At 71.2% G+C, this 57,033-nt stretch carries 53 protein-coding genes, 1 tRNA gene and 1 other RNA gene (2 of these 55 cut by a window edge); 43 read left to right on the top strand and 12 right to left on the bottom strand.

The features are described from left to right. The 4 genes in view from ACFYPG_RS24455 to ACFYPG_RS24470 are tightly spaced (at most 57 nt apart) and all read left to right on the top strand, a layout consistent with a single transcriptional unit that may run on beyond the window. A protein-coding gene (locus tag ACFYPG_RS24455) for a threonine/serine dehydratase (protein ID WP_387353995.1) crosses the window boundary here: on the top strand, window positions 1-578 show its 3' portion. 457 nt of this gene lie to the left of the window's left edge; 578 of the gene's 1,035 nt are visible here — the last part of the coding sequence; its start codon lies off the left edge, out of view; the stop codon is at window positions 576-578. Then, a complete protein-coding gene (locus tag ACFYPG_RS24460; protein WP_387353996.1) occupies window positions 575-1,699 on the top strand; it encodes a D-alanine--D-alanine ligase family protein in 1,125 nt (374 codons plus the stop codon). The genes ACFYPG_RS24455 and ACFYPG_RS24460 overlap by 4 nt, the downstream gene beginning before the upstream one ends. Continuing rightward, window positions 1,696-2,373, top strand: coding sequence for a M15 family metallopeptidase (locus tag ACFYPG_RS24465; RefSeq protein ID WP_387353997.1), 678 nt, complete (start codon window positions 1,696-1,698; stop codon window positions 2,371-2,373). Before ACFYPG_RS24460 ends, ACFYPG_RS24465 begins: the two co-directional genes overlap by 4 nt. Before the next feature lie 57 nt (window positions 2,374-2,430). Further along, on the top strand, window positions 2,431-3,105 hold the full coding sequence (locus ACFYPG_RS24470) for a hypothetical protein (protein ID WP_357232569.1): 675 nt from the start codon (window positions 2,431-2,433) through the stop codon (window positions 3,103-3,105). A 69-nt stretch (window positions 3,106-3,174) separates the two neighbouring features. On the opposite strand, the gene gabT is transcribed toward ACFYPG_RS24470, so the two are convergent. Together gabT and ACFYPG_RS24480 are read right to left on the bottom strand one after the other, a co-directional pair. Next, window positions 3,175-4,482, bottom strand: a complete 1,308-nt coding sequence (gene gabT / locus ACFYPG_RS24475) for a 4-aminobutyrate--2-oxoglutarate transaminase (protein ID WP_387353998.1) — start codon at window positions 4,480-4,482, stop codon at window positions 3,175-3,177. Between the two features lie 27 nt (window positions 4,483-4,509). After that, window positions 4,510-5,946 (bottom strand): gamma-aminobutyraldehyde dehydrogenase, encoded by a 1,437-nt coding sequence (locus tag ACFYPG_RS24480; protein WP_355005576.1) that lies wholly within the window; start codon window positions 5,944-5,946, stop codon window positions 4,510-4,512. A 142-nt stretch (window positions 5,947-6,088) separates the two neighbouring features. Between ACFYPG_RS24480 and ACFYPG_RS24485 the strand changes: the two genes are divergently transcribed. Then, a complete protein-coding gene (locus ACFYPG_RS24485; RefSeq protein WP_387353999.1) occupies window positions 6,089-7,528 on the top strand; it encodes an aldehyde dehydrogenase family protein in 1,440 nt (479 codons plus the stop codon). Here the strand turns inward: ACFYPG_RS24485 and ACFYPG_RS24490 are convergent. Then, on the bottom strand, window positions 7,525-8,772 hold the full coding sequence (locus tag ACFYPG_RS24490; RefSeq protein WP_355005574.1) for an SUKH-3 domain-containing protein: 1,248 nt from the start codon (window positions 8,770-8,772) through the stop codon (window positions 7,525-7,527). The genes ACFYPG_RS24485 and ACFYPG_RS24490 overlap by 4 nt on opposite strands. A 78-nt stretch (window positions 8,773-8,850) precedes the next feature. On the opposite strand from ACFYPG_RS24490, the gene ACFYPG_RS24495 reads away from it, so the two are divergent. From ACFYPG_RS24495 to ahcY, 13 genes are all read left to right on the top strand, one after another. After that, entirely contained in the window at window positions 8,851-9,273 is a 423-nt protein-coding gene (locus ACFYPG_RS24495) for a YbaB/EbfC family nucleoid-associated protein (protein WP_355005573.1), read from the top strand. Beyond that, entirely contained in the window at window positions 9,270-9,602 is a 333-nt protein-coding gene (locus ACFYPG_RS24500; RefSeq protein WP_355005572.1) for a hypothetical protein, read from the top strand. The genes ACFYPG_RS24495 and ACFYPG_RS24500 overlap by 4 nt, the downstream gene beginning before the upstream one ends. Before the next feature lie 16 nt (window positions 9,603-9,618). Then, window positions 9,619-13,560, top strand: coding sequence for a toxin glutamine deamidase domain-containing protein (locus ACFYPG_RS24505; protein WP_387354000.1), 3,942 nt, complete (start codon window positions 9,619-9,621; stop codon window positions 13,558-13,560). Between the two features lie 139 nt (window positions 13,561-13,699). Beyond that, on the top strand, window positions 13,700-13,870 hold the full coding sequence (locus ACFYPG_RS24510) for a hypothetical protein (RefSeq protein ID WP_387354001.1): 171 nt from the start codon (window positions 13,700-13,702) through the stop codon (window positions 13,868-13,870). A 56-nt stretch (window positions 13,871-13,926) separates the two neighbouring features. Continuing rightward, window positions 13,927-14,253 (top strand): hypothetical protein, encoded by a 327-nt coding sequence (locus tag ACFYPG_RS24515; protein ID WP_387354002.1) that lies wholly within the window; start codon window positions 13,927-13,929, stop codon window positions 14,251-14,253. Window positions 14,254-14,864: 611 nt separating this feature from the next. Then, complete coding sequence (gene nfi / locus ACFYPG_RS24520) at window positions 14,865-15,506, top strand: deoxyribonuclease V (RefSeq protein WP_387354236.1); 642 nt, start codon at window positions 14,865-14,867, stop codon at window positions 15,504-15,506. Window positions 15,507-15,657: 151 nt separating this feature from the next. After that, a complete protein-coding gene (locus ACFYPG_RS24525) occupies window positions 15,658-16,719 on the top strand; it encodes a hypothetical protein (RefSeq protein ID WP_355005568.1) in 1,062 nt (353 codons plus the stop codon). A gap of 69 nt (window positions 16,720-16,788) precedes the next feature. Then, window positions 16,789-18,174, top strand: coding sequence for a phosphomannomutase/phosphoglucomutase (locus tag ACFYPG_RS24530; RefSeq protein ID WP_387354003.1), 1,386 nt, complete (start codon window positions 16,789-16,791; stop codon window positions 18,172-18,174). A gap of 61 nt (window positions 18,175-18,235) precedes the next feature. After that, complete coding sequence (locus tag ACFYPG_RS24535) at window positions 18,236-18,421, top strand: Trm112 family protein (RefSeq protein ID WP_091394023.1); 186 nt, start codon at window positions 18,236-18,238, stop codon at window positions 18,419-18,421. After that, entirely contained in the window at window positions 18,418-19,614 is a 1,197-nt protein-coding gene (locus ACFYPG_RS24540; RefSeq protein WP_355005566.1) for an SIS domain-containing protein, read from the top strand. Before ACFYPG_RS24535 ends, ACFYPG_RS24540 begins: the two co-directional genes overlap by 4 nt. 67 nt (window positions 19,615-19,681) lie before the next feature. Further along, a complete protein-coding gene (locus ACFYPG_RS24545) occupies window positions 19,682-20,689 on the top strand; it encodes a cation diffusion facilitator family transporter (RefSeq protein ID WP_387354004.1) in 1,008 nt (335 codons plus the stop codon). A gap of 3 nt (window positions 20,690-20,692) precedes the next feature. Next, window positions 20,693-21,856 carry a mannose-6-phosphate isomerase, class I gene (gene manA, locus ACFYPG_RS24550; protein WP_387354006.1) on the top strand — a complete coding sequence of 388 codons (1,164 nt, stop codon included), beginning with the start codon at window positions 20,693-20,695 and terminating at the stop codon, window positions 21,854-21,856. Between the two features lie 279 nt (window positions 21,857-22,135). Further along, complete coding sequence (ahcY, locus tag ACFYPG_RS24555) at window positions 22,136-23,635, top strand: adenosylhomocysteinase (protein ID WP_355005563.1); 1,500 nt, start codon at window positions 22,136-22,138, stop codon at window positions 23,633-23,635. Between the two features lie 264 nt (window positions 23,636-23,899). On the opposite strand, the gene ACFYPG_RS24560 is transcribed toward ahcY, so the two are convergent. Then, the gene (locus ACFYPG_RS24560; RefSeq protein ID WP_167493764.1) at window positions 23,900-24,046 is read right to left on the bottom strand and encodes a hypothetical protein; all 147 of its coding nucleotides are present in this window, start codon (window positions 24,044-24,046) and stop codon (window positions 23,900-23,902) included. Window positions 24,047-24,182: 136 nt separating this feature from the next. Here ACFYPG_RS24560 and efeU point away from each other — a divergent pair, with 136 nt between their 5' ends. The 8 genes from efeU to hpf all read left to right on the top strand — a co-directional run bounded on the left by efeU (window position 24,183) and on the right by hpf (window position 33,630). Continuing rightward, complete coding sequence (gene efeU, locus ACFYPG_RS24565; protein ID WP_355005562.1) at window positions 24,183-25,082, top strand: iron uptake transporter permease EfeU; 900 nt, start codon at window positions 24,183-24,185, stop codon at window positions 25,080-25,082. A 21-nt stretch (window positions 25,083-25,103) separates the two neighbouring features. After that, window positions 25,104-26,237: an iron uptake system protein EfeO gene (efeO, locus tag ACFYPG_RS24570; protein ID WP_355005561.1), complete on the top strand. Its 1,134-nt coding sequence runs from the start codon at window positions 25,104-25,106 to the stop codon at window positions 26,235-26,237. A 25-nt stretch (window positions 26,238-26,262) separates the two neighbouring features. After that, entirely contained in the window at window positions 26,263-27,540 is a 1,278-nt protein-coding gene (gene efeB, locus ACFYPG_RS24575) for an iron uptake transporter deferrochelatase/peroxidase subunit (protein WP_387354007.1), read from the top strand. 226 nt (window positions 27,541-27,766) lie between these two features. After that, entirely contained in the window at window positions 27,767-28,456 is a 690-nt protein-coding gene (gene mtrA / locus ACFYPG_RS24580) for an MtrAB system response regulator MtrA (RefSeq protein ID WP_030331519.1), read from the top strand. Between the two features lie 12 nt (window positions 28,457-28,468). After that, a complete protein-coding gene (gene mtrB / locus ACFYPG_RS24585) occupies window positions 28,469-30,226 on the top strand; it encodes an MtrAB system histidine kinase MtrB (protein ID WP_210784506.1) in 1,758 nt (585 codons plus the stop codon). A 32-nt stretch (window positions 30,227-30,258) separates the two neighbouring features. Then, the gene (locus ACFYPG_RS24590) at window positions 30,259-32,037 is read left to right on the top strand and encodes an LpqB family beta-propeller domain-containing protein (protein WP_387354237.1); all 1,779 of its coding nucleotides are present in this window, start codon (window positions 30,259-30,261) and stop codon (window positions 32,035-32,037) included. 4 nt (window positions 32,038-32,041) lie between these two features. Then, entirely contained in the window at window positions 32,042-32,749 is a 708-nt protein-coding gene (locus ACFYPG_RS24595; RefSeq protein WP_387354008.1) for a ComF family protein, read from the top strand. 245 nt (window positions 32,750-32,994) lie between these two features. Beyond that, the gene (gene hpf, locus ACFYPG_RS24600; RefSeq protein ID WP_355005557.1) at window positions 32,995-33,630 is read left to right on the top strand and encodes a ribosome hibernation-promoting factor, HPF/YfiA family; all 636 of its coding nucleotides are present in this window, start codon (window positions 32,995-32,997) and stop codon (window positions 33,628-33,630) included. A 54-nt stretch (window positions 33,631-33,684) separates the two neighbouring features. On the opposite strand, the gene ACFYPG_RS24605 is transcribed toward hpf, so the two are convergent. Both ACFYPG_RS24605 and ACFYPG_RS24610 read right to left on the bottom strand, forming a co-directional pair. Next, a complete protein-coding gene (locus ACFYPG_RS24605; RefSeq protein WP_387354009.1) occupies window positions 33,685-34,797 on the bottom strand; it encodes a GNAT family N-acetyltransferase in 1,113 nt (370 codons plus the stop codon). Further along, window positions 34,794-35,948, bottom strand: a complete 1,155-nt coding sequence (locus ACFYPG_RS24610) for a GNAT family N-acetyltransferase (protein ID WP_387354010.1) — start codon at window positions 35,946-35,948, stop codon at window positions 34,794-34,796. The genes ACFYPG_RS24605 and ACFYPG_RS24610 overlap by 4 nt, the downstream gene beginning before the upstream one ends. Before the next feature lie 168 nt (window positions 35,949-36,116). Between ACFYPG_RS24610 and secA the strand changes: the two genes are divergently transcribed. Beyond that, a complete protein-coding gene (gene secA, locus ACFYPG_RS24615; RefSeq protein ID WP_387354012.1) occupies window positions 36,117-39,044 on the top strand; it encodes a preprotein translocase subunit SecA in 2,928 nt (975 codons plus the stop codon). A gap of 104 nt (window positions 39,045-39,148) precedes the next feature. Here secA and ACFYPG_RS24620 read toward each other — a convergent pair whose 3' ends face one another. Both ACFYPG_RS24620 and ACFYPG_RS24625 read right to left on the bottom strand, forming a co-directional pair. Further along, the gene (locus tag ACFYPG_RS24620; RefSeq protein WP_387354013.1) at window positions 39,149-39,739 is read right to left on the bottom strand and encodes an Rv3235 family protein; all 591 of its coding nucleotides are present in this window, start codon (window positions 39,737-39,739) and stop codon (window positions 39,149-39,151) included. Window positions 39,740-40,024: 285 nt separating this feature from the next. Further along, window positions 40,025-40,252, bottom strand: coding sequence for a helix-turn-helix domain-containing protein (locus ACFYPG_RS24625; RefSeq protein ID WP_355005552.1), 228 nt, complete (start codon window positions 40,250-40,252; stop codon window positions 40,025-40,027). Between the two features lie 217 nt (window positions 40,253-40,469). Here ACFYPG_RS24625 and ACFYPG_RS24630 point away from each other — a divergent pair, with 217 nt between their 5' ends. Beyond that, window positions 40,470-40,979 carry a DUF6912 family protein gene (locus ACFYPG_RS24630; protein ID WP_387354014.1) on the top strand — a complete coding sequence of 170 codons (510 nt, stop codon included), beginning with the start codon at window positions 40,470-40,472 and terminating at the stop codon, window positions 40,977-40,979. Window positions 40,980-41,123: 144 nt separating this feature from the next. Here the strand turns inward: ACFYPG_RS24630 and ACFYPG_RS24635 are convergent, their stop codons facing one another. Continuing rightward, window positions 41,124-42,251, bottom strand: a complete 1,128-nt coding sequence (locus ACFYPG_RS24635; RefSeq protein WP_387354015.1) for a hypothetical protein — start codon at window positions 42,249-42,251, stop codon at window positions 41,124-41,126. 291 nt (window positions 42,252-42,542) lie between these two features. Here ACFYPG_RS24635 and pruA point away from each other — a divergent pair, with 291 nt between their 5' ends. The 10 genes from pruA to ACFYPG_RS24685 all read left to right on the top strand — a co-directional run bounded on the left by pruA (window position 42,543) and on the right by ACFYPG_RS24685 (window position 51,457). Further along, window positions 42,543-44,171 carry an L-glutamate gamma-semialdehyde dehydrogenase gene (pruA, locus tag ACFYPG_RS24640; protein ID WP_387354016.1) on the top strand — a complete coding sequence of 543 codons (1,629 nt, stop codon included), beginning with the start codon at window positions 42,543-42,545 and terminating at the stop codon, window positions 44,169-44,171. Between the two features lie 176 nt (window positions 44,172-44,347). Further along, complete coding sequence (locus ACFYPG_RS24645; RefSeq protein ID WP_238666587.1) at window positions 44,348-44,863, top strand: PadR family transcriptional regulator; 516 nt, start codon at window positions 44,348-44,350, stop codon at window positions 44,861-44,863. A gap of 121 nt (window positions 44,864-44,984) precedes the next feature. Continuing rightward, complete coding sequence (gene prfB, locus ACFYPG_RS24650) at window positions 44,985-46,106, top strand: peptide chain release factor 2 (protein ID WP_355005548.1); 1,122 nt, start codon at window positions 44,985-44,987, stop codon at window positions 46,104-46,106. Between the two features lie 118 nt (window positions 46,107-46,224). After that, a complete protein-coding gene (ftsE, locus tag ACFYPG_RS24655) occupies window positions 46,225-46,905 on the top strand; it encodes a cell division ATP-binding protein FtsE (protein WP_030331491.1) in 681 nt (226 codons plus the stop codon). 67 nt (window positions 46,906-46,972) lie between these two features. Then, window positions 46,973-47,848, top strand: coding sequence for a permease-like cell division protein FtsX (gene ftsX, locus ACFYPG_RS24660; protein ID WP_112582377.1), 876 nt, complete (start codon window positions 46,973-46,975; stop codon window positions 47,846-47,848). Between the two features lie 218 nt (window positions 47,849-48,066). Beyond that, window positions 48,067-48,546, top strand: a complete 480-nt coding sequence (gene smpB / locus ACFYPG_RS24665) for an SsrA-binding protein SmpB (protein ID WP_124854050.1) — start codon at window positions 48,067-48,069, stop codon at window positions 48,544-48,546. 104 nt (window positions 48,547-48,650) lie between these two features. Beyond that, window positions 48,651-49,026, top strand: a transfer-messenger RNA (tmRNA) gene (gene ssrA / locus ACFYPG_RS24670). 69 nt (window positions 49,027-49,095) lie between these two features. Continuing rightward, window positions 49,096-49,773 (top strand): hypothetical protein, encoded by a 678-nt coding sequence (locus tag ACFYPG_RS24675; RefSeq protein ID WP_387354017.1) that lies wholly within the window; start codon window positions 49,096-49,098, stop codon window positions 49,771-49,773. Window positions 49,774-49,933: 160 nt separating this feature from the next. Beyond that, window positions 49,934-50,458 (top strand): hypothetical protein, encoded by a 525-nt coding sequence (locus ACFYPG_RS24680; protein WP_387354018.1) that lies wholly within the window; start codon window positions 49,934-49,936, stop codon window positions 50,456-50,458. 45 nt (window positions 50,459-50,503) lie between these two features. After that, a complete protein-coding gene (locus ACFYPG_RS24685) occupies window positions 50,504-51,457 on the top strand; it encodes a hypothetical protein (RefSeq protein WP_387354019.1) in 954 nt (317 codons plus the stop codon). A 6-nt stretch (window positions 51,458-51,463) separates the two neighbouring features. On the opposite strand, the gene mdlC is transcribed toward ACFYPG_RS24685, so the two are convergent. Further along, on the bottom strand, window positions 51,464-53,059 hold the full coding sequence (gene mdlC, locus ACFYPG_RS24690; protein WP_387354020.1) for a benzoylformate decarboxylase: 1,596 nt from the start codon (window positions 53,057-53,059) through the stop codon (window positions 51,464-51,466). Window positions 53,060-53,380: 321 nt separating this feature from the next. On the opposite strand from mdlC, the gene ACFYPG_RS24695 reads away from it, so the two are divergent. Further along, on the top strand, window positions 53,381-53,971 hold the full coding sequence (locus ACFYPG_RS24695; protein ID WP_355005543.1) for a YqgE/AlgH family protein: 591 nt from the start codon (window positions 53,381-53,383) through the stop codon (window positions 53,969-53,971). Window positions 53,972-54,059: 88 nt separating this feature from the next. Continuing rightward, window positions 54,060-54,132: transfer RNA gene (locus ACFYPG_RS24700), tRNA-Ala, on the top strand. Between the two features lie 166 nt (window positions 54,133-54,298). Here ACFYPG_RS24700 and ACFYPG_RS24705 read toward each other — a convergent pair. Then, window positions 54,299-54,421 carry a 50S ribosomal protein L36 gene (locus ACFYPG_RS24705; protein WP_030490864.1) on the bottom strand — a complete coding sequence of 41 codons (123 nt, stop codon included), beginning with the start codon at window positions 54,419-54,421 and terminating at the stop codon, window positions 54,299-54,301. A 124-nt stretch (window positions 54,422-54,545) separates the two neighbouring features. Here ACFYPG_RS24705 and ACFYPG_RS24710 point away from each other — a divergent pair, with 124 nt between their 5' ends. Both ACFYPG_RS24710 and ACFYPG_RS24715 read left to right on the top strand, forming a co-directional pair. After that, window positions 54,546-54,890, top strand: coding sequence for an SdpI family protein (locus ACFYPG_RS24710; RefSeq protein WP_355005542.1), 345 nt, complete (start codon window positions 54,546-54,548; stop codon window positions 54,888-54,890). Window positions 54,891-54,951: 61 nt separating this feature from the next. Beyond that, entirely contained in the window at window positions 54,952-55,881 is a 930-nt protein-coding gene (locus ACFYPG_RS24715; protein ID WP_387354021.1) for a lytic polysaccharide monooxygenase, read from the top strand. Between the two features lie 27 nt (window positions 55,882-55,908). Here the strand turns inward: ACFYPG_RS24715 and mgrA are convergent, their stop codons facing one another. After that, window positions 55,909-56,904: an L-glyceraldehyde 3-phosphate reductase gene (gene mgrA / locus ACFYPG_RS24720; RefSeq protein ID WP_355005540.1), complete on the bottom strand. Its 996-nt coding sequence runs from the start codon at window positions 56,902-56,904 to the stop codon at window positions 55,909-55,911. A gap of 70 nt (window positions 56,905-56,974) precedes the next feature. Between mgrA and ACFYPG_RS24725 the strand changes: the two genes are divergently transcribed. Further along, a protein-coding gene (locus tag ACFYPG_RS24725) for an aldo/keto reductase (RefSeq protein ID WP_387354022.1) crosses the window boundary here: on the top strand, window positions 56,975-57,033 show its 5' end (the start). 922 nt of this gene lie beyond the right edge of the window; 59 of the gene's 981 nt are visible here — the first part of the coding sequence; its start codon is at window positions 56,975-56,977; the stop codon falls past the right edge of the window.

Genomic DNA, 57,033 nt, shown 5'->3' on the forward strand with positions numbered 1-57,033 from the left:
CGGACGTGATCGCCGGGCAGGGCACCGCGAGCCTGGAGCTGATCGAGGACGCCGAGCGCGTGGGGACGCCGTTGGACGCGTTGGTCGTACCGGTGGGTGGTGGTGGCGGGGTGGCCGGCGCGTGCCTGGCCGCCGCCGGCTCCGGCATCGAGGTGTACGGCGTGGAGCCGGTGGGTTGCGACTCGCTCGCCCGCAGCCTGGCGGCAGGTGTACGCGTGCCGGTTGCGCCGGCGCCCACCATCGCGGACGGGCTGCGGCCGTCCTGCGTGGGGGAGCTGCCGTTCGCCATCGTGCGGGACACGCTGCGGGGGGTCGTCCGGGTCGACGACGACCAGATCGCGGCGGCGTTCCGGCTGATCCTGACGGAGCTCAAGGTGCTCGCCGAGCCCTCCGGGGCGGCGGGCCTGGCCGGCGCCCTCCGGCTTCCATCGGCCGGCGAAGGCCGAAGGGTGTCGGACAGCGACCGGCGGCGGACGGTTGGCGTGGTGCTGACCGGCGGGAACGTGGAGGCGGCGCTGGTGGCCCGCTTGATGGCCTCGCGATCGGCCGACCTGGCTGAGGAAGGGGTGGCGGCGTGAGCGCGCCGGTTCGGATCGGAATCCTGTTCGGTGGGCCGTCGGCGGAGCACGAGGTTTCCTGTGCCTCCGCGCTCGGGGTGGCCCGGGCGCTCGCCGGTGGCGGCTACCGCACTGTGGCCATCGGTGTCACCCGCAGCGGCGGCTTCCGGCTGATGCCCGACGCGCTGCTGGCCGAGTTGCGCGACCGACCGGCCGGCGAGCGGGCCATCGACGACCAGTTGGTGGTGACCGGGCCGGCCGTCGAGTTGCGGGCCGGTCCGCGTGCGGGTGTCGTGCAGGTGTCCGCCGGTAACGCCCCCGGCGCGGTGCACGCCGAGCTGGACGTGGTCTTCCCCGTGCTGCACGGTCCGTACGGAGAGGACGGCGTGGTGCAGGGGCTGCTGGAGTCACTGAACGTGCCGTACGTCGGGTGCGGCATCCTCGCCTCGGCCGTCGGCATGAACAAGGTGGCGATGAAGCGGGCGCTGCGCGCCGAGGGCATCCCCGTCACCCCGTACGTGTCGTTCGACGCGCACACCTACCGGGAGGTCGACGACCCGGAGAAGTTGGTGACCGGGCTGAGCCGGCCACTGTTCGTCAAGCCGGCCAGTATGGGCTCGTCGATCGGCATCTCCCGCGTCGACGAGGGTGACGACCTGGCCGCCGCCGTGGAGGAGGCGCTTCGCCACGACCAACTCGTCATTGTGGAGCAGGGGGTCGTCGGCCGGGAGTTGGAGTGCGCGGTGCTCGGTGGCTGGCGTCCCGAGGCGTCGGCGGTGGGCGAGGTGCAGGTCAGCGGTGGCTGGTTCGACTACCAGCAGAAGTACTTCGGCGACGCCGACCCGATGATCGTTCCCGCCGTGCTGCCGGACGAGGTGACCGCGCGGGTCCGCGAGTTGTCGCTGCGCGCGTTCGCAGCGATCGGCGGTTGGGGTCTGGCCCGGGTCGATTTCTTCTACGACGCCGGTGAGCTCTACGTCAACGAGCTGAACACCATGCCCGGCTTCACCGCGCACTCGATGTACCCGAAGGTGTGGGCCGCCGTCGGGGTCGGCTACCGGGAGGTGGTGGACCGACTCGTCGAGTTGGCCCGGGTCCGGCATGCGGAACGGTCTGCGGGCACGGCGGGGAGCGTCCGATGATCCTGCTCTCCGACCCCCGGGTGGCGGCGGTGCCCAGCGCCGACGACGGCGAGGAGTTCGTCGACCTGCGTGAGGTGTCGGAGTTGCGGCTCGACGGCCGGGCGGCCGACCCGGCCGGGGCGTACGCCCGGTTGCGCGCGGGTGTCGTGGACCGCCTGCTTGCCGCGCAGCGTGCCCTGCCCGGTGGGCTGCGGCTGCTGGTGGTCGAGGGCTACCGGCCGTACCAGGCGCAGCTGGCCATCTTCACCGGCTACCGCGACGAGCTGCGTCGGCGGCACCCGGACTGGTCGCCGCAGCGGCTGCACCGGGAGACCACGAAGTTCGTGTCACCGGTCGAGGTGGCCCCGCACAGCACGGGTGGAGCGGTGGACCTGACGCTCTGCACCGACGACGGTGTGGAGCTGGACCTGGGCACGGCCATCGACGCCACACCCGAGGACAGCGCCGACGCCTGCTTCACGTACGCGCCGACGATCGGGGGCGCCGCCCGCCGGCACCGGCAGATCATGGTGGACGCCCTCGGCGGCGCGGGGATGGTCAACTACCCGACCGAGTGGTGGCACTGGTCGTACGGCGACCGTTACTGGGCGCTGATCACCAGGGCCCCGAGCACCCGGTACGGGCCGGTGGACCTGGCCGCCGCACGATCGATACCCGTGCCGGCTGAACGGTAGGACGCTCCGGTCCGTACCGGTGGGTGAAGAACACCACCGAGGACGGGAGTGACGGCGATGAGGGTGCAGCGCAGGCACGTGCTGGCAGCGAGTGTGGCGGTGCTCGCCGCGGTGGGCGTGTCGGTGGGGACCAGCTTCGGGTTCGCCGACACGGCCCCGGCACGGTCGTCGGTCTGCTCCGGATCGGTCACCTTCTCCGCGGAGGGCGGGGCGCCGGCGGCGACCAGCGACCGGTTCCCGGTGGGCACCCGGCTGCGGGTGACCAACCTGGACAACAACCGGGCGGCCACTGTGACGGTGACCGGCCCGTCGGGCAGTTGCGTGCTGCTCAACTCCGCTGCCATGGAGCTGGTCCGTGAGCCGGGCAAGAACGTGATCCGCCGCAACGTGGTGGAACGCGTCGACGGCGCGGCCCCGCCCGCCGGCGCTCCGGCCCCCGGCACGGTCCGTCCCGGCGTCGCGTCTCCCGGCGTGCCCGGCCCGGCGCCTCAGTCGGTGTGCTCCGGGGCGATCACCTTCTTCGAGGAGGCGGCCGGTCCGGCGGCGACCAGTGGGCAGTTCCCGGTGGGCACCCGGCTGCGGGTGACCAACCTGGACAACAACCGGGCGACCACTGTGACGGTCACCGGCCCGTCGGGCAGTTGCGTGCTGCTCAACTCCGCCGCCATGGAGCAGATCCGCGAGCCGGGCAAGAACCTGGTGCGCCGCAACACCGTCGAGGTGCTTCGCTGACATCGCCGGACGGGCCCGGCACACCGGGCCCGTCGCCGGAGGGGCCCGTGCACCGGGCCCCTCCGTCGCTCACCCGAAGGCGGCGTCGAGGAGGTCCGCGCCTCGGGTGAGGTGCCCGTCGGAGATCACCAGCGGGGGCAGGAAGCGCAGCACGTTGCCGTACGTGCCGCAGGTCAGGGTGAGCAGGCCGGCGGCGTGACAGGCCGCCGAGATCGCCGCCGTGGCGGCCGGGTCGGGGGTGAGGGTGCCCGGCAGCACCAGCTCCACGGCGAGCATCGCGCCCCGCCCGCGTACCTCGGCGACCCGGGGATCCCGCTCGGCGATGGCCCGGAGCCGGGGGACCAGCACCGACTCGATCCGTCGGGCCGCACCGGCCAGGTCCAGCTCGTGCATGGTCTCGATGGTGGCCAGCGCGGCGGCGCAGGCGATCGGGTTGCCGCCGTACGTGCCGCCGAGCCCACCGACGTGCACCGCGTCCATCAGCTCAGCCCGACCGGTCACCGCGGCCAGCGGCAGACCACCGGCGATGCCCTTGGCCAGTGTCACCAGGTCGGGTTCGACGCCCTCGTGCTGACAGGCGAACCAGTCACCGGTACGGCAGAAACCAGTCTGGATCTCGTCGGCGACGAAGACCACCCCGGCCGCCGTCGCCCACGCGCGCAGCGCGGGCAGGAAACCCGGCGCGGGTACGACGAAGCCACCCTCGCCCTGGATCGGCTCGATGAGCAGCGCGGCGACGTTCTCCGCGCCGACCTGCTTCTCGATCATCTCGATCGACCGGGCCGCCGCCTCCGCGCCGGAGAGCCCACCATCACGCAGCGGGTACGACATCGGCACCCGGTAGATCTCCCCGGCGAACGGCCCGAACCGGTGCTTGTACGGCATGTTCTTCGCGGTCAACGCCATGGTCAGGTTGGTCCGGCCGTGGTACGCGTGGTCGAACACCACGACCGCCGGCCGTCCGGTGGCGTGCCGGGCGACCTTGACGGCGTTCTCCACCGCCTCCGCGCCGGAGTTGAACAACGCCGAGCGCTTCGCGAACCCGCCGGGCGTCACCGCGTTGAGCTGCTCGCAGACCGCCACGTACGACTCGTACGGCGCGACCATGAAGCAGGTGTGGGTGAACCGCTCCACCTGCGCCCGGACCGCCTCGACCACCCTCGGGGCCGAGTTGCCCACGCTGGTCACGGCGATGCCGGCGGCGAAGTCGATCCACTCCCGGCCGTCCACGTCGGTGATCGTCCCGCCGGACGCCCTGTCCACGTAGGACGGGATCACACTGCCGACACCTCGGGCCACGGCGTCGCCGCGCCGTTTGTGCAGCTCCTCGGAGGTCGACGCGGCACCGCTTTTCGTTCGCGGCTGGGGGGCTCGCAAGACCGGCTCACTCCTCGCGCTCACCTGTCAGCCCTCGATGTTGTGCATGACGTGCTTGATCCGGGTGTAGTCCTCCAGGCTGTAGACCGAGAGGTCCTTGCCGTGCCCGGAGTGCTTGAAGCCACCGTGCGGCATCTCGGAGACGAACGGGATGTGCGTGTTGACCCAGACGCAGCCGAAGTCGAGTCGACGGGTCATCCGCATGGCCCGGCCGTGGTCGCGCGTCCAGACCGACGCGGACAGGCCGTAGTCGACGCCGTTGGCCCAGCGCACCGCCTCGTCCTCGTCGGAGAAGCGCTGCACGGTGATGACCGGCCCGAACACCTCGTCCTGGATGATCTCGTCGGCCTGACGCAGCCCGGAGACCACTGTCGGCGCGTAGAAGTAGCCGCGTTCGCCCTGCCGGGACCCGCCGGTCTGGATCGCGGCGTGGTCCGGCAGGCGGTCCACGAAACCGCTGACCCGAGCGAGCTGGTTGGCGTTGTTCAGGGGACCGTAGAGCACGTCGGCGTCGTCCGGTGCGCCGGTCTTCGTGTTGCGGGCCTGCTCGGCGAGCGCCGCCACGAAGTCGTCGTGGACGCCGGGGCCGGCCAGCACCCGGGTGGCCGCCGTGCAGTCCTGCCCGGCGTTGAAGTAGCCGCCCATCGCGATCGCCTCGGCGGCCGCCGCCACGTCCGCGTCGTCGAAGATCACCACCGGGGCCTTGCCGCCCAACTCCAGGTGGGTGCGCTTCAGGTCGGGGGCCGCCGCGGCGGCCACCTCCATGCCCGCGCGGGTCGAGCCGGTGATCGACACCAGCTGCGGGGTCGGGTGCGACACGAGGGTACGACCGGTGTCCCGGTCGCCGCAGACCACGTTGAACACCCCCGGCGGGAAGAACTCGGCGGCGATCTCGGCGAGCAGCAGCGTCGACACCGGGGTGGTGTCCGACGGCTTGAGCACCACTGTGTTGCCGGCGGCGAGCGCGGGGGCGATCTTCCAGACCGCCATCATCAGCGGGTAGTTCCAGGGGGTGACCTGCGCGCAGACGCCGATCGGCTCACGCCGCACGTAGGAGGTGTGCCCGGCCAGGTACTCCCCGGCGGACCGCCCCTCCAACATCCGGGCGGCACCGGCGAAGAACCGGAACTGGTCCACCGCCGGGGGAAGCTCCTCCTCGGCGGTGAGCTGGCGGGGCTTGCCGGTGTTGCGCACCTCGGCGTCGACCAGCTCGGCGGCACGCGCCTCCACGGCGTCGGCGAGCTTGAGCAGTGCCCGCTGCCGCTCCGCCGGGGTGACCTCCCGCCAGCTCTCGAAGGCGGTGGCGGCGGCGTTCATCGCCGCGTCCACGTCGGCGGCGCCGGAGACCGGGGCCTGGGCGAACACCTCACCCGTGCAGGGGTCGACCAGGTCGGCGTAACCGCCATCGGACGGGTCGACGTAGGAGCCGTTGACGAAGTTGCGCAGCTGCTGCTGGTCACTCATGAGGGATCACTCCGAGGGGGCCGGGGGCGCGGTTCTGCGGCGGTTATCGCAATCTCTCTGCCATCTTCGCTACTGAATTCGCGGCAGACAAGGGTTATCGCGACTGTTTCCGTCGGCCGATGGCTCGGCTACTCTGCTCCGCGTGGAGCCCGTACCCATCTTCGTCGCCTCCCGCCCCGCCACCGGCGAGGGTGAGTTCACAGTCCACCACCCGTACGACGGCCGCCCGGTGGGGCGTACCACAGTCGCCACGCCCGAGCAGGTCGACGCCGCCGTCGCCGCGGCGGCCGGTGTGGCCGCGCAGGCCGCGGCCCTGCCCGCGCACGCCCGCGCGGCGGCCCTCGACCACGTGTCCCGGCGGCTCGCCGAGCGCGCGGGCGAGATCGCCGCCCTGATCACCGCGGAGAACGGCAAGCCGCTCAAGTGGGCCCGCGCCGAGGTCGGGCGTGCGGTGTCGACGTTCCGGTGGGCCGCCGAGGAGGCCCGCCGCTTCTCCGGCGAGTTGCAACGACTCGACACCGACCCGGCCGCCGAGGGGCGGATCGCCCTGGTCCGCAGGGTGCCGCGCGGGCCGGTGCTGGGCATCACGCCGTTCAACTTCCCGCTCAACCTCGTCGCCCACAAGGTGGCGCCGGCCATCGCCGTCGGCGCGCCGATCATCGTCAAACCCGCGCCCGCGACGCCCCTGACCGCGCTGCTGCTCGGCGAGCTGCTGGCCGAGACCGACCTCCCGGCCGGGATGTTCTCGGTGCTGCCGCTGCCCAACGACCGCGCCGCCGAACTGGTCACCGAACCCCGGCTACCCGTGGTGTCGTTCACCGGCTCCGGGCCGGTCGGCGCGGCCATCCGCCGCGCCGCGCCCCAGAAGCACGTGACACTGGAGTTGGGCGGCAACGCCGCCGCGGTGCTCTGCGCGGACTGGACCGCCGACGAGGACCTGGACTTCGCCGCGCGGCGCATCGCGACGTTCGCCAACTACCAGGCCGGCCAGTCGTGCATCGCCGTCCAGCGGGTGTACGTGCACCACGCCCTGCACGCCGACTTCCTGCCCCGACTGGTGGCAGCGGTGCGGGGGTTGCGGACCGGTGACCCCGCGTCCGAGCTGACCGACGTCGGGCCGATGGTGTCCGAGGACGCGGCCCGCCGGGTCGAGACGTGGGTGGCCGAGGCGGTCGCCGCCGGCGGCACCGTCGAGGTGGGCGGCCTCCGCGACGGGGCGACCTACCCCCCGACCGTGCTCACCGGCGTGCCGGCGAACGCCAAGGTCGTGGCCGAGGAGGTGTTCGGGCCGGTGCTGGTGGTCACCCCGGTCGCCGACGACCAGGCCGCGTTCACAGCGGTCAACGACTCGGCGTACGGCTTGCAGGCCGGCGTCTTCACGCGGCGCCTGGACGTGGCCTTCGCCGCCGCCCGCGCGCTGGAGGTGGGCGGGGTGATCATCGGTGACGTGCCGTCGTACCGCGCCGACCAGATGCCCTACGGCGGAGTGAAGGGCAGCGGCGTCGGCCGGGAAGGGCTGCGCAGCGCGATGGACGACTACACCGAGGCGCGGGTCATGGTGCTGACCGGCCTCGCGCTCTAACTCGGGTCGGCCGGCCAGGTGCCGTCGTCGCGCACCCGGGCGGGTGCGCGGCCGAGCAGCAGGGTGGTCAGCGCGGCGTCGATGGTGTCGCCGAGGAACCACTCGCCGGCCTGGTCGAGCGCGAAGACCCGGCCGCGCTCGTCCACCGCCAGGATGCTGTCCTGCTGCTCGGTGCCGATCGGAAAGAGGCGTACGCCGAGCACCGCGCCGAAGTCCGCGAGGGTGTCGGCGGTGTGCGCGACGGTGTGCGGGCGGATGTCGAAACGGGAGATCCACACCTGCTCGCCCCGGCCGCGTCGCGCACCGACCAGGCTGGGGAACGCGGTGAGCGCCTCCACCGCGGCGGGAAAGACCTCGTGCCGATGGTTGCGCCCCGGCACCGACGTGACGTCCCGTACGGCGGCGGCGGCCATGATCTGATCCCCGATGTGTGGCTGCCAACCGGCCGCGACCAGTGCGTTCGCGACCTCCGCCGGGAACCGCCCAGGATCAGGGTCGGGTGCCTCCGGCGCGTTCCAGGTCTCGGTCCAGGCGCGAGTCGACTCCGGGAGGACGTTCGCCCGGACCAGGAAGGAGATGCACGAGTCGCAGGGCCGTTCGGCGGGCCCGCCAGCGGGGTCGCCCGGCTCACGGACCCGGAAGATCTCGAAGCGGGCCCCCTCCAGCAGCGCCGCCGCCTCGGCCCGCCCCATCGGCGCGATGCCCTCGGCGGCGCGGCGGTGGTCGTACTCGTGCAGGACGTCGGAGACCACGATCAGCTCGGCGTGCGCCGCCCCGCCGCGAACCAACTCACCGGGCGGCAGTTGGTCGAGATAGTCGCGGACAAGGGGGTGATGGTTGAGTGGCACGTCGGCCTTCGTGCCCTGGGCCGTCCAGATCCGTCCGTCGATGGTCAGGTGCGCGGCGGTGTTCGGGGTGGCACCCCGATGGATCTCCCGGACCAGCAGGCTCGACGGGTCGAGAGTGCGGAGGGCTGTCGGCCCGGGGGGCCGGCTACGCCGGTAGAGCTCCGCCACCACAGCGCTCGGCACCCGGGGCCAGGTGGTGACAGTGCCGGTCTGCTTGTCGATGACTGTCGTCGGCAGGTCACCCGGCACCGTGGGCACCTCGGTGGGCACGACGGACGTGATGACCCACCCCAGGTCGAACTCGTCGACCATCGCGGTGCACTCGTGGCCGAGACGCTGCGAGTCACGGCGGGCCCAGGTGGCCGCGAGCTGCTCGGCCTGTTGACGGTCGATCACGCTATGAAACTACCGGACTACACGGATCGATGGCGGCCGGTATTGTTTCGCTCTACCGACGGTGACGGGAGGGCGGCGGTGGGGGAACAGGCGGACCGGAGCGTCAATCGCGAGCTACGGGCCCGATTCGACGACGTCTATGGGCAATACCAGCAGCTCAGATCCAGTTTGGACACCCTCCAGACGCGACTCGCCGCGCTGCGGGTGACCCGCCGTTCGGCCGACGGGCAGGTGACGGTGACAGTTGGTGCGCAGGGCCAGGTGATCGAGGTCGAGCTGACGCCGGCCATCTACCGGGCCCGCGACGCCGACGCGCTCGGCCGAAAGGTCACCGAGACGATCCGGGCCGCCGCGACCGCCGCCGCCGACGCCACCCGCGACCTCGTCGCCGAGAGCATGCCGGCCGGCTCCGGGGCGACGGACTTCCTCAGGACCGGCGACTACGCCACGCTGCTCGGTCGGGCCGACGCCGTCCTCGGCACAGGTGAGGCGAAGCCATGACCGACGGGCAGCTCTGGCTTGATCCGTCCCGGGCCCGCCGGGGCGGTGCCGACCTGGCGCTCGCCGGCGAGGCGGTGACGGCCCGACGTGCGGCGGAGGGAGGCGCGATCGAGGCCGCCAGCGGTGCCCGGCCCTGGGGTCGCGACGACATCGGCGCCGCCTTCGAGCGCAACTACCGCGGGTTCGAGCAGACCGTGCTGCGGGCCTGGGCCGGCGTCGGGCACCGGCTCACGGAGCTGGGCAGCGACGTGGTCGAGGCGGTCGACGCGAGCGTGCAGACCGACGGGGCCAACGCCGCCCGGGTCGGCCGGGCCGCCGACCGGCGCTGACGGCCGACGAGCTGAGATGAGCGTGCTGCCGAGCCCCATCCCGCACCCCCTGGACCACGCGCCGTGGGACGTGCCCGGCTGGATCTACGAGGCACTCGACTGGGTGGTCGGCGTGCAGTGGCCGGACGGCAACGAGCGGGCCGTCTGGGACGTCGCCGACCAGTGGTATGCGGTCGCCTCCGTGCTCGCCGGGCCGCACGCCGACGCCGCCACCGCCGCCGTCGAGGTGCACAACGGGTACGGCGGCGTCGGAGCTGTCGACGCGGCGTTCGAGGCGGCCTGGCGGGGGATCGCCGAGAGCGCCGACGCCCCGCTGCCCGTGCTGCTCGCGGTCACGGCCGACCTGGGCCGACTGGTCGAGGAGTGCGGTTGCGACATCGAGGGCGCCAAGCTGGAAGTCTGGATCGAGCTGGGCATCCTGGTCATCGAGTTGCTCACCGTTGCGGTGGCGGCGGTGCTGACCGCCGGTGCGGCAACCCCGGCCGCCGGCGTGGCGATCACCGCGACCCGGCTGCTGGTCCAACAGATCTTCAAGCGGCTGATGGGCCAACTGGCCAGCAAGTCCCTCAAGCACGGGCTCAAGGAGGCCGGCGAGCGGGCCGCCAAGGAGGTCGCCCGAGGTGGCGCGCGTGGGCTCGCCAAGCGGGCCGCCCGGGGCGGGCTGGAGGAGGCCACCGAGGAGGCCGGGGTCACCCTGGCCACCCAGGCGTACCAGAACTCCACCGGGCGGGCACACGGCCTGGACCTGACCGATCTCGGCGCGTCGGCGGTGGGCGGGTTGGCCGGCGGGGCGGTGGCACCGCTGGCTGGCCTGGGCCGGCACGCCACCGGGCGGGCGGCGAAGGTCGGGGAGCACCTGGGGCGGGAGATGACCGGCGAGGTGCTCGCCGACAGCGCGGCGAGCCTGGCCACCGGTCAGGGCCTGACCTCGATGGAGGACGTGGCGCGCGCCGCCGCGTCCGGGGCCACCGGTTCGGCGACCGGGCAGACCGACCACGCGCTACGCGCCCGGCTCGACGCGCAGGCCAACGCCCTCACCGGAGCATCGTTCACGGGCCCCTCCCTTCCGCCAGTGTTGCCCGTCGCGGGGGATGCGGCCGCTACCGGAGCAGCTCCCTCCTTCGGGGTCTCGTCTGCCGCGAGTGCTTCTTCCGCAGGGGCTGTCGGCGGTGTGGCTTCGGGTGGTCTGGTGACGGCTGCGGGCGTTCCGATGCAGGCGACGGAGGCTGTCGCCGCCACTACGCCTGACCAGCTGGCTGCGCCGACGCCACCGGTTGCCGAGCAGTCACGAGGAGCCGGGCCGGCGTCTCCGGTCGTGCCCGAGGTGCACACGTCGTCCCCGACGCCAGTTGGCGCGCTGTCCGACGTGGACGTGGCGCACAGTCCGGTCGGCGCCTCCGAGACGGATGGGTCGTTCGGCGACAGAGCGGGCGTCCCGCACCCGGTCACGGCCGACCCCGTGCTGTCGGCGGCGACCACCAACCCGGCCACGTCGGCGGTAGGCGATCCGAGTCAATCTGTGGTGGGTGCTGATCCGAGGCTCTCGTCGGCGTCCGCGCCCGTGGTCGGTCCCCTCGAATCGGGCAGCGGGCCGGCTGCCACCGGTGTGCCGCCGGTCCAGCCCGGCAGTTCCCCGCACGTCACCACCTCCGGATCGACCGCCTGGCCTCCGGCGACCGGCCCCTCCGCACCGACCGCCTGGCCTCCGGCGACCGGCCCCTCCGCACCAACGATCACCCCAGGCCCGGCGGCACCGATCACCTTCGGCGCCCCGACGACCGCCAACGGGCCGCTGCCCGTCGCCTCCACCCCACCGGTGGTGGGTCGATTCACCGTGCCGGCGCGTGTCCCGACCCGGCAGACGCCCGCACCGGTGCGCGCGCCCGACCATCCCGCCCGGGGAAGGGCGTCGATCCCCGTCGACGTGGCCGCGTTCGGTGCCCCGTCGGTGCGCGAGCCCGAAACCGACGACGCGTACGCGGCGCAGTGGGCCGCAGCAGCCGAAGCCGCTGAGCGGCGGCGCTACCAGGACCACTACGAATCGCTGCGGATCGGGTTCGAGAACAACCGCCGGCAGGCCGAGGCCGCCCGACTGCGCACCCGTGCCGTGGAGCACGATCGCCGAGCCGTCGAGTACGCCACCTACGCCCGCCAACTGCACCAGGCCGGCAACCGGCAGTGGGCCGACGGCTGGCAGCGCGCCGCGAACGAGGAAGCACGCGCGTACTCCGAATGGCGTGACCTGGCAGACGCGGTGCTGGCCGGCACCACGGCCCCGCCGGTCGTGGACATCAGCGCCACCTTCGAGCACGCCAACCGGGACGTGGGCGCGCTCGCGCTCGGCGCGGTGGAGACCACCGGCCCGTCCAGGCTCACCGGCGACGACGATCCGCCGCCGATCGACGACTCCCGGCCGTACGGGCAGCCCGGAGGACTCCGGCCACCGCTCGCCCTGCACCAGGTCGACGTCGAACGACAGATGCCCCGTGGACCGGACGGCACCGTCACCCGCACCGCCGACCCCCGACACGGCGGCTGGTTCGGGCTGCTCAACGACGGCGGTCCCGTGGCCGACGCCACCCGGGGCATCAACTGCCTGGACTGCACACTGTCGCTGTTCGAGACGTGGGTGCACGGGCGCCCCCGCGTGTCGGCGCCACGAACCTTCGACGGCTACCTCGACGGTGACATCCGGCGCCCCATCCGTGGCGAGGCGGGCGGCCCGGGCCGGGTGGAGGACGTGACCGGCGGGCGCTTCCAGAAACTCCTCGCCCCCGCTTCCGGCCAACGCACGGACTCCGCACAGGCGCGGCAGGCCGCCGACCGGGGCTACCGCAACCTGCACGACCAACTGCTGCTGGGCGGGCACGGCAGCTACTCGTTCCTGGTCACCGAGTGGGCGCACGGCGGTTCGCACGCCTGGGTGGCGCTCAACCAGAACGGCACAGTGCTCTACGTGGACCCACAGAACGGCGTGGTCCGGGACCGGCCGCTCTACCCCGACGTGGTCGGCATCGACGCGCTGGTGCTGAGCGGAGACGGCCGACCGATGCCGCTCGGCGGACTGCCCCGGGGCCGGTTCAGCGAACGGCCCGACCTGCCGGATCACCCGCCGACACACGACGACGGCGGCCACGGCGACCCGTACATCAACCGGATGTACCTGCTCCTCGACGGCCCGGGCTCGGCCCCCCATGCCGATAGCGGACAGAACCGAATCGAGACCGGGCAGGAGACCGCGGCAGAGGAGCGGGGCAACCGCGGTTGGCAGGCTGCCGATCCACTGTTGCCCGCGGATGAATCTGGCCGCCAGTTGAACCCGAAGGATTGCGAGTTCCTCGGCATCACACCCGATGCCGTCCTGGCCTGGGCCGACAGGTCGGCGCCTCTTGGAGCTACCCGGGAGCAGTTTGCACAGATGACGGCCGATCTCTTCGATGCATTGCGGGAGGATGGTCTAGATCTGTCAACTGTCGACATTCGGCTTCAGGGCTCATCGGCTCGATTTTTCTCGGGTCCCCACAAGCAGATGCCGACGGAGTCCGAGTTGGTCGACGACCCGGAGGCGTTGGCGCGTCTGCAGGGCTGGTCGCAGGGGCTGCCGCTTCCACTGCGTAGGCCGTTCGACTCCATGTACCGGCTGGGTCTGGAAGAGCCGAGTGATTTCGACTTCCAAATTTCCTCTGATGAGATGGTGGAGCAGGCACGGCAACATGCGGCCGAAAAATATCCTGGCCTTCGTGTCGTCAACGCGAGGTACGGTTTTGTGACGAAGAAGGTGGCGCGAGAGTGCTTCCCTCACCTGTTTGATTGGGCCGAACGGCACGCACGTAATCTGGGCCGCGACGTGGTGCCGGCGATTTTTCCTGGTTCCGGCCCGCCGGATCGATCCGGAACCGGAGTGTCGTCCCACTTCCAAGATTCGGACTGGATTGTTGGGGAACCGAATGTCAGCTAGTTGGGTAATTGATCTACGCGGGGAGATGGACCGGGCCACATTGGGTCGTCTGCGAGCGGTGCTCGGCCTGAACGCAGTCGGACGTCTTGGCGACGACTGGGACGAGTTGTTCGGCGAAGTCAGACGGACGATCGCAGGGGTGTCTACGAGCGTTGGGCTCTGGCGCGACGTGGACAGCCAAGGGTGGCGCCTCGACATCGACGTGCTGGCGGAGCCGAGCGACTCGGACGTGCGGGATCTGCTGGCTGCGGTCCGGGCGGAGGTTGAAGCGGCGGGCGTGCAGGTCGCCTCGATCGAGAGTCGCCGATAGGCTTCGAAGTCGACACAGTCAATTCGGGTTAGCGCCCGGGATTGGTGACGAATCGGATGGGCGGCAGGCTGACCTACTACGTGGTCTACCGGCATGACGAGAGGATCGGGGGTCCAGCCGGACTCTTCGTAATGGACGTAGGCGCAGGTAATGCCATCCTCTGGGATCACCGCAGTGGACGCTGGGCCTTCGATCCGGCTCTGGTCGTTCGCTTTGTTGACGACTATCGAAACGTCGACCGCTTCGAAACTGTCGATCGGGCCACGGCCGAGAGGGTGGCTGAGACCGTCAGTGGGGGCGCGCTGCCCGACGAGGACGGCATCCGAGCCATGTTCACGCCTGATGTCAACGCCGGCGGCCCGCAGCCATCCGGTCGGCAGTGATTGCGCGTGCAAGCGAGAGAGCAGGCGCTCATTCGTGGGATTCGGCAGCGGACGGTCGTCCTGGGTTGGCCGGTGGGTCGAGGAGGCCGTGACGAGGTGGGCTTGCCTGAGCGTGGGAGCGATCGGCGGGGCCCTGGCGGGGCCGAATAAGATCGACGCATGGCGAAATCTGGTACGCAGAGCGTCAGGTCGACTGTCTGGGCCTGGCCGGTCGGCCTCCTGATCGGTCTGGCGATCGGTATCCCCGTGTTCGGTGCGAAGGGTGGCGTTGCCTTCGGTATCGCCTTCTGTACTGCCTTCGCCCTCGGCCTGGGTGCGATCAGGGGCCGGGCCGGCGGTGATCCTGCCCAGGATGGCGGGGCCACCGGAGATGGCGTCGGTGCTTCAGGCCGAGGGTGATCGACTCCGGTTCATTGATGTCGGGGCATCCAGGCCGGCGGGACCACCCGACTTCCGTGAAGCCGAGTGGATCATGGAGCGCGCCGCACGCGCCGCACGCGCCGCACGCGCCGCACGCGCCGAGCGCGCCGAGCGCGCCGCACGCGCCGAGCGCGCCGAGCGCGCCGCGCGCGCCGAGCGCGCCGCGCGCGCCGGGCAGTGTTGCCGAGGCGGTGGCCGTACAGGAGGAGTTGCGGCCGCTTGTCGACCTGGTCGGGCCGGGGCCGAGCGCGCCTGCGACGGTGGCGGGCCTGGACGTCGCGTACGCCGAGGGTGGTGACCTGCTGGCGGCGGCAGTGACGGTGCTGGACGCCCGGGCCCTGGCGGTGGTGGACTCCGCGGTCGGTGTGGGGCGACCCGCGTTCGATTATGTGCCGGGGTTGTTCGCCTTCCGTGAGCTGCCCGCGTTGCTCGCTGCGCTCGACCGGCTGACGACCATCCCGGACCTGCTGGTCTGCGACGGGCACGGGCTGGCCCATCCGCGCCGTTTCGGGCTCGCCTGCCACCTGGGGGTGGTCACCGGGTTACCCGCGATCGGCGTGGCGAAGACGCCACTGGTCGGGGCGTGGGATCCGCCGTCCGCCGAGCGGGGCGGCTGGTCATCGTTGCGCGACGGTGGTGAGGTCGTCGGTCGGGTGCTGCGGACCCGCGACGGGGTGAAGCCGGTCTTCGTCAGCATCGGCCATCGGATGAGCCTGGAGAACGCGGCGGCGCAGGTGCTCTCGTTGACTCCGCGCTACCGGCTGCCGGAGACCACCCGCACCGCCGACCGGCTGTGCCGTGACGCCCTCGCCGAGGCGGAGCGCGCCCGCTGATTGGCTGGTCAGCCCAGCCGCCGGGAGGTCGGCGGGAGGGGTGGTAAACCGTAACGCCGCACACATGCGGGGCGCTCTATGACCGGTGGGACAGGTGGGCCGGTAGTAGCCTGGCCGGCGGACCCCACCCGGGGAGAACGGCGAGGTAATCATGACAGTGCGTCGACGCGTGGCACGGCTCGCGGCGGTCTGCGGTCTTGCGGGCGGCCTGGTGATGCTCGGTGCGTCACCGGCGCTGGCCGACCAGGACTCGGTCCGGGTGGGCGCGGCCAGCAGCTTCGCCGCCGGTGGTTCCGCGCAGGGGGTGAACGTCGCGGTGCGCAAGCGCACCGACGGGTGTGTCCTGCTGCGTACCGCGCTGGGCTTCAGCCTGCAGGGCCTCCAGCCGAACCAGGTGGCGGTCGAGGTCAACGCGGGCGGGCGCTGGTTCCCGGTGGCCGTCACCGGCGGCACCGGCACCGTGTCGACAGCGCAGACGTCACCCTTGAAGCCGACCCTGTGCAAGGGCAAGGGCATCACGGTGCGCTACCGGGTGGCGTTCGCGGCGGGTTCGCCGGGCGGCCGTCTCGTGGTCACGGGCGTGGGCATCAGCGCCTCCGGCCAGACGCTGGGTCGCGCCACCGATGCGGCGCGGCTGACCGGAGCGCGGGTCACTCCGTCGCCGACTCCGTCGCGGTCGAAGACGCCGTCGCCGACTCCGAGCCCGACCGAGGTCGCGACAGTCGACGAGGCGGTGAACCCGGCGGCGCAGGGCGGCGTCTCCGCGGCGCCGAGCACCACGGCGACCGCCGCCGAGTCGTCCGGGGGAGGATCGCCGGTGATGTACTTCGGCATTGTGCTGGTGGCGGTCGGACTGCTACTCATCGTGCTGCTGTTCCGTCGCTCGCGGCAGGACCGCAAGCCGTCCGACGAGGCGCCCGACACCCTGCCGGGCAACCCCGGCGGCACCACCTACCGGGCCGGGGGTGGGTTGCCGGCCGCGCCCGGTCGCCCCGGTCAGGTGTACGGCCAGCAGCCGCCGGCCGCCGCCTGGGGTGGCGCGGTGCCGTCACCGCGTCCCGCCGCCGGCGGGGTTTACGGTGCCCGGCCGGACACCCCCGCCCCGGAGGCCACCCAGCCGATGCCGGGCCGGCCCGACGGCCGCCCGAAGCCCGGTGACCCGCCCACCGACGGTGACGGCCACACCGTGTTCATCCCCCGCCTCCCCGGCTGAGCGGAGGACGGCCCGGCCCTCCGTTAGGCTCAGGATCGGTGTCTAACCCGCGGCCAAGGAGTGGAACACGTGTCTGATCTGTCCCAGATTGTGAAGGCCTACGACGTCCGCGGGACGGTGCCGGACCAGTGGGACGAACGGGCCGCCGAGGCACTGGGCGCCGCCTTCACCCAACTGCTCAACTCCACCGACGAGCCGGGCGACGCCGTCGTCGTCGGGTACGACATGCGGGCCACCTCGCCCGGCCTGGCCGCCGCGTTCGCCACCGGCGTACGCGCCGAGGGCCGCTCGGTGATCGAGATCGGCCTCGCGTCCACCGACCTGCTCTACTACGCGTCCGGCTCGCTCGACCTGCCCGGCGCGATGTTCACCGCCAGCCACAACCCCGCGCAGTACAACGGCATCAAGATGTGCCGCTCCGGCGCGCGCCCGATCGGCCAGGAGAGCGGCCTGGCCGAGATCCGGGAGCGGGCCCAGGCACTTCTGGACTCGGGCGGCGCTCGTCCCGCCGGAGCGCCGACCCGGCCCGCCGAGCGGCGCGACCTGCTCCCCGACTACGCCGGCTACCTGCGCAAGCTGGTCGACCTGTCCGGCATCCGGCCGTTGAAGGTGGTCGTCGACGCCGGCAACGGCATGGGTGGCTTCACAGTTCCGACGGTGCTGGGCGACGCGGCCCTGTCGCCGCTGCCGCTGGAGATCGTGCCGCTCTACTTCGAGTTGGACGGCAGCTTCCCCAACCACGAGGCCAACCCACTCGACCCGGCGAACCTGGTCGACCTCCAGCGCGCCGTGGTCGAGCACGGGGCGGACATCGGGTTGGCCTTCGACGGTGACGCCGACCGGTGCTTCGTGGTGGACGAGCGCGGCGAGCCGGTGTCACCGTCGGCGATCACGGCACTCGTCGCCGCCCGTGAGCTGGCCAAGCACCCGGGTTCCACGGTGATCCACGGCCTGATCACCTCCAGCGCCGTCGCGGAGATCATCCGGGAGCACGGTGGGAAGCCGGTCGTCGCCCGGGTCGGGCACTCCTTCATCAAGGCGGAGATGGCCCGCACCAACGCCGTCTTCGGCGGCGAGCACTCCGCGCACTACTACTTCCGGGACTTCTGGTTCGCCGACACCGGGATGCTCGCGGCGATGCACACGTTGGCCGCGCTGGGCGAGCAGTCGCTGCCGCTGTCCGTGTTGGCCGGTGAGTACGAGCGCTACATCGCCTCCGGCGAGATCAACTCGACGGTGACCGACCAGGCGGCGGCGGTGGCCGAGGTGCGCGCCGCGTACCCCGACGCGGTCGCTGACGAGATGGACGGGCTCACCCTGCGTTTCCCCGACGGCGCCTGGTTCAACCTGCGCGCCTCCAACACGGAGCCGCTGCTGCGGCTCAACGTCGAGGCGCCCACCCGGGATCGGATGGTCTCGCTCCGGGACGACGTGCTCGACCGCGTTCGCCGATAAGATCGCCTGCGCCGGTCGGCACCGCCGCCGGTCAAGCCGTACACGTGGAAGGAGCCGTGCCATGGCCCTGGATCCGCAGTTGCTGGAGATCCTTGCCTGTCCGGACACGCACCACGCCCCGCTCACCTATGACGCCGAGGCGCAGACGTTGACCTGTACGGAGTGCGGCCGGATCTTCGAGGTCCGCGACGACGTGCCGGTGCTGCTGCTCGACGAGGCGCGCGGCGGCCCCGGGCAGTCCTCATGATCGACGGTACGGCCGGGGTCAGTGGGCGCCGTGACGCCGACGAGGCCCTGCTCGACAACCCGCAGGCGTTGGCCGAGGCCGACCCGGGTGGCATGCTCCGGCACACGGCGTCGGCCGGTGCGCAGGTTCGCGAGAGCGCCGCACTGGCAGCCGAGGCGAACCTCGCGGTGCTCGCCGACGACGGGCGGCCCCGAGCCGTCGTGATCGCCGGCATCGGCACCGCCGGGCGTACCGGTGACGTGCTGGCCACTGTCGCCGGGCCACGCTGCCCGGTCCCGATCATCGGGCACCGCTCCGCCGGCGTGCCCGGTTGGGTGGGCGCGGCCGACGTGGTGATCGCGGTGAGCGCGTCCGGACGTAGCCCGGAGGCGCTCGGCGCCGCCGAGGCGGCTCACCGCCGTGGTGCCCGACTCGTCGCCGTGGGTGCCCCGGATTCGCAGTTGCAGTCGATCGCCGAGCAGGCCCGGGCGCCGTTCATCCCGGTGCCCCGGCGTGCCCCGGCCCGGGCCAGCCTCTGGGCGCTCACGGTGCCGGTCCTGCTTGCCGCCCGCTCCCTCGGGCTCGTGAAGGTCAACGAGGCGGACCTGGCCGAGACCGCGTCCCGGCTCGACGCGGACGCGGACCGCTGCCGGTCCGCGGCCGAGTCCTTCGTCAACCCGGCGAAGTCACTGGCGCTGGGCCTGGCCGGCTCGATCCCCATCGTCTGGGGTTCGTCCCCGCTGGCCACGGTGGCGGCCCGCCGGTTCGGCGACACCCTGTCGGCAAACGCCCGCTACCCGGTGGTCACCGGAGCGTTGGGTGAGGCCGGGCGGGGTCGGGTCGGGCTGCTCGACGGTGTCTTCGGCGGCCTGGCCGAGGGGGAGCGGGACATCTTCGCCGACCCGGCCGAGGACGACGGCGAGGGCACCCGGCTGCGGCTGGTGTTGCTGCGCGACGGCGGGCTCAACGCCGAGGACGACACCGACGAGCCGCTCGCCGTCGAGGAGCGCCGTGCGGACGCGGTGCAGACCCTCGCGGAGCGCCGTGGCGTGCGGTGCGACGTGGTGACCGCCGAGGGCGGCTCCGCCCTGGAGCGGCTGGCGTCGCTGATCGCCGTTCCGGATTTCGCCTCGATCTACCTTGCTCTGGCACACGGGTTGGACCCGATGGCCGTTCCGGCCATCACCGAGATGAAGGAGCTATCGAACCAGTGAACGAACGTAGGGGGCGGCGCATCATGCGCGGACCGAGCGGCTTCGCGCGGCGAAGCGGAGCGGTGGCATGAGCGCCAACGGTGGGACGAAGGCGATTGTCGCCGCCCTGCTGGCCAACATCGGCATCGCCGTCACCAAGTTCATCGCGTTCCTGCTCTCCGGCTCGTCGTCGATGCTGGCCGAGGCGGTCCACTCGGTCGCCGACTCCGGCAACCAGGGCCTGCTGCTGCTCGGCGGCAAGCGGGCGAAGCGCGCGGCCACACCGGAACACCCGTTCGGGTACGGCCGGGAGCGCTACATCTACGCGTTCATCGTGTCCATCGTGCTGTTCAGCATCGGTGGCCTGTTCGCGCTCTACGAGGCGTACCACAAGTGGCATGACAAGGGCGGCATCGAGTCCTGGCACTGGCTGCCGGTGGTCGTGCTGGTGTTGGCGATCATCATGGAGTCGTTCTCCTTCCGGACCGCCATCAAGGAGTCCAACCACACCCGGGGCAACCAGTCCTGGGTGCGTTTCATCCGCCGGGCCAAGGCGCCGGAGCTGCCGGTGGTGCTCCTGGAGGACTTCGGCGCGCTGGTCGGTCTGGTGTTCGCCCTGTTCGGCGTCACCATGACGCTGATCACCGGCAACGGCGAGTGGGACGCCGCCGGCACCGCGATGATCGGCATCCTGCTGGTGGTCATCGCAGTCGTGCTGGCCATCGAGACGAAGAGCCTGCTGCTCGGTGAGGGCGCCGAGGCGTCCGAGCTGGCTGCCATCGAGCGGGCCGTCACCGACGGCCCCGAGGTGGAGCGGATCATCCACATGAAGACGCTCTACCTGGGCCCGGAAGAGCTGATGGTGGCCGCCAAGATCGCCGTTCCAGAGTGGGAGAGCGCTCACGACCTGGCCCGTGGCATCAACGCCGTCGAGGCGCGGATCCGCGCCGCGGTGCCGATCGCCCGGGTGATCTATCTGGAGCCGGACGTCTACAACACCGCTGCCGCCGAGGCCGGCACCGGTGCCGCGGCCGACACCGCGGTGCCGCAGCCGCAGGACACGTCGGGCGAGCCGGCCGGGCGGCCCGGGGGCTGACGGGTGGAGCCACTGTACGGGCCGATCCGGGACTACGCCTGGGGCTCGCGCTCGGCCATCGCCCTCCTGCAGGGGCGAGCGGTGCCGAGCGCGGGCCCGGAGGCGGAGCTGTGGTTGGGGGCCCACCCGGGCGCCCCGGCCCTCGTGGATCGTGCCGGTCTGCGGGTGAGCCTCTGTGACCTGGTGCGGGACGAACCTGGGCAGTGGCTCGGCCAGCGGGTGTCCGAGCGGTTCGGCGACCGGCTGCCGTTCCTGCTCAAGGTGCTCGCGGCCGACGCTCCGCTGAGCCTGCAGGCCCACCCGGACGCCGAGCAGGCGCAGGCCGGCTACGCGGCGGAGGCGGGGCGCACCGAGGGGCCGCGCAACTACTCCGACCCGCACCACAAGCCGGAGTTGCTTGTCGCGCTCACCCCGTTCGAGGCGCTGTGCGGTTTCCGGGATCCGGCGGAGTCGGCCGAGGCGCTCGCGGCGTTCGGCGTACCGGAGTTGGCGCCTGTGGTCGCCGCGTTGCGGTCTGGGCCGGCGGGGTTGCGGACGGCGGTGCGGACGCTGCTCGGCTGGCCGGTCGCCAGGCGTCACGACCTGCTGGCCGCTGTGGTGGCGGCACCGGCCGACGGCCCGGACGCGGAACTGACCCGCCGACTGGCCACGGCGTACCCGGGGGATCCGGGTGCGCTGGTCGCGCTGCTGTTGCACCACCTGCGGCTGGAGGCGGGGGAGGCGATCTGGATGCCCGCCGGCAACCTGCACGCCTACCTGAGCGGCTGCGGCGTGGAGATCATGGCGGCCAGCGACAACGTGCTGCGCGGCGGCCTGACCCCGAAGCGGGTGGACGTCGACGAGTTGTTGCGGGTGCTGCGCTTCGAGGTGCTCGTCGATCCGGTGCGCGCCGCGGAGCCGGTTGGCCCGGGCGTGGACTGCTGGCCTGTGCCGGTGGACGACTTCGCGCTGCACCGGGTCCGGGTCGACGCGGCGGTGCCCTCGGTGACACTGTCGCTGCCGGGCCCCCGGGTGGTGCTCTGCGCTGGTGGTGCGATCACCGTGGACGACGGTGTCGGCGCGTTGACGCTGGCCTCCGGCGAGGCGGCGATCGGTACGGCGTTGGAAGCGCCGCTGCGGATCGACGGCGCCGGTGTGGCGTTCGTGGCGACGTCCGGGCTGCGCTGACCTCGACCCGGGTCAACGACACAAGTCCGACTTTCCCGGAATGGCTTGACGTCACCCTGCCTGAGTGTGACTCTATGAGTACGCAGCGTTATCGCGACGACGGTCCGAGAACGTGCGGGGGAACCAAACCGGGGGGATGCACGGGGCGGGCGGGACGTGGGCGGGAAAGTCCGTCCATCACCGACCGCCCCGTGCGCTGTCCGCCGACCGTGCCCGATGCCCGTCGCCGACGCGCGTAAGGTGGAAGGTCGGCGCAGACATCGTTCGACAGGAGCTTTCATGACCAGCACCCTCCCGGCGTCCGCCAGCGGCACGCCGTCCGAGGCCCGGCCGAGCACGCTCGCCGACGGCGACTTCAAGGTGGCGGATCTGTCGCTCGCCGAGTTCGGGCGTAAAGAGATCCAGCTCGCCGAGCACGAGATGCCCGGCCTGATGGCGATCCGTCGCGAGTTCGCCGAGGCGCAGCCGCTCGCCGGCGCGCGGATCACCGGCTCCCTGCACATGACCATCCAGACCGCCGTCCTGATCGAGACGTTGGTCGCGCTCGGCGCGCAGGTGCGCTGGGCGTCCTGCAACATCTTCTCCACCCAGGACCACGCCGCCGCGGCGATCGTCGTCGGCCCGGACGGCACCCCCGAGGCTCCGGCCGGGGTTCCGGTGTACGCCTGGAAGGGCGAGACCCTTCCGGAGTACTGGTGGTGCACCGAGCAGGTGCTCGCCTGGCCGGACGGGCAGGGCCCCAACATGATCCTCGACGACGGCGGCGACGCGACCCTGCTCGTACACAAGGGCGCCGAGTTCGAGCGGGCCGGGGCAGTCCCGCCCGTCGAGTCCGCCGACTCCGAGGAGTACGCGGTCATCCTCGAGCTGCTGCACCGCTCGCTCGGCGAGGACGGCCAGCGGTGGACCCGGATCTCCGGCGGCATCAAGGGCGTGACCGAGGAGACCACCACCGGCGTGCACCGGCTCTACGAGATGCACCGGGCCGGCACCCTGCTCTTCCCGGCCATCAACGTCAACGACTCGGTGACCAAGAGCAAGTTCGACAACAAGTACGGCTGCCGGCACTCGCTCATCGACGGCATCAACCGCGCCACCGACGTGCTGATCGGCGGCAAGATGGCGGTCGTCATGGGCTACGGCGACGTGGGCAAGGGCTGCGCCGAGTCGCTGCGCGGCCAGGGCGCCCGGGTCGTGGTGACAGAGGTGGACCCGATCTGCGCGTTGCAGGCCGCCATGGACGGCTACCAGGTCGCCACCCTGGACGACGTTGTCGAGCAGGGCGACATCTTCATCACCGCCACCGGCTGCTTCGACGTCATCACCAACGAGCACATGGCCCGGATGAAGCACCAGGCCATCGTCGGCAACATCGGCCACTTCGACAACGAGATCGACATGGCCGGGCTGGCCAAGCGGTCCGACGTCGAGCGGATCAACATCAAGCCGCAGGTCGACCTGTGGCGCTTCGCCGACGGGCACGCCATCATCGTGCTCTCCGAGGGCCGCCTGCTGAACCTGGGCAACGCGACCGGGCACCCGAGCTTCGTCATGTCGAACTCGTTCGCCAACCAGACGATCGCCCAGATCGAGCTCTTCACCAAGACCGAGGAGTACCCGATCGGTGTCTACGTGCTGCCCAAGCACCTGGACGAGAAGGTGGCCCGACTGCACCTCGGCGCACTCGGCGCCAAGCTGAGCACGCTGACCAAGGAGCAGGCCGCCTACCTCGGCGTCTCCACGGAGGGTCCGTTCAAGCCGGATCACTACCGCTACTGATCGACATCTCTGGACCGGGTCGGCTGTTCGCAGCCGGCCCGGTCCGTCGTCTCCGCCCTGCCCCCCGCACTCCCGCGATCTGCCCCGCACTCCCGCGATCTGCCCCGCAATCCCGCGATCTTGCAGTTTCGGTTGGAGATTCGCGGCTTTAGATGCGATATGTCGCCGCAGAAAGTGCAAGATCGCGGGGCCGGGGCCGGGGCCGGGGCGCGGGGCCGGGGCCGGGGCCGGGGTCTGGGGTCGGGGCGCCGGGTCGGGGCTTGGTCAGGTGCGGCGGGTGGGGCGGAACCAGGTCCAGATGCACCAGGCCAGCCAGCCGAGCGAGACGAGGGTGGCCAGTGCCCGTAGGCGTAGTGCGCTGAGCAGCAGCACCACGGCCAGGACCGTCAACCACGGCAGGAATCCCCTCACGGCGCGATCTTCGCACAGTGGAGTTCGCCGCAGACAGGGTGAGCTTGTCGTGAACGACTTGACGACGACGCTGACCAGGAGGAAGGTATGCCTGCCCTAAGTCAACCAAGGCGTGCCTAACCTACTCGGAGCTCGGATGTTCGCCACCTACCTGATCGGTCTGCGGGAAGGGCTGGAAGCCACCCTGGTGGTCAGCATCCTGGTCGCCTTCCTGGTGAAGTCGCAGCGCCGGGACCGGCTGCCGCAGGTGTGGGCGGGCGTCGGCCTGGCCGTGGCGCTCTCGGTGCTCTTCGGCTGGCTGATCGAGTACACGTCGACCTCGCTGCTGTCCCGATCCGAGGATCGTGAGTTGTTCGAGGCGATCACCTCGGTCGCCGCCGTGGTCTTCGTGACCTGGATGATCTTCTGGATGCGCCGGGCCGCCCGGACCATCGCCGGCGAACTGCGGGGCAAGCTCACCGAGGCGCTGGCCGTCGGGTCCCTCGCCGTCGCCGGGATGGCGTTCCTCGCGGTGATCCGCGAGGGTCTGGAGACGGCGCTGATCTTCTACTCGGCCGCCCAGGGCGCGGCCGGCGACAGCGGCCCGCTGCTCGCGTTGATCGGCGGCATCGTCACCGCCGTGGTCCTCGGCGTGCTGCTCTACGCCAGCGCCCTGCGGATCAACCTCAGCAAGTTCTTCACCTGGACCGGCGCGCTGCTGATCCTGGTCGCCGCCGGCATCCTCAAGTACGGCGTGCACGACTTCCAGGAGGCCGGCGTCCTGCCCGGCCTGAACGACCTGGCCTTCGACATCACCAGCGTGCTCGACCCGAGCACCTGGTACGCGGCCCTGCTCGCCGGCATGTTCAACGTGACCCCCGCGCCCACAGTGCTGGAGACGATCGCCTGGGTCGCGTACGCCGTACCGGTGCTCCTGCTCTTCCTGCGACCGGCCCGGCGTAAGCCGGCACCCACCGCGACCACCACCACAGTCACCGAGCGCGGGGCCGATACCGGCGCTGAGGCCGAGGCGGCGTCCACGCCGCAGCGTGCCTGACCACGAGGAGAGACAGCTTCGATGCGTACCACCCAGTTCTTCGCGCTGGCCGCCGCCGGCGTGCTGGCCACGGCCGGTCTGGCCGCCTGCTCCGACTCCGACAAGGGTGACTCGGCCGGGTCCGGCGGACCGATCGTGGTCAAGGCCAGCGACACCGCCTGTGAGGTCGGCTCGACCGACCTGGGCGCCGGCACCGCCACCTTCAAGATCACCAATTCGGGCGCGAAGGTGACCGAGTTCTACGTGTACGCCGACGGCGACCGGGTGATGGGCGAGGTGGAGAACATTGCCCCTGGGCTGAGCCGCGAGCTGCACGTGGAGTTGCCGGCCGGCACGTACCAGACGGCCTGCAAGCCGGGGATGAGCGGCAAGGGCATCCGGGGCGCGCTCAAGGTCAGCGGGTCGGCGCAGCCGCTCACCGCCGACGCCGCGCTGGGTGACGCCACGGACAACTACCAGCGGTACGTGAAGAGCCAGACCAGCGCGCTGTTGGACAAGACCGAGGAGTTCGTCGGCGCGGTCAAGGCCGGCGATGTGGCGAAGTCCAAGGCGCTCTACCCGGTCGCCCGCACCTACTGGGAGCGGATCGAGCCGGTCGCTGAGATCTTCGGTGACCTCGACCCCAAGATCGACGGCCGCGAGGAGGTCCTTGAGGAGGGGATGGAGTTCACCGGCTTCCACCGGATCGAGAAGGACCTCTGGCAGTCCGGCGACATCTCCAAGGACGGCCCGATCGCCGACCGCCTGCTGGCGGATGTCAAGGAGATCGTGGCCAAGGCGAACGCCGAGAAGCTCTCCCCGCTCCAGCTCGCCAACGGTGCCAAGGAACTGCTCGACGAGGTGGCCAGCGGCAAGATCACCGGCGAGGAGGACCGCTACTCGCACACCGACCTGTGGGACTTCGCCGCCAACCTCGAAGGTTCCAAGGCCGCCGTGTCCGCCCTGCGGCCCGCGTTGCAGCAGCGCTCGCCGGAGCTCGTCAGCCAGCTGGACACCGAGTTCACGAACGTCGAGGGCCTGCTCGGCAAGCACCGCGACGGCGACGGGTGGAAGCTGCACACCGCGCTGAGCAAGGCCGAGCTCAAGGAGCTCTCCGACGGGATCAACGCGCTCGCCGAGCCGATCAGCAAGGTCGCCGCGGCCGTCGCGAAGTGACCACCTGGCAGAAAGAGTCGAGTCGATGAGCGGAAGCAGGTTCACCCGGCGCCGGGCGATCACCCTGGCCGGCGCCGGGGTGGCGGGGGTCGCCGGAGTGGCGGCCGGCGTGGGGGCGCTGCTGAACGGCTCCCATGGCCCGGCCGCGGCGAGCGACCACCCGGCCGGGGCTGTGCCGTTCCACGGAGAGCACCAGGCCGGCATCGTCACCCCGGCGCAGGACCGGCTGCACTTCGTGGCCTTCGACGTGATCACCAAGGACCGGGCCCGACTCGTCGAACTGCTGGAGGAGTGGACGGCCGCCGCCGCCAGGATGACGGCGGGGCGCGACGCCGGGGTGCTGGGTGCGGTCGGCGGGATGCCGGAGGCCCCACCGGACGACACCGGCGAGGCGCTCGGCCTGCCTCCCTCGCAGCTCACCCTCACCATCGGTTTCGGGCCGACGCTGTTCCGCGACGCCGACGGACGGGACCGCTTCGGCCTCGCCGAGCGTCGTCCTGCCGCCCTCGCCGATCTGCCGAAGTTTCCCGGCGACGCGTTGCAGCCGCAGCTCTCCGGCGGCGACCTCTGCGTCCAGGCCTGCTCCAACGACCCGCAGGTGGCGGTGCACGCGATCCGTAACCTGGCCCGGCTGGGCATGGGCGTGGTGAGCGTCCGCTGGTCGCAGCTCGGCTTCGGCCGCACCTCGTCGACCACGCGGGAGCAGGCCACCGCGCGCAACCTCTTCGGGTTCAAGGACGGCACGGCCAACCTCAAGGCCGAGGACACCGACCTGCTGCGCGACCAGTTGTGGGTGCAGCCGGGCGACGGGCCGGACTGGATGGCCGGCGGCTCGTACCTGGTGACCCGCAAGATCCGAATGCTGGTGGAGACCTGGGACCGGACCTCCCTCGCCGAGCAGGAGGAGATCGTCGGCCGGACCAAGGGCAGCGGCGCGCCGCTGGGTCGCGGCGACGAGTTCGACGAGCCCGACTTCGCCGCCCGTGGCGCGGACGGCAAGCCGGTGATCGCCGAGCACGCCCATGTCACGCTCGCCCACCCGAGCCGGAACGGCGGGGCCCAACTGCTTCGCCGGGGTTACAACTTCGTCGACGGCTCGGACGGCCTCGGCCGGCTCGACGCGGGCCTCTTCTTCATCGCCTACCAGCGTGATCCACGCCGTCAGTTCGTGCCGATCCAGACGCAGCTGGCCCGGCACGACGTGATGAACGAGTACCTGCGACACGTCTCCAGCGGGGTGTTCGCCTGCCCGCCCGGGGTACGCGACGGCGGGGAACACTGGGGGAGTGGGCTGTTCGGCTGACCGTCGTCCGGATGGCGACAGCCGGATCGGTCCGGCTTGCGGTGGCGCCGGGCGCCGCCAAAGGGGGATCATGGTGGCAGCCTGGCCCGCGGCCAACCGTGCGCCCAGGCACCGCAGCACGTGGCGCCGCCGCCGCGGACTGCTGGCACCCGGTTTGACGGCGGCGCTGAGCGTTACCGGCGGACGCCGGTCCCACCGAACTGAATGAGGATGCAATATTAATCCCATGAGAGCCCGCGTACTGGTGGTCGACGATGACCCCGCGCTCGCCGAGATGCTCGGCATCGTGCTGCGCAGTGAGGGTTTCCTGCCCTCTTTTGTGGCGGACGGCGAGCGGGCGTTGGCCGCTTTTCGCGACAGTCGTCCCGACATAGTGCTGCTTGACCTGATGCTTCCCGGCATGAGCGGGATCGACGTCGCCAGGTCGATTCGGGCGGAGTCCGGCGTGCCCATCGTCATGCTGACCGCCAAGAGCGACACCGTCGACGTCGTGCTCGGCCTGGAATCCGGCGCCGACGACTACGTGGTCAAGCCGTTCAAGCCCAAGGAGCTGGTGGCCCGGATGCGGGCCCGACTGCGCCGAGGCGAGGACGTGGCCCCGGAGATGCTCACCATCGGGCCGCCGGACAACCAGATCACCATCGACGTGCCCGCGCACACGGTGAGTCGCAACGACGAGGAGGTGAAGCTGACGCCGTTGGAGTTCGACCTGCTGGTCGCGCTCGCCCGCAAGCCACGTCAGGTCTTCACCCGCGAGGTGCTGCTCGAACAGGTCTGGGGCTACCGGCACGCGGCCGACACCCGTCTGGTCAACGTGCACGTCCAGCGGTTGCGGGCCAAGATCGAACCAGACCCGGAGCGACCGGAAATCATCCTCACCGTGCGGGGCGTGGGCTACAAGGCGGGGACCGGATAGCCTGGTCGCACTGTGTCGACCTCGCCGCCCCCACCCTCCCCGAGTACGGCTGCCCGCCGGCCCAGCGCCGGCGGGGAGCTCTGGCGTGCGGTGAGTGGTCGGGTCGCTCGTGCGGTGGGTCGGGCACACCAGACCTGGCGTCGCTCGCTCCAGGTTCGGGTCGTGACCATCACGCTGGTCGCGTCCAGCCTCCTGGTCGGCGGGTTCGCGTTCCTGATCGCTGACAAGATCACCACCATTCTGCTCGACAGCGCGCGCAGCGACGTCCGGCAGCGGGTGACAAGCGGTGCCAGCTACGCGGCCAAGCAGGTCTCCTTCTACGGCCAGCCGCAGGAGGCGCAGCTCCAGGAGACCATCGACGGCACTGTCAACTACCTGGCCGGCGGCGACCCCCAGCAGACCAGCGGCGTGGTGGTGGCCATCACCGCCGACGACTATCCCAACGACATCCAGACGCGCACCTCGCCGTCGGCGAACGTGCAGTCGCTGATCAGCCCCGAGCTGCGGGCCGCGATCGCCGACGGCAAGGTGGCCAGTCAGATCCGCACCGGGCGACTCACCGGCGAGACCACCAAATACCTGGTCTACGGCTCGCCGGTGCCCACCCGCTTCGGCCAGATCGAGCTCTACTACCTGGTCCCGCTGGGCCGGCAGGACGTCACCGCCGCCGACGCCCGCGCCACGGTGGTGGCCACCGGGGTCGCGCTGGTGATCCTGCTCGGGTTGCTCGCGGCGCTTGTCACCCGACTGGTGGTCAACCCGGTCCGGGTCGCCGCACGTACCGCCCAGCGGCTCTCCGCGGGCCTGCTCGACCAGCGGATGGTGGTCAACGGCGAGGACGACCTGGCCCTGCTCGCCGCGTCGTTCAACCAGATGGCCACCAACCTGCAACGGCAGATCCTGCGCCTGGAAGAGATGTCCCGCTTGCAGCGCCGCTTCACCTCGGACGTCTCCCACGAGCTGCGTACCCCGCTGACCACGGTGCGGATGGCCGCCGACCTGATCTTCGCTGAGCGCGACGAGTTCGACCCGGCCGTCGCCCGCAGCGCCGAGCTGCTCCAGGCCGAGTTGGACCGCTTCGAGGAGTTGCTGACCGACCTGCTGGAGATCAGTCGGTTCGACGCGGGCTTCGCCATGCTGGATTCCGAGCCGACCGACCTGGTGCCGGTGGTGCACCGGGTGGTCGACCGGCTGGCGGGCCTGGCCGAGCGGGTGGGCGTACCGATCGAACTCGACCTGCCGGGCACGCCGGTCATCGCCGAGGTCGACCCGCGCCGGGTCGAGCGGGTGTTGCGCAACCTGGTCGGCAACGCCGTCGAGCACGGTGAGGCCCGCCCGGTGCTGATCACCCTCGGCATCGACGAGACCGCCGTGGCGATCACGGTCCGCGACCACGGTGTGGGGCTGAAGGTCGGCGAGGAGAAGCTGGTGTTCAACCGGTTCTGGCGGGCGGACCCGTCGCGGGCCCGGCAGACCGGGGGCACCGGGCTGGGCCTGTCCATCAGCCTGGAGGACGCACGGCTGCACGGCGGCTGGCTGGAGGCGTGGGGTGCTCCCGGGCAGGGCGCGCAGTTCCGACTCACCCTGCCGGCCCGTGCTGGCGATCGGCTGACCACCTCACCGCTGCGACTGGTGCCGGCCGACGCCGCCCTGCCGTTCGGCGGCCCACGCGACGGTGGGCCACTGGCCATCGGTCCCGGCACCGGCGGGGCACTGGCGATCGGTCCGGCTCCGGCCGGGGACGGGCAGCGGACGGAGGTGCGCTCGTGAGACGGCCGACTCTGCTCGGGACCCTCGGCGTGATGGTGCTGCTGGGCGCCGGCTGTGGCATTCCGGCGGCATCCGACGTGCGGGTGGACGGCAAGGGCAGCGCCGCGACCGAGGCCGGTGTGATCAGTCGGGGCAGTGAGCCACCGACGCGCACGGCCAGCGGCAGCGTCAACGAGACATTCGTCCGCAACTTCCTGTCCGCCGCCGCCGGCGAGCCGGATCGGGCGTACGAGCGGGTCAAGGCGTTCATCGCCCCGGAGGACAAGACTCGCCTACAGGACAAGAAGGGCAGCGAGGTCGCGCTGAACGTGGTCCGGCTGCGCGAGGCGGTCTACACCCTCAACAGCGACTCGACCACGACAGTCAAGATCACCGTGCAGCAGATCGGGGTGCTGCGCACCAACGGCATCCTGGCCCCACCGGTGGCGACCGAGACGGAGTACGAGTTCGGCCTGCGCAGCGCGTCCTTCAACGGCGGCGTCAACGATGACCGGGCCGGCCTCTACGTCATCAACCCGCCCAACGTGCTGCTGCTCAGCGACACCGCCCTTCGGGAGTACTACCAGGACGAGACGATCTACTTCTGGAGTTCGGACCGCAGCCGCCTGGTGCCCGACCAGCGCTACCGACCGCAGGCGGTGCCGGTCGAGCGGCAGGTCAACGAGGTGGTGAAGTGGCTGGTCGGTGGCCCCTCCGACTGGTTGCGCCCGGGGGTCGTCGGGCTGCCGGACCGCACCGAGCTGATCAACAACGCCACCGGCGGCAACGGTCGGTGGGAGGTCAACCTGGACATGTCCGGCGACGACCAGAGCGGGATCGATCAGTTGATCACGCAGATCGCCTGGTCACTGGGCGACCTCACCGGTCAGCTGGAGTTGAAGATCCGCAACAACGCGCAGCCCGTGGTGGAGCTGGGCGAGCGACGAGACGCCCGGGTGCTCTACCCGTATGCCACCAGCCCGCAGCGGTTCGGCGTGTACGACGGCGCGATCCACCCGCTCGACTTCGACGGCGAGCCCAGCGGCACGGTGCCGTTGACACCCGAGGCCAACCGTAACGTCGTCTCCGCCAGCCTCGGGCTGGCCAAGGACCGCCGGATCCTCGCCGCGATGGTGGTCGCCAGCAGCGGCAAGAACCGGTACCGACTCGCCGTGGGCACGGGTGCCGACCCGGTCTCCGTGGTCAGCCGCAGCGGCGCCGAATTCTCCTCGATCGGCCGACCGGTCTGGCTGCGTACGGTCGACAACCGCCCCAGCCGCGGCCTCGTCGTGGCCGACGGGCAGCTCTACCGGTTCGACGAGGCGGCCCGGATGTATCCGGTGCCGCTCAACCTGCCCTCCGGCGCGGTCACCGCGGTGGCCGCCGGGTTGGACGGCCAGCGGGTGGCGCTGATCGTCGGCGGCCGTCTCTACGTCGCCGCGGTCAACCTCGACGGCGGCGGGGCGTCCATCGGCCCGCCCCGAGAGCTGGTCACCTCGCTGACGAACCCGACGGCTGTCGACTGGGGCAGGGAGGACCAACTGGTGGTGGCGGGGTCGGTCGGCCAGCCGGCGATCTACGAGATCAGTGTCGACGGCGCCCTGGAGACACCGTTGCGGACCGACCTCGGCGCCAAGGTCACCCACCTGACCGCGTACCCGACCAACCGCAGTGTGCGGACGCCCGGCGGGGCGTACATGTACGAGGCGAACGGGGTGGCCTACCGCAGCAGCCCGTTCGAACGGATCGAGCCCGGCCGGGTACGCGACATCGCCCCGGTGCCGACCGGTGTCCGGCCGAGCAACCCGTCGGCGCCGTTCTTCCTCTACTGACACGGTGAGCGGGCTCTGGGCGGACCTCGCCGACCTGGTGCTGCCCGCCGACTGCGCCGGTTGTCGGGAGCGCCGACCCGGCCTGCGGCACGGGGTCTGCCCAGCCTGTGTCGTGGCGCTGGGTGCATTGCGGCCACGGGCGGTCCGTCCCACCCCCGCCCCGCCGGGCCTCCCGTCCTGCGTCGCCCTCGGCCCGTACGCGGGTCCGCTGCGCGAGGCCCTGCTGGCGTACAAGGAACACGGCCGACACGGGCTTGCTCGTCCGCTCGGCGCGCTGCTCGCCGAGGTCGTCGCGGCGGCCGTCGGTGGGGCCCGTCCGCTGGCGTTGGTTCCGGTCCCGGACACCGCGGCGGCGGCCCGGTCCCGCTACGGGGACCACCTCGACCGGCTGGCCCGGCACTGCGCGGCCCGGCTCAACCGGAGCGGTTGGGCGGTGCGGGTGCACCGTCCGCTGCGGGCGTCACCCCGGCCCGACTCGGTCACCCTGGACAGCGCCGCGCGCGCGGCGGCGGCCGAGGCGGCCTTCCAGCCCCGCCCGACGGGGCCGCTCCAGGGTCGTGCCGGGGGCCCGGCGCCGGTCGTGGTGCTGCTCGACGACATCGTCACCACCGGCGTGACCCTCGCCGCCGCGAGCCGGGTGCTGACCGCGACAGGATGGGCACCGGGTGTTGCGGCGGTGCTCGCGGCGACCGAGAAAAGGCGCCAGTCGTAACCCATAGTGTTTCCGTTTCACCCGTTGGTGTATGAGCTGCGAAAAATCCTGGGTCGTCTCGGCAACATGGGGTGACTGCCGGGCAAACAAGAGTTAGCGTTTCGCTGTCGGGGGTAGGAGGTCGTTCCCACCACTCTCGGCGGTGAGAGGAGGCGTAGCCGTACCAACCGGTCGACGCCAGCGGGTCTCCCCACGGCGCGCGGCCGGGCAACCGGATCGAAGACCGTCCGAAAAAGGGAGGTCACGTGGACATCGTGGTCAAGGGCCGAAACGTCGAAGTGCCGGACCATTACCGGGTACACGTAGCCGAGAAACTCGCGAAGATCGAACGCTACGACCACAAACTTATTCGCGTTGATGTCGAGCTGTTTCACGAGCGCAATCCGCGCCAGGCCGACCACTGCCAGCGGGTGGAGATCACCTGCGTTTCCCGGGGCCCGGTCATGCGGGCCGAAGCCTGCACGAACGACTTCTACAGCGCGCTCGACGCGGCAATCGCGAAGCTCGACACCCGGCTGCGCCGCGCGGCCGACCGCCGCCGCGTACACCGGGGTCGGCACGCGCCGATCTCCGTCGCCGAGGCCACCGCTGGCCTGCCGGTCGCGGACCTGGTGCCCAACGCGCTCAGCGCGCCGAGCGATGGCGCCCGCGCCGGCACCGCCGTTGCCGAACGGGTCGAAGAGGAGCACGACGACCAGCCGTGGCACATCGCCCGGGAGAAGGTCCACCCGGCCGAGCCGATGACCATCGACGACGCGTTGTTCGAGATGGAACTGGTCGGCCACGACTTCTACCTGTTCCAGGACAAGGAGTCCGGCCGCCCCAGCGTCGTCTACCGGCGCCACGCGTACGACTACGGCATCATCTCCCTCGCCACCTGACCGGCAGCTCGTGGGGTTGTGGTGGGGTGCCCCACCACAACCCCGCGACACCGGTCAGCGGAGGTCGGCGGGCAGCAACGCGAAGGTCAGGTCGTCCAGGCGGGCGCCGGCCAGTCCGGGCAGTCGGCCGCGCTGAACTGCCTCGCGGCGAAAACCGACCCGCTCCAGCACCCGGTGCGACGCGGTGTTGTCCGGCACCGTTCCGGCCGACAGTCGGGCGATACCGACCGAGCCGAACGCCCAGCCCGCGAGCAACCGGACTGCCCTCGTCGCGTACCCCCGGCCGCGCCAGTCCGGCAGCAACGCGTAGCCGACCGACGCCTCACCGGCGGCCACGTCGGTGTACGACAAGCCGCAACTGCCCACGGGCTCGCCGCTGGTCACGTCAGTGATCATCAGCCTGGCTATCTCGCCGGTCAGCCAGCCGCTCTGCGCGAGACGACAACGCCGCTCCATCGCCTCGCGGGTCGGCGGCACCGGCGGCGCCTGGTTCGCCACCACCTCGGGTCGGCTGTGCAACCGGTACATCAGCGCCGCGTCGTCCGGCGCGAGAGGGCGCAGCGCCACCACCTGGTCGGTGAGCACCCCGCCGGGCAGGTCGGGCAGCAGCCGGGCGGTCGGGCCGGGCGGATCACCGGTGACGCGTACCCAGGCCAGCAGATCGTGCCGGCCCGCGTCGCGGGACGCACCGGCCGACCGGCGCAGACCCTCGTAGCGGAAGCCGGCGGCCAGCGCGACCCGTTGGCTCGGACCGCTCTCCGGTTCGGTGAGCAGTTCCAGCCGGGCCGCCCCGGCGGCGAACGCGTGCTCGCTCAGCACGCGGGTCGCCGCGGTGGCCAGCCCGCGACCGCGGGCCGCCGGCCGCATCCAGTAGCCGATCTCCAGCTGACCCCGGGCGGGCACCGGGTTGTTCAGCCCCACCGCGCCGAGCAGCCGATCGGTCGCGGGGTCCGCGACGGCGTACGCTGTGCCGCCGCCGGTCCAGGCCGCCGGGGCGCCGACGTCGATCCACCAGCGGGCGTCGGCCTCGGTGTACGGCGTCGGGAGGTTCGACACGAACCGCTGGGTCAGCGGGTCCGCGCAGCCGTCGACGACGTCGGCGCTGTCCTCCGGGCGGAAGGGGCGCAGCCGCACCCCGTGCGCCTCGACGACCGGCCGCAATGTCATCCCAGATCCTTCGCGAGAAGCGCCCCGACCCACACGTCCACCCGCTCGCCCCGGTGCTGCACGCCACCCCGGGCGGTCCCCTCGATCAGGAAGCCCGCCTTCTCCGCCGCTCGCCGGGAGGCGGTGTTGCCCACGTTCGCCCTCCACTCGATCCGCGCCAGACCCAACGTGCTGAAGCCCCAGGCGCTGAGCGCGACCAGCGCGGCGGGCAGGTAGCCCCGGCCCCGGGCCGCCGGCGCGGTCATGAAGCCGGTGTCGGCCACCAGCGGGTCGGTGGGGGAGAGCCGCAGGTCGAGCGTGCCCACGTACCGGTCGTCGGCGTCGGCGATCATGAAGCAGGCGGCGTCCCCCCGAGCCCAGGAGTCGCGGCCGTACGCCTGGTAGCCCTCCGCGTCGGCCCGGTCGTACGGGTCCGGCACCGTCGTCCAGCGGATGGTCTCCCGGTCCCGGCAGGTCTGCACCACCGCGTCCAGGTCCTTCTCCTCCATCGGCCGTAGCCGCAGCTCGCCGGCCCCGGTCTCGGCGAACAGAACGGGCTGCGGGCGGCCGAAGACGGCGGCCCGCCGGGCGGCGAGGGTGCCCGGCCCGGCCGGACCGGTCGACCCGGCGGCCGGCACCTCGCCGGGCAGCAGCGAGCCGATCCAGCCGTCCGCGCTCCCGGGCAGCAGCGCCGGGTCGGCCAGCCGCAACCTGCCGTCGATCCGGAAACCTGCCCGGAGGGCCACCAGCCGGGAGGCGTGGTTGCCCACCTCGGCCTGCCAGATGAGCCGACGAAGCCCGAGGGTGTCGAAGGACCAGCGGGCCACCGCCCGGGTGGCCCGGACCATCACGCCTCGACCACGCGCCCAGGGTGCCGTCCAGTAGCCGATCTCACCGGTGCCGTCCTCGCCGATCGAGGTGAGCCCGCTGGAACCCAGCAGCTCCCCGGTGTCCGGGTCGCAGACCGCGAACGGTGCCCCGGTGCCCTCGGCCCAGGCCTTCCGGCTCATCTCGGTGACAAATCCGTGGGCGTGTTCCGGCCGGTACGGGCGCGGTACGGTGGTCCAACGCTGAATGTCCGGGTCCTGGCAGGCTCGGTGCACGGCCTCGGCATCCGTCTCTCGCCAGGGCCGCAGCAGCACGCCGTCCTCGATGATCTCCACGAGCTCCACCCGTGCATCCTGCCGTAGCGTTCGCCGACGGCGTAACCGGATAACGTTTGGGGCGTGTGCAGGACGCGAGTTATGTCGGGTTCGGCGGGGTCGAGCACCGCCACCAGTGACCATCGCGCCGATGAAGCGCCTACGATGGTTCGAGACTGTCTAGGGGAGCGTTGATCCGTGTCGATTCTGGAAAAGGTCCTTAACGCGGGCGAGGGCCGCATGGTGCGCCGCCTCAAGGCGATCGCCAATGCCGTCAGCTCGATCGAGGACGACTACGTCAACCTCACCGACGAGGAACTGGCCGGCATGACCGAACAGTTCCGGGAGCGGCTCGACGAGGGTGAGACCCTCGACGACCTGCTGCCGGAGGCGTTCGCGGTTGCCCGTGAGGCGTCCGCCAGGGTGCTCGGCCAGCGCCCGTACGACGTCCAGGTGATGGGCGGCGCGGCGCTTCACTTCGGCAACATCGCCGAGATGAAGACCGGTGAGGGCAAGACGCTGACCTCGGTCATGGCCGTCTACCTCAACGCGCTCTCCGGCAAGGGCGTCCACGTGATCACGGTCAACGACTACCTCGCCCAGCGTGACGCGGCGTGGATGGGCCGGGTGCACGAGTTCCTCGGGCTGACCGTCGGCGTGGTGCTGCCCAACCGGCCGGCAAGTGAGCACAAGGCCGCGTACGAGTGCGACATCACCTACGGCACCAACAACGAGTTCGGCTTCGACTACCTGCGCGACAACATGGCCTGGTCGAAGGAAGAGCTGGTGCAGCGCGGGCACAACTTCGCGGTGGTCGACGAGGTCGACTCCATCCTGATCGACGAGGCCCGCACCCCGCTGATCATCTCCGGCCCGGCCGAGCACTCCGCCCGCTGGTACGGCGAGTTCGCCGGTGTGGTGGCCCGGCTCCAGGCCGGCACCGACGGCGAGGGCGACTACGAGGTCGACCACTCCAAGCGCACCATCGCGGTGACCGAGCGGGGTGTCGCCAAGGTCGAGGACCGGCTCGGCATCGACAACCTGTACGAGTCGGTGAACACCCCGCTGGTCGGCTACCTCAACAACGCCATCAAGGCCAAGGAGCTCTACAAGCGCGACAAGGACTACATCGTCAGCGACGGTGAGGTCCTGATCGTCGACGAGTTCACCGGTCGCATCCTGCACGGCCGTCGCTACAACGAGGGCATGCACCAGGCGATCGAGGCCAAGGAGGGGGTGGAGATCAAGCAGGAGAACCAGACCCTGGCCACCATCACCCTCCAGAACTACTTCCGCCTCTACGAGAAGCTGTCCGGGATGACCGGTACGGCGCAGACCGAGGCGAGCGAGTTCAACAAGGTCTACAAGGTCGGCGTCGTGACCATTCCGACCCACCGCCCGATGGTTCGCGAGGACCGGCCGGACGTCATCTACAAGACCGAGAAGGCCAAGTTCAACGCCGTCATCGAGGACATCGCCGAGCGGCACCAGATGGGCCAGCCGGTGCTGGTGGGCACCGTCTCGGTGGAAAACTCCGAGATCCTCTCCCAGCTGCTGCGCCGCCGTGGCATCCCGCACAACGTGCTGAACGCCAAGTTCCACGCCCGGGAGGCCGAGATCGTCGCCCAGGCCGGGCGTAAGGGCGCGGTCACCGTGGCGACCAACATGGCCGGCCGCGGCACCGACATCCTGCTCGGCGGCAACCCCGAGTTCCTCGCCGCGAACGAGCTGCGCCAGCGCGGCCTCGACCCGGTGGAGAACGAGGAAGAGTACGCCAAGGCGATGGAGGAGGTCCTTCCGACCTGGAAGCAGGCCTGCGACGCCGAGGCGGAAGAGGTTTCGTCCGCCGGCGGCCTCTACGTGCTGGGCACCGAGCGGCACGAGTCCCGGCGGATCGACAACCAGCTGCGTGGTCGTGCTGGCCGGCAGGGCGACCCGGGCGAGTCCCGTTTCTACCTGTCCCTTCAGGACGAGCTGATGCGGCGCTTCCGGGCCGGAGCGGTCGAGGCGGTGATGGAGCGCTTCAACATCCCGGAGGACGTGCCCATCGAGTCGAAGATGGTCACCCGGCAGATCAAGAGCGCCCAGGCCCAGATCGAGGGTCAGAACGCCGAGATCCGCAAGAACGTGCTCAAGTACGACGAGGTGCTCAACAAGCAGCGCCAGGTCGTCTACGCCGAGCGGCTCCGGGTGCTCAACGGTGAAGACCTCTCCGACCAGGTCCGCAACATGATCGACGACACCGTCGAGGCGTACGTGCGGGGCGCCACCTCGGACGGCTACGGCGAAGACTGGGACCTCGATCAGCTCTGGTCCAGCCTCAAGCAGCTCTACCCGGTCGGCGTGACGATCGAGGAGTTGGAAGAGGAGGCTGGTGGCTCCCGGGCCGGCATGGACGCCGACTTCCTGGTCGCCCGCCTCAAGGACGACGCCAACGCCGCGTACGACCGGCGTGAGGAGCAGCTCGGCACCGAGGGGGTGCGCCAGCTCGAGCGGATGGTGCTGCTCCAGGTCATCGACCGCAAGTGGCGCGAGCACCTCTACGAGATGGACTACCTCCAGGAGGGCATCAACCTCCGGGCGTACGCCCAGCGCGACCCGGTGGTGGAATACCAGCGCGAAGGCTTCGACATGTTCGCCACCATGATGGAGGGCATCAAGGAGGAGACAGTCGGTTTCCTCTACAACGTCGACGTCCAGGTGACCGAACCGGAGCCGGAGGAGGGGGCCGACGAGGTCACCCTGCTCGACAAGCCGGTGGAGATCCGGGCCAAGGGCCTCAACCAGGCGCCGCGGCGGCAGGGCCTGCAATACTCCGCCCCCACCATCGACGGTGAGGCCAGCCCGGGTGCGGTCGCCGTGGAGCAGGCCGAACAGCAGGCACCGGCGCTCGGTGTGGGCCGACCGGCTCCGGGTGCTCCGGCGGCACCGGGGCGGAGCGCGCCGTCCGCGCCGCAGCGGCCGGCCTCCGGGCTGCGTGGGCCGGCTGTTCCGTCGGCTGCTGCCCGTCGGCCGGCACCGAACCAGGCGGAGGCGAGCAACGGCCCGTCCCGCAACGCGCCGTGCCCGTGTGGCTCGGGCCGCAAGTACAAGCGCTGCCACGGCGCGCCCAACGGCGGCAACTGACGAACAGCAGCTGCACCGACAGCGTCTGACCGACGGGTCCCGGCCGACCAGGCCGGGGCCCGTCGGTGTTCTTGTGAGCCTCGCGACCGACCGGGGCAGGCGGGTCAGAGCACGTGCAGGGCGACACAGAGCCAGCGGCCCCGGCGATGTTCGAGGCGCAGGGCCATCGCCCAACTTCGGCCGCCCGCGCCGGTGAGGACGGCTGCCGCCTCCACTGCGGTCTCCCGGGTCTCACAGACCCGCAGGCGTAGCAGCCGGACGAGTGGTCGGCCGCTACGGCGGCGGGATGTCCCGGCCCGGCCGGATGCGCGGGCGAGCTCGGTCAGCAGGTCGCCCGCTCGGGCCGGGTCGAGCAGCGCTCGCACCTGGGCCGGCGAACGGTAGCCGTTGACCACCTCCAGGCAGGTGCCGACGAAGCGGTGCGCGGCCCGGGTGGTTTCCGGTGCGGTCGACGGCGGCAACGACGCGACCGGGTGGGTGGTGGACCGGCTGGGCACCGGGCGCAGGGCTGCTCGCCGCTCCGCCGGCCGGACCGGGCTGGGCCGGGTGGAGGCGAACAGGTCGAGGGCGAGTTGACCGTCGGTCGGCCCCGGCCAGTACGACCCGTCGCTCTCGTCCACGTAGGGCGGGTCGAAGGGCGGAACGGGGCGTAGCCGCACTGGGGGTCGGGAAGGACCGGGTCGCGTTCCGCTCATCAGGACCCCTTTGATCTTGCGTTTGCCTACGTTTGCCTCCGACAAGCTCGATTCTGGGTGACAGAACGGCCTCGGTCAATGGCTTCGCGGCGGCCCCGACCCGACACAGGGCATGATCCACTCGGGTTCCTTGATAACGCGGTGTCCCAGCTGCCCTAATGCCCCGACTTCCGTGAAGCCGAGTGGATCATGCTTTCGGCGGGCTCGGCGGGCTCGGCGGGCTCGGCGGGCTCGGCGGGCTCGGCGGGCTCGGCGCGCGGGATGGACGGGCGGGCTTGGGCTCTGCTACTCGGGGTCGCGGTCGACCAGCGGGTTGCTCTGCACCCAGTCTGCCGTTTCATCGTATTTGCGTGCTATGTACTCCTCCAGCCGGGTGCGCTCTACGCGCCACTGGCCGCGCCCGCCGATCTTGATCGCCGGCAGTTCGCCGCTGCGCACCATGTGGTAGACCTGCGAGTCCGACACGTTGAGCTCGGCGGCCACGTCGGAGAGCAGCAGGAACCTTGGTTCCACAGAAACTCCCGGGGTTGATGTCGTTTGGCTCAGTTTGCCACCGACAGACCCCGCCGCCCAGCGCCGCACCGGTTCGGTGGCCGACCAACCCCGCGCGGGACACACCGGCGGGAAACTTCCTCCGGCCGGAGGCGGGGTGTATGACGGTCACGGCGTGCGGCATGATCTGCGCCCGTGCCGGCGGCCGCCGGTGGAGGACGACGCGGGGAGACGACCGGTGACCGACGAGCTTGTCCGGGTGTACGTGCCGGCGACCGTACCGATGCTGGCTCGGCTTCGCGAGGAGGGGCTGGCCGCCGACCAGGCGCACGCCGTGACTCCGGCGCTTCGTGAGTGGTACGCCGAGGGTGACGAGGAGGAGTTGGAGTACGTCGCCTTCACCCGCGCAGCCCAGGACGCCCTGCACCTGCTCCGGGCCGATCCGACCGCTCCCCGGCGTCGCGTCGTCGTCTCGGTCGACCTGCCGTCGGCGGCGGTCGGGCGCGGCGACGGTGAGCTCGGCTCCAGCACTGTGACGTTGGCCGACGCCGTGCCGGTGGGTGCCGTCGCGGCCATCCACGTGGACAGCGCGGACGCGGCCGAGGAGGTCGGCGCGGCTGCCGACGTGGTGGCCGAGGCGGCGGCTGGTGACCCGGACGCCCAGTTCACCGTGGACGGCGCCGAGGACCACGAGCTGGAGTGGTACGACGTGACGGAGCTGGACCAGGTTCTCAACGCCACCGACTGACCGGGAAAACCGGCCCAGACCGCCCGAGCTGCCCCCGGCTCCGATCATGGAGTTGTGGTGGTGAACACAAGCCGCACAGGCGGGTGAACCGCCCACCACAACTCCATGATCGACCGGGGAAGGGGCGGCCCGCTCGGGGCGGGCTCAGCGCGCCGGGTCGGCCTTTGCCGGGTCGGCGTCGGAGGTGTCAGGTGCGTCGGACGTCTCGGCCGGGTCGGCGTCGAACGCCTTGGCGTAGCCCGGCTTGTCGTCGGCCGGGTCGACCTGGTTCGCGACGGGGTTCGGGTCGCTGGCGGGTTCGTCGTCGTCGCTGTGGGCCGGGCTGAGCGTGCGGCCGAACGCGATGAGCGCGGTCAGCGCCCCCACGAAGAGCACCCAGATGCCGTTGTCGACCCGCGAGGTGCCCAGCGAGGTCTGGGCTACCGCGTCGGCCTCACTGAGCGCGCTGGCGAGGTCGAGCAGTGACCGGCCGCCAACCCTGATGATCACTTCGGCGAGCAGCAGGAGGAGCCCCGGGCCGGTGCCGGCGAGCAGGTACGCCGGCCAGCGCAGCGTCGGTGCCTCGGGATCGCGGCGGACGGCTCGACGCCGCGCCCACGTCAGGTAGCCGAAGGCCAGTAGCCCGGCGAGCAGCCCGGCGACGAGCGATTCGGTGCGGGACACCCACTTGGCTGCGTTGATCAGCGACTCCTGGCTGTCGCCGGAGCCGAAGAGGTCGAACAGCGGGTCCCGGGCGCGGCTGAACGCGACCACGAAGATCAGCGTGCCCAGCGCGGCGGTGACCACAGCACCGATCGCCGGGGCGGTCCGCGCGCCGGCCAGCGCGCCCCCGATGATCGCCGCGGCCGCCGTGGTGCCGGCGATCACGTTGGTCGTGGACGTGTCGAAGTAGGTCAGGTTGATGGCCACCGCGGCGGCGAGCCCGACCAGCATTCCGCCGCCGATCGCCCCGGCGAAGCGCAGGGTGGCCCAGTCGCCGTACCGGCGGGCCAGCAGGTTGCCGGCGGCCAGCGCGACGGCTGCCCCGGCCACCAGCGCGGCCGAGATCACGCCGGGCAGCGCGAACGCGGAGAGGCTGATCGCGGTGACCCCGGCCGCCGCCGAGGTGATGGCCTCCCGGGTGGACCAGAGCATGGCGGCCAGCCAGCCGAGCGCCAGCAGCGCGAGCACTGCGGCGCCGGGGGCGGGCAGCGGCCGACTGCCGGCGCTGGCCGCGTCGACCGCCGGCTCGTCCGACTCAGCGGCCGGGACGCGGCCGGGCTGCTTGGTCATCGTCTCCCCTTCGAGGCGGCAGGTCACCGACCATTCAGGGTACGCGGGCCCGCTGGGCTGCCTGTCGCCCCGGGACAGCGGGACGGATCGAGGCCGGTCGGTAAGGGGAGGAGGGGTGGGGCGGTCCTTGGCGCGGGGCGGTGGCGGAAGTGGGTCGCGCGGCCCGTCGTGGGAGAATCACGGGAGGTCCCGCCGCTGCTCGGTCTCCCGTGCGGCGTCCGGTGTCCGGCCATCCGGTCGGTGCCCGCGGGTCCGGTTTCGCCACTGCTGTCGAGATCGCCAGGAGCCTTGATGGATGCCGTGTTCTCCGTTCCCGAGCCGCGCAACGAGCCGGTTCGCAACTACGAGCCGGGCAGCCCCGACCGGGACCGGCTCCAGCGGCGGCTGACCGAGCTCGCCGCCGAGCGCATCGACCTGCCGATGACCATCGGCGGTGAGCAGCGGATGGCCGGCGGTGACCCGATCAACGTGGTGCAGCCGCACAAGCACGCCCACGTGCTGGGGGTGACCGGGCACGCCACCCACGACGACGCGCGCGCCGCGACCAGGGCGGCCAAGGACGCCGCGCCGATGTGGCGGGCGCTGCCCTTCGAGGAGCGCGCCGCGATCTTCCTGCGTGCCGCCGAGCTGCTCGCCGGTCCCTGGCGGGACACGCTCAACGCCGCCACCATGCTCGGTCAGTCGAAGACCGCGATCCAGGCGGAGATCGACGCGGCGTGCGAGTTCATCGACTTCCTGCGGTTCAACGTGCACTTCGCGCGTCGCCTGCTCGAGGAGCAGCCGGCGTCATCGCCCGGCGTCTGGAACCGCTTCGACCACCGCCCGCTGGAGGGCTTCGTCTACGCGGTCACCCCGTTCAACTTCACCGCCATCGCCGGCAACCTGCCGTCGGCGCCGGCCCTGCTGGGCAACACCGTGGTCTGGAAGCCGGGCCCGACCCAGCAGTTCGCCGCGCACTTCACGATGCGGCTGTTCGAGGCCGCCGGCCTGCCGCCCGGCGTGATCAACATGGTCACCGGTCGGGGCGAGGAGGTCTCCGATGTCGTGCTCGCCGACCCGGATCTGGCCGGCATCCACTTCACCGGTTCGACGAAGGTCTTCCAGCAGTTGTGGCGGACCGTGGGCGACAACATCTCCCGTTACCGGGGCTACCCGCGCCTGGTCGGCGAGACCGGCGGCAAGGACTTCGTCGTCGCGCACACCAGCGCCGACGTGGACGCTCTGCACACCGCGCTGATCCGTGGCGCGTACGAGTACCAGGGCCAGAAGTGCTCGGCGGCCTCGCGGGCGTACGTGCCGCGTTCGATCTGGGAGGGCGGGCTGCGGGACCGGCTGGCCGCCACTGCCGACTCGCTGACCTACGGTGACGTGGCCGACTTCGGCAACTTCGGCGGTGCGGTCATCGACGACAAGGCGTTCGCCCGGCACACCGCCGCGCTGGAGCTGATCGCCGGTGACGACAGCTGCCGGGTGCTGGCCGGTGGCACCGCCGACGACTCGGTCGGCTACTTCGTGCGACCGACGCTCTTCGAGTGCGGCGATGCCGCTCACGAGACCTTCACCACCGAGTACTTCGGGCCGATCCTGGGCGTGAACGTGTTCGACGACGCCCGCTTCGACGAGGTCGTCGCGCAGGCGGAGTCGATCGCCCCGTACGCGTTGACCGGCTCGGTGTTCGCCACCGACCGCCGGGTCGTCGAGTCGGTCGGCGAGCGGATGCGGTACGCGGCCGGCAACTTCTACATCAACGACAAGCCGACCGGCGCGGTGGTCGGGCAGCAGCCCTTCGGTGGCGCCCGCGCCAGCGGCACCAACGACAAGGCGGGCTCCTGGCTGAACCTGGTCCGCTGGGTCTCCCCGCGGACGATCAAGGAGACCTTCGTGCCGCCGACCGACCACACGTACCCCCACATGGGCTGACCGGCGACGACCCGCCGGCGGCGCGTGGGCGTCGCCGGCGGGATGCCCGGAATGTGGCAATCCATCGATAGTCCTCAACGGACAGTCTGCCGCCGACAGTGCACTTAGGAAGTCCTGTCGGGTGGCAAACCGGCAAATCCTGGACGCCGGGTGCGCAAAGTGGCAGCGTAGTGGCCATGGCGGATTCCGGAGTCAACCCTACGGCGGCGGCCCTTCTCGGCCTCCTCCACGAGGGCCCGATGACAGGCGGTCAGTTGATGGCCGCCGCTGAGCGCCGTCTGGCGCCGTACTGGTCGATGACCCGCAGTCAGGTGTACCGCGAGTTGCCGGTGCTGGCTGAGCGGGGTTACGTGCGGCTCGGCAAGCCGGGCCCGCGGATGAGCCAGCCCTACGCACTCACCGCGAGCGGAAAGCGGACGTTTTCCCGCTGGCTCGCGGAGAACCCGGGGCGGGACACCATCCGCAACCCGATAGCGCTCCGGATGGCGTTCGGCAACCTGCACTCCGCCAGCCAGCTGAAGGGCCTGTACGCCTCGGCCAACGAATACCACACCGAGGCCCTCGCCCAGGTGCGGGAGCAGGTGAAGAACGCCAAACGGGACGGCGAGACGTACGACGCCAGCGCGCTGGAGTTCGCCGTCGCCTACCACCGCGCGGCCCTGTCGTGGTTGAAGTCCGCCCCCGTCGGGTGATGGTCGGCGGGTTCGCGCATCGGGAACGAGCTGCTCCGCTCCCGAAGGCGCAGTGTCGATTTGGCGCGGTTCTGCGGGGCTCGCAAGCTCACTCCTCGTCCGCGCAGTACGCTTGTCTGTCGTGACCGCTGCCGATTACGCCGAACAGCTCAAGGAACTCGACGCGACCCTGCGAAACATCGAGGCCGTCCTCAACCTCGACCGGCTCCACGAGGACAAGGCCCGCCTGGAGCAGGAGGCCTCCGCCCCCGATCTGTGGGACGACCAGGCCAAGGCCCAGCAGGTGACCTCGCAGCTGTCGTACGTCAACGGCGAGATCAGCAAGCTGGGCAGCCTACGTTCCGGTCTCGACGACGCCCAGGTGCTGCTGGAGCTGGCCGAGGCCGAGGCCGACCCGGGTGTGCTGACCGAGGTCGAGTCGGAGATCACCGGGCTGACCAAGGCCATCCAGGAGATGGAGGTCCGCACCCTGCTCTCCGGCGAGTACGACTCCCGGGAGGCGCTGGTCGCCATCCGGGCCGGCGCGGGTGGCGTGGACGCCGCGGACTTCGCCGAGATGCTGCTGCGGATGTACCTGCGCTGGGCGGAGCGGCACGGCTACCCCACCGAGGTCTACGAGACGTCGTACGCCGAGGAGGCGGGCCTGAAGTCGGCCACCTTCGCGGTCAAGGTGCCGTACGCGTACGGCACGCTCAGCGTCGAGTCGGGCACGCACCGGCTGGTCCGGATCAGCCCGTTCGACAACCAGGGCCGTCGGCAGACCAGCTTCGCGGGTGTCGAGGTTCTGCCGGTCACCGAGCAGACCGACCACATCGACATCCCGGAGAACGAGATTCGGGTCGATGTCTACCGCTCCTCCGGGCCGGGTGGGCAGAGCGTCAACACCACCGACTCGGCGGTGCGCCTGACGCACATTCCGACGGGCATCGTGGTGACCTGCCAGAACGAGAAGTCCCAGTTGCAGAACAAGGCCTCCGCGCTGCGGGTGCTCCAGGCCCGGCTCCTGGAGCGCAAGCGCCAGGAGGAGGAAGAGAAGATGGCCGGCCTCAAGAGCGGCGGCACGAGCTCGTGGGGCGACCAGATGCGCTCCTACGTCCTGCACCCGTATCAGATGGTGAAGGATCTCCGAACCGAGCAGGAGACCGGCAATCCGAGCGGGGTCTTCGACGGCGACCTCGACGATTTCATCGAGGCCGGCATCCGTTGGCGCAAGCAGCGTCAACTCGCCAACGACGCTGCGTGACGGCTCGCGGGCGGAGCGCGTCATCGATCTCCAGGTAGAGGCCTGATTCGACGACGCGCGCCGGATCTGTGGGGCGTGGGGCTTGGCTCAGTTGTTACACCGCGTAGACTCACCACCCGTGATTCAGCTTGAGCAAGTGACGAAGACGTACCCGAAGGCGTCCCGGCCTTCGCTCGACAACGTGTCCGTCTCGATCGAGAAGGGCGAGTTCGTCTTCTTCATCGGTCCATCCGGCTCCGGCAAGTCCACGATCATCAAAATGCTGCTGCACGAGGTGGCCCCCAACAAGGGGCGCGTCGTCGTCAACGGCAAGGACGTCACGTCGATGCGATCCTGGAAGCGACCCCACTTCCGGCGTTCGATCGGCTGCGTCTTCCAGGACTTCCGGTTGCTGCCCAACCGCACCGCCTACGAGAACGTGGCGTTCGCCCTTGAGGTGATCGGTAAGACGAAGGCGGTTGCCCGCCGGGTCGTGCCGGAGGTGCTGGAGCTGGTCGGGCTCGGTGGCAAGGAGCATCGCTACCCACACGAGCTCTCCGGTGGTGAGCAGCAGCGGGTCGCCGTCGCCCGGGCGTTCGTGAACCGTCCGCTGATCCTGCTGGCGGACGAGCCCACCGGAAACCTGGACCCGGACACCTCGATCGAGATCATGCGTCTGCTGGACCGGATCAATCGCACCGGCACGACCGTCGTGATGGTCACCCACGACTCCAACATCGTGAACCAGATGCGCCGCCGCGTCGTTGAGATTGAGAGCGGTCGCATCGTGCGTGACCAGGCCCGCGGCGTCTACGGGTGAGCCGGCGCTCCACCCCTGCGCAGCCTGACGACGAACACCTCATGCCGGAGACCCGGAGGAAATCCCGATGCGCGTGAAATACGTCCTGTCCGAGGTACTGGTCGGACTGTGGCGCAACGTGACCATGTCCATCGCGATGATCATCACGATGGCGGTCTCGCTGACCATGCTCGGCGCCAGCGGTCTGATGTACCGCCAGGTCGACGACATGAAGGACCTCTACTACAAGAACATCCAGGTCTCGATCTTCATGGAGCAGGAGGTGAGCGAGCAGCAGCGCACCGACCTGCAGACCAAGCTCGACGGCGACCCCCTGGTCAAGGAGGTCATCTACGTCGACAAGGCCCAGGCGTACGAGCGCTTCAAGTCGATGTACCAGGACGCGCCGGACCTGGTCAACGCGGTCAAGCCGGACCAGCTGCCCGAGTCTTTCCGACTCACACTGAACAATCCGGAGCAGTACAAGAACGTCTACGACCAGTACAAGGACACGGAGGGTGTCGAGGAGATCGTCGACCAGAGTCGACTGCTCGACAAGATCTTCAACATCCTCACCGCGATCCAGAACATCGCCCTGGCCGCCGCCATCGTGATGGCGGTCGCCGCCCTGCTGCTGGTCGCGAACACCATTCAGGTGGCCGCGTACAGCAAGCGGCGTGAGGTGGCGGTCATGAAGCTGGTCGGCGCGTCCAACTGGTTCATCCAGGCGCCGTTCGTGCTGGAGGCCGTGGTGGCCGGCCTGATCGGTTCACTCCTCGGTCTGGTGGCCCTGGTCGCGGCGAAGTATCTGCTCTTCGACGGGTCGCTGAGCGCGTTGCAGGGTCTGCTCTCGCCGATCACCTGGGGCGACATTCTGTTCATCTTCCCGCTGATGGCCGGCGTCGGTGGTCTGGTCAGCGCGGGCACCGCCTGGATCACCCTGCGCTTCTACCTGCGGGTCTAGGCACCGTACGGGTCGTCCCGTGGTCTCCCGAGGACCCTCCCGCAGCCGGAAATAAACGGCGCGGGAGGGTCCTTGTCAATGAGGCTTATTCGGGCGGTCCTGACGATGGCACGACCTGCCCGACGGCCAGAGCCCGAATAAGCCTCATTCGGGTAGCATGATCGGTTGTCCGGCCGGGGTGAGCCCGGCCGCGGACGCCAGGAGAGGGGGTGGCACCGATGCCACGGGAAAAGGGGCGCAAGGTGGTCGCCTCCAACAAGAAGGCGCGCCACGACTACGCCATCTTCGACACGTACGAGGCGGGCATGGCGCTGACCGGCACCGAGGTCAAGTCGCTGCGGGCCGGGCGAGCGTCACTTGTCGACGCGTTCGCGCAGGAACGTGACGGCGAGTTGTTCCTGCACGCGATGCACATCCCGGAGTACACCCAGGGCACCTGGACCAACCATGAGCCCCGGCGTACCCGCAAGCTGCTGCTCAACCGGGGCGAGATCGACAAGCTCCTCGGCAGGACCCGCGAGGGCGGTTTCACCATCGTCCCGTTGCAGGTCTACTTCTCGGACGGCTGGGCCAAGGTCGAGATCGCCCTGGCCAAGGGCAAGAAGTCGTACGACAAGCGCCAGGATCTCGCCAAGCGCGACGCGGACCGGGAGATCGCCCGGGTGTCCGGTCGACGTGGCAAGGGAATGGACGACTAGTTCATCCTGTTTGTCCGGGTCGGCGTGCCGGCCTGGGGCTCGGGATGAAAGCTGTTGCGGCAGGCGTTAGTCTTGTCAGTGCCGCCACATCGGCGGCCTGTCGAGGGGGTGACTGGTTTCGACTTCGTACGCAGCGACAGGGGAAGCGAGCCGAGGAAGCCGACGTCGTCTCGAGAATCGGTCGTCGGAAACTTATAAGCGCCAAGCAAAATCGCGCTGACTTCGCTCTCGCCGCCTGAGGCGAGTAGCTAAGTCTGTCGGCCTGGGAACGCCTTCGTCCCAGTAGCCGGCATCAGCTAGGAGGCTGGCCAATCGGACCCGGTCGCGGGGTCCGTGCGGCGAGATTAATCAGCGACTGGGCCCGTCACACCAACTTGCTCGCGTGAGCGGTGGGGCCGAGTAGAGGCACAGCGAGCTGCGCTCGGAGAAGCCCTGACAAACCGGCGAAGGACCCGGGTTCGATTCCCGGCACCTCCACCACCTCGAACGAAGCGCCCCGGCCCACCAGCCGGGGCGCTTCGTTGTTCGCGGGGTCTTACGCTGCCTCCTGTGACCAACCAGGAGCTGCGCCTGTCGGTCGGCGCGTCGCCCGGCCAGCGCGTCGTGGCGGTGGTGTTCGGCGTCCTGCTCACGGCCGTCGGCGCGGCGTTCGTGGCACTGCCCCTCGTCGCCGACGGGCTGCTGCGCCGACTGACCGGCCGGGGTGACGCGTTCGCTTCCTATGAGGAGGCTCGCGACCTGCCACCGGGGCTGTTGCCGCCCGGGCTGCGCGACTCCGTCGACCCGAACCATTCCGGCCCCAGCCCGTTGGTCGGCCTGTGTGGTCTGCCCTTCGTGCTGCTCGGCCTCTACCTGGTGCTGCGGGTGCTCCGTACGGCCGCCTGGCTGGACGGCAGCCGTGCTCGGGTACGCGGTGCGCTGCGCACCCGCACCGTCGACCTCGCCACCGCCCGGATCGAGTCCGGTGCGGTGTCGTACCGCGACGCTGACGACGGCGACCCGGCCGGCGAACCGCAGGCGCGGGCCATCCTCGCGACCGACCCGGGGAGCGTCCGGGGGGTCACCATCCCACTGCGCGGCATGGGGCTGCCCGTCCTGCCGCCGTCCGAGCTGCGGGCGCTGGCCGAGGCGATCACGACGGGTCGACCGGGCGACGCGCCGGCCGGCGACGCGCGCGCCGTGGCCGACCATCTGCGCCGGCTGGCAGAGCGCGCGTCGGCCGACTGAGGCGGGCGTACGTCCCCAGGAGGCCGGTGCGGGGGCTGGAGGCCACAGCAGCGGGGCTGGTGGGGTCACCGGGGCCAACGGGGCAGATGAGACGAGCCTGGGCCCTGGACACGGCGGGCCGGGCAGCCTCACCATCGCGGTATGGGGTAGCAGAGCCGCCGTGCGGGAGGTGCCAATGGTCACCGGTCCGGTCCAGCAGCCGTCAGTCGTCGCCCAAGCGCGCGTCGCGCATCCGGCGGGGCTCCCCGCCGATCCACATTCCACCGGTCTGCCCGGCGTGCCGCGCCCGGCCGGCCTCGCCGGTGACGTGCACGCCCTCGGCCGGGCCGTCGCCGTCGCGAGCACCGAACCGTGCTGGCGCGAGGAGGTTCTCCTTCGCCTGCGTCCGGTGCGCCACGGCTTCGCCGAGCACGTCCGGGTCACCGAAGGTCCCACCGGCCTCTACCGGGAGTTGCTCAGCCAGTCGCCACGACTAGACCACGGGGTACGGCTGCTGACCCGGGAGCACGAGGCGATCGTCGCCGCGATCCTGGCGGTTCAGCAGATCGCCGAGCGGCCCGAGACGCGCCCCGATGAGCTGCGACACCGGGCCGGGCACCTGCTGCGGCGGTTGGCCCGACATCGGCGGCGCGGCGCCGACCTGCTCTGGGAGGCGTACCAGACGGATCTGGGTGGCGAGACCTGAGTTCAGGTCGGGAACCGGCGGGTCGGCGGGGGCGTCGAACCGTGCATGAATCGGCTCGCCCTGCTGCTCGTACTCCCGTTGCTGCTCCTGACGGGTTGTGCCGCGACCGACGCCGGTCCGGCCGGCGGCCCGCCCAGCCGCACGGACGGGGCGGAGGCCTTCGTCCAGCGGGCCGCTCAGGTCGCCCAGGCGTGGCGGCCCGGCGTCGAGTGGCGCACGGGTTACGTGCCGCTGGAGGGGCCGACCCTGCTCACCGGTGACCCGGGCTTCACCCCCGAGACCGAGGCGGCCTTCCGGGCCGGGTGGTACCGCGAGCAGGTCGGAATACCGCCCACCCGGGTCGGCGGCGAGATCCAGTTCCCGGACGGACGGTTGACGCTGCCGTTGGTCAGTGCCGCCGAGGCGTACCGGCAGCTCGACCAGGGTGACCCGCTGCCCTGCCCGGGGCGGCCGAAACGGCCCGGACGACCCACCCCCGGCGGCCCCACAGTCGAACCGGGGCCCGACGGGTGGGTCACGAGCAGCACGCAGACCGCCTGCCTCCCGCTCACCGTCACCGCTGTCACGTTGGGCGCCGTGCCGGTACGCACGAGCCGTGGCGTGGCGCAGGTCCCGGCCTGGCTGTTCACCATCAAGGAGCTGACCACGCCGGTGGTCCGGCTCGCCGTCGCGCCGACGGCGGTCACCCCCGTGCCCGAGCCGACCACGCCCGCCCGGCCGCTGCCGGACGGTCTGGTGGCGGCCCATGACCTGGCCGCCGTCGACGGCGCCCGGTTGACAGTGCGCCTCGGCGTCGGCGCGTGCGACACCGCAATCACGCCGTTGGTGTGGGAACGGCCGGACGTCGTGGTGGTCGGTGGCGGCGTCACCCGGGCCACCGGCGAATGCATCGACCTGCTGAAGGTGGAGCCGGTCACCGTGACCCTGGCGACACCGCTGGGCAGCCGACCGGTGCTGGACGTCTTCACCGGTGCCCCGCTGTCGATCGGACCGCGCTGACCTGGTTCAGAGGATGCTGGGCACTTCGGTGCTGATCGGTACCGGCACCACGGTGGGCCGGTCGGCGCGCAGCCCGGCGGAGAGCGCCGCGCCGAGCTGGTCGGGTGTCTCCACCACCTGCGTGGCACAGCCGTAGCCGGCCGCGATCGCGACGACGTCCAACCCCGGCAGGTCCAGGCCGGGCACCCCGGGAGTGTGCTTCAGTTCGGCGAACGCCTTGAGGATCGCGTACTGCTGGTTGACCGGGACGACGACCACCACCGGCAGTGCCAGGCGCGCGGCCGTCCAGAGCGCCTGCACCGAATAGTGGAAGGAGCCGTCGCCGATCACCGCCACCACCGGGCGACCGCGCCCGGTGTCCCGTTCGGCCAGTGCGATGCCGATGGCCGCCGGCAGGCCGTAGCCGAGGCCGCCACTGGCCATCGTGAAGTACGACGCCGGGCGGGTGATCCGCAGCTGACGACGCAGCGCGGACAGATTGGATGGTGACTCCTGGACCAGCACGCCGTCGGGCGGCCAGTGCGCGGCCAGTGCGGCGAACAGGGCGTCGGCGCTCAGCGGGGTGCTGATCTCCGGTGGCGCGAGCGCGTCCCGTCGCCTTGGTGCCGGCCGGTCGCTCGGCGGCACCCCTTCGACCAGCGCGGCCAGGGCCAGTCCCGGGTCGCTGAGCAGGCTGTCACCGACCGGGGCCCGCGCGGCCTCGTCGGGGTCGTCAGTGATGTGCAGCAGCCGGGCGCCGTCGGGCAGGTGCCCGCCCGGCACGTACGGGTAGTAGCGGAACACCTGAGCGCCGACGACCAGCACCGTGTCGTGCCCGCGCAGCGCCTCGGCGAGCGGACCGATCGCATACGGCAGCACGCCGCGAAAGTGCGGGTGGTCCTCGGGGAACACCGACCGTTCGGTGGCGGGAGCCGACCAGACCGGCGCGGCGAGCCGCTCCGCCAGCGCGACCGCTGTCGACCAGCTCGCGGAACGGTCCACCCCCGGCCCGTACACGAGCACCGGGTTGCGGCTGCCGGCCAGCACGCGGACGAACTCCTCCAACCGCTGGGGGTCCGGCGCGAACCGGGTGGCCACCGTTCGCGGCGCGGGCGGTGGGTCGGCCGGCTGGGCCCAGTCGTCCATCGGCAGGGAGAGGAAGACCGGCCCGGCCGGTGGTTGTACCGCCGTCGCGTACGCCCGCACCATCGCGGCGGGGATGTCCTGCGCCCGGGTCGGCTCGTAGGCCCACTTCACGTAGGGCTGCGGAAGTTCGGTGGGTCGGCGGCTGGCCAGCCGGGGTTCCAGGAGCAGCATCTCCCGGGTCTGCTGGCCGGCGGTGACGATGAGCGGTGTCTTGTTGTGCCAGGCGGTGACCAGGTTGCCCATGCCGTTGCCGGTGCCCGGCGCGGTGTGCAGGTTGACGTGGGCGGGCAATCGGCTGGCCTGGGCGTAGCCGTCGGCCATCGCGACGGCCGTCGCCTCGTGCAGCGCGTGGACGTAGTGGAAGTCGGCGGGGAAGTCCTGGAGGAACGGCTCCTCGGTGGAGCCGGGGTTGCCGAAGACAGTGGTCATACCGAGGGTGCGGAGCACGTCGTACGTCGCGTCCCGGACAGTTGCCATCGCACCTGCCTCCGTCTCGCGGGCAGGGGCAACCGCGCTCGCCCTCCCGATCAGCCGAATCTATCGGGATGTGACGGACCTTTCGGGCGTTTCTCGGCCGTCGGTGGCCCCGATCGGTCGATCACCGGGAGCTCCGCCGCCGGGTGCGTCGACCCTTCGTCTTAACTGTCCGATCACCCGCCGGTCAGACCTTAGCCAGCACCCAGCACGCAGGCTATGGTGCCAGGCATGGCGTTGACAGCGCGGCTGAACCCGATGCGGCGGGCGGATCCGGTCGATGACCGGCGCCCGACGCGGGCTCACGGTTGACGGGTGTGTGGCATGCAGGGAGAGGGCCAGGCGATCGGCGGACGAGCGATGGAGTCGATGACCGGGCGGCTGCTGGTCGCGACTCCGGCGCTCAAGGATCCGAACTTTGACCGTACTGTGGTGATGCTGGTCGCCCACGAGCCCGGCGGCGCGCTCGGCGTGGTGCTGAACCGGGCCACCGAGGTGCCGGTGGCCGAGGTGCTCGGTGACTGGAGCGACCTGGCCCGCCACCCGGCGGTGCTCTTCGAGGGTGGCCCGGTGCAGCCCGACTCGGCCATCTGCCTCGCCCGGATGCGGCACCCGATGCGCCGGGTGAAGGGCTTCCACCAGGTTTCCGGAGCCGTCGGCACGATCGACCTCTCGGTCGACCCGGAACGGCTGCGGGAGAGCATCGGCGGCATCCGGGTCTTCGCCGGCTACTCCGGCTGGGGCAGCGGCCAGTTGGAGCAGGAGATCGCCGACGGGTCCTGGTTCGTGCTGGACGGGCTGCCCGGTGACGCCTTCGTCGACCGGCCCGACGACCTGTGGCCGATGGTGCTGCGCCGGCAGGGCGGGATGATGGCCGCCGTCGCGCACTTTCCGCCGGACGTGGCGCTCAACTGACCCGGCCCGGCGGGGGACCCCGCGAGATGACCATGCGGGCCGGTCTGTGTATAGTTTCCCAGTGCCCGGGCGACCGGGAGAACAGCAAGGGGCCGTGGCGCAGCTGGTAGCGCACCACACTGGCAGTGTGGGGGTCAGGGGTTCGAGTCCCCTCGGCTCCACCCTTGAGAAACGCCCTGGTCGGGATAATCCGACCAGGGCGTTCTGCTGTTTCTGGTGGTTCCGCCGCAGTCAGCCGCGATCCGCCAAACCGCCTCAGCACGCAGAACGCCCCGACCGGATGACCCGGTCGGGGCGTTGGCGACTGGATGTCTGGTAAGGGCTGAATCAGCCCTGGCGGCTCTTCCACTGCGGGTTGGCGCGGTTCACCACGACCACCCGGCCGCGACGGCGGACCACCACCGAACCCGGCTTCTGCTTCAATGCACGCAACGAGCTACGTACCTTCATCTCTGCCTCCTCGGTGCCAGCGGTTCCGAGTATCGAAACGCCGCACCCACCCTGGGGATTCCCGCCCCCTACGCTGATGGTTGGCGATGTGTGAGGAGGTACTCAAGTGTGGCCCGGGGCCTTTGTGACTGTCGTCTACGCGTTCCTCGGATGGCTCGTGGCGTACACCGCCCGGGTCGCGCTGCGACCGACGGTGAACAGAAACCGCAGCCCCGGCGTACGGACGCCGGCGACGATGCGGTCGGCCGAGCACTGGCACGCCGCGCACCAACGGGTCGCCCGCCCCCTGCGCCGCGCCGGCGTCCTGCTGGCGGTCGCCTCGCCGCTGCCGATTCTGCTCGGGGCCGCCTACGGTGATCCGCCGGTGATCGCGGCCGTGCTGGTGCTCGCCCTGCTGGTCGTGCCCTACCTGGTCTACCTGGCCTACCTCGCCGATCGAGCTGCGGCGGCCGTCGACGGGAAACGGTGATCAGGGCGGCCGTCGAACCTTTGCCGTCTGCCAGCCGTACCAGTGGGCGGAGGTCATCCTCATGCCCGTACGCCGGCTCCTCACCACGGTGCTGGTCGCTGCCGCGACCGTGCCACTGGCCGCCACACCCGCAGCCGCCCACGGCGCTCCCACCGACCCGGTCAGTCGCGCGGCGGCCTGCGGCCCCGAGGGCCGGTACGCGGCCACCAGCGCCTGCCGGGCGGCGATCCAGGCCGGCGCGGCGGTCCGCGAATGGGACAACGTGCGCGTTTCCACGGTCAACGGGCGAGATCGGGAACGGATCCCGGACGGCGAGCTGTGCAGCGGCGGGCTGTCCGCGTACCGGGGACTGGACCTGCCCCGCACCGACTGGCCCAGCACCACGCTGACCACCGGCGCGAAGTTCACCTTCCGGTACCGGACCACCATCGAGCACCGGGGCACCTTCCGGCTCTACGTCACCACGCCCGACTACGACCCGAGTAAGAAGCTGACCTGGGCGGATCTGGAGTCGCGCCCGTTCCTGACGCTGACCGACCCGCCGGTGCGGGCCGGGGCGTACCAGTTGGCGGGCCGGCTGCCGGCGGGCCGCAGCGGCCGACACCTGATCTACACGATCTGGCAGAACTCCAACACGCCGGACACCTACTACTCCTGCTCCGACGTGGTGTTCCGCGGCGCCAAGGCCACCGGAGCCACGGCCACCCCCACCCCGGCGAAGGCCGCCGCGACGAAGAGCGCGCCGCGTACCGCCGCGAGTGGGCCGGTCGCCACCGAGACGGCGGTGGCGGCGGCGGCCGACCCGGGCGTGCCGGTGGCGTCGGTGACCAACCTCGGCGGCCGGTGGCCGGTGCTGGCCGGTGCCGCCACCGTGCTGGTCCTGGCGCTGCTGCTGATCGGTGCCGGACGGCGACGCCGCAGCGCCGCAGCACCCGTGGGCCGGCAGTGCGAGGTGCGTAACCACCGGGCCGGGCGGCGCCGGATCTGGTGAACCGACCCGCCCGGGACCCGACGGTGCTCAGCCCAGGTGGCGCTCGATCTCGGCCAACTCGTCGGCAGTGAAGTCGAGGTTGCCCAGCGCGGCGATGTTCGTCTCCAACTGCTCGACGCTGCTCGCGCCGATGATGAGGCTGGTCATCCGCGGGTCACGCAGCGCCCAGGCCAACGCGAGCTGCGCGAGGGACTGGCCGCGCCCCTCGGCGACCGCGCCGAGCCCACGGATGGTGGCCATCTTCTCGTCGCTGAGATCGCTCTCGTTGAGGAAGACGCTGGTGCGAACCCGCGAGTCGGCCGGAATGCCGCCCAGGTAGCGGTCGGTCAGCAGGCCCTGCGCCAACGGGCTGTACGCGATGCAGCCCGCACCGACCTGCTCCAGCGTGTCGAGCAGGCCGTCGGACTCGGTCCAGCGGTTGAGCATCGAGTACGACGGCTGGTTGATCAGCAGCGGCGTACCCAACTCGCGCAGGATCGCGGCGGCCCGCGTGGTCTGCTCCGAGTTGTAGTTCGAGATGCCGACGTAGAGCGCCTTGCCGGAGCGGACGATGGCGTCGAGCGCCCCCATCGTCTCCTCCAGCGGGGTGTCCGGGTCGAACCGGTGCGAGTAGAAGATGTCGACGTAGTCCAGCCCCATCCGGCCCAGCGACTGGTCCAGCGACGAGATCAGGTTCTTGCGCGAGCCCCACTCGCCGTACGGGCCGGGCCACATCAGGTACCCGGCCTTGCTGGAGATGACCAACTCGTCCCGGTACGGCTTCAGGTCGGTGGCGAGCATCCGGCCGAAGTTCTCCTCCGCCGAACCGGGCGGCGGACCGTAGTTGTTGGCCAGGTCGAAGTGGGTGACACCCAGGTCGAAGGCGCGGCGGACGATGTCGCGCTGCCGTTCGAACGGGCGGTCCGGACCGAAGTTGTGCCACAGGCCGAGCGAGACGGCAGGCAGTCGCAGGCCGCTGCGTCCGCTGCGCCGGTAGGTCATGGTGTCGTAGCGGTCATCCGCAGCGAGGTAAGTCACGATCATGAGCCTAGCTCCGGCCCGCCCTGGCGTGGATCGGGCGTGGAAACCGGGACATCGGGGTAGTTTCGACGCCATGCGTTTCATTGCGCTCGACACCCCCAAACCGCTGTCCAAGATCGGGTTGGGCACCTG

The sequence above is a fragment of the Micromonospora sp. NPDC005553 genome (assembly GCF_042871765.1).
In the GTDB taxonomy this organism is placed as follows: Bacteria; Actinomycetota; Actinomycetes; order Mycobacteriales; family Micromonosporaceae; genus Micromonospora.

Excerpts from the sequence above, each read along its gene's own strand:
- ACFYPG_RS24465 (WP_387353997.1), top strand. The coding sequence starts at position 1,696 with ATGATCCTGCTCTCCGACCCCCGGGTGGCGGCGGTGCCCAGCGCCGAC.
- ACFYPG_RS24470 (WP_357232569.1), top strand. The coding sequence starts at position 2,431 with ATGAGGGTGCAGCGCAGGCACGTGCTGGCAGCGAGTGTGGCGGTGCTC.
- ACFYPG_RS24480 (WP_355005576.1), bottom strand. The coding sequence starts at position 5,946 with ATGAGTGACCAGCAGCAGCTGCGCAACTTCGTCAACGGCTCCTACGTC.
- ACFYPG_RS24500 (WP_355005572.1), top strand. The coding sequence starts at position 9,270 with ATGACCGACGGGCAGCTCTGGCTTGATCCGTCCCGGGCCCGCCGGGGC.
- ACFYPG_RS24505 (WP_387354000.1), top strand. The coding sequence starts at position 9,619 with ATGAGCGTGCTGCCGAGCCCCATCCCGCACCCCCTGGACCACGCGCCG.
- ACFYPG_RS24515 (WP_387354002.1), top strand. The coding sequence starts at position 13,927 with ATGGGCGGCAGGCTGACCTACTACGTGGTCTACCGGCATGACGAGAGG.
- ACFYPG_RS24525 (WP_355005568.1), top strand. The coding sequence starts at position 15,658 with ATGACAGTGCGTCGACGCGTGGCACGGCTCGCGGCGGTCTGCGGTCTT.
- ACFYPG_RS24535 (WP_091394023.1), top strand. The coding sequence starts at position 18,236 with ATGGCCCTGGATCCGCAGTTGCTGGAGATCCTTGCCTGTCCGGACACG.
- ACFYPG_RS24540 (WP_355005566.1), top strand. The coding sequence starts at position 18,418 with ATGATCGACGGTACGGCCGGGGTCAGTGGGCGCCGTGACGCCGACGAG.
- ACFYPG_RS24545 (WP_387354004.1), top strand. The coding sequence starts at position 19,682 with ATGAGCGCCAACGGTGGGACGAAGGCGATTGTCGCCGCCCTGCTGGCC.
- ahcY (WP_355005563.1), top strand. The coding sequence starts at position 22,136 with ATGACCAGCACCCTCCCGGCGTCCGCCAGCGGCACGCCGTCCGAGGCC.
- efeU (WP_355005562.1), top strand. The coding sequence starts at position 24,183 with ATGTTCGCCACCTACCTGATCGGTCTGCGGGAAGGGCTGGAAGCCACC.
- efeO (WP_355005561.1), top strand. The coding sequence starts at position 25,104 with ATGCGTACCACCCAGTTCTTCGCGCTGGCCGCCGCCGGCGTGCTGGCC.
- efeB (WP_387354007.1), top strand. The coding sequence starts at position 26,263 with ATGAGCGGAAGCAGGTTCACCCGGCGCCGGGCGATCACCCTGGCCGGC.
- mtrA (WP_030331519.1), top strand. The coding sequence starts at position 27,767 with ATGAGAGCCCGCGTACTGGTGGTCGACGATGACCCCGCGCTCGCCGAG.
- ACFYPG_RS24590 (WP_387354237.1), top strand. The coding sequence starts at position 30,259 with ATGGTGCTGCTGGGCGCCGGCTGTGGCATTCCGGCGGCATCCGACGTG.
- ACFYPG_RS24605 (WP_387354009.1), bottom strand. The coding sequence starts at position 34,797 with ATGACATTGCGGCCGGTCGTCGAGGCGCACGGGGTGCGGCTGCGCCCC.
- ACFYPG_RS24620 (WP_387354013.1), bottom strand. The coding sequence starts at position 39,739 with ATGAGCGGAACGCGACCCGGTCCTTCCCGACCCCCAGTGCGGCTACGC.
- ACFYPG_RS24635 (WP_387354015.1), bottom strand. The coding sequence starts at position 42,251 with ATGACCAAGCAGCCCGGCCGCGTCCCGGCCGCTGAGTCGGACGAGCCG.
- pruA (WP_387354016.1), top strand. The coding sequence starts at position 42,543 with ATGGATGCCGTGTTCTCCGTTCCCGAGCCGCGCAACGAGCCGGTTCGC.
- ACFYPG_RS24645 (WP_238666587.1), top strand. The coding sequence starts at position 44,348 with ATGGCGGATTCCGGAGTCAACCCTACGGCGGCGGCCCTTCTCGGCCTC.
- ftsX (WP_112582377.1), top strand. The coding sequence starts at position 46,973 with ATGCGCGTGAAATACGTCCTGTCCGAGGTACTGGTCGGACTGTGGCGC.
- smpB (WP_124854050.1), top strand. The coding sequence starts at position 48,067 with ATGCCACGGGAAAAGGGGCGCAAGGTGGTCGCCTCCAACAAGAAGGCG.
- ACFYPG_RS24685 (WP_387354019.1), top strand. The coding sequence starts at position 50,504 with ATGAATCGGCTCGCCCTGCTGCTCGTACTCCCGTTGCTGCTCCTGACG.
- mdlC (WP_387354020.1), bottom strand. The coding sequence starts at position 53,059 with ATGGCAACTGTCCGGGACGCGACGTACGACGTGCTCCGCACCCTCGGT.
- ACFYPG_RS24695 (WP_355005543.1), top strand. The coding sequence starts at position 53,381 with ATGCAGGGAGAGGGCCAGGCGATCGGCGGACGAGCGATGGAGTCGATG.
- ACFYPG_RS24705 (WP_030490864.1), bottom strand. The coding sequence starts at position 54,421 with ATGAAGGTACGTAGCTCGTTGCGTGCATTGAAGCAGAAGCCGGGTTCG.
- ACFYPG_RS24715 (WP_387354021.1), top strand. The coding sequence starts at position 54,952 with ATGCCCGTACGCCGGCTCCTCACCACGGTGCTGGTCGCTGCCGCGACC.
- mgrA (WP_355005540.1), bottom strand. The coding sequence starts at position 56,904 with ATGATCGTGACTTACCTCGCTGCGGATGACCGCTACGACACCATGACC.